This is a genomic window from Streptomyces hiroshimensis, from assembly GCF_014650335.1.
Lineage (GTDB): Bacteria > Actinomycetota > Actinomycetes > Streptomycetales > Streptomycetaceae > Streptomyces > Streptomyces hiroshimensis.
This window is the reverse complement of the sequence record NZ_BMUT01000003.1, coordinates 219,892-277,562: the sequence shown is the minus strand read 5'-3', so window position 1 is coordinate 277,562 and position 57,671 is coordinate 219,892. Positions and strand designations below refer to the sequence as shown.

Here is a 57,671-nt window from a genome sequence, read left to right as displayed (position 1 = left end):
CGGACATGGCTGCTGCGGGCCTGGAGTACGGCCCTGTCTTCCAGGGCCTGCGGTCGGTGTGGCGCAGCGGGGAGGACGTCTTCGCCGAGGTCGTCCTGCCCGAGAGCACGGAAGCGGGCACGTTTGCCCTGCACCCGGCGCTGCTGGACGCTGCTCTGCACGCTCTGGCCGCGGGCGGGCTGGTCTCGCTGGATGACGGGCCGGTCCTGCCGTTCGCATGGTCCGGTGTCGCTCTTCAGGCGGCCGGTGCGGCCATGGTGCGGGTGAAGCTGTCGCGGACGGGCACCGGTTCGGTGACGCTGGCCGTGGTCGATGGCGCCGGTGATCCGGTGGCCTCGGTCGAGTCGCTGTCGCTGCGGGCCGTGTCGGCGGAGCAACTGCGCGGGGCCGGTGACGGCGACCCGCTGTTCGGGCTGGAGTGGACGCCGTTCACGCTGCCCGCCGTATCCGACTCCGACGCGCTGGTGATCGAGTCCGTCGCGGACTTCGACGCACTGCGGGAATCGGAGTCGGAGCCGGAGCCGGAAGGGGCACCGGACGTCGTTGCCGTGCCGTGCCCGGCAGGGACCGGTGAGGACATTGCCGCCCGGGTCCGCGAAGTCACCCATGCCGTGCTGGAGCTGGTGCAGTGGTGGCTGGCGGAGGATCGTCCGGCGCGTCTGGCGCTGGTGACCCGCCCCGGCGATCTGGCTCACGCTGCGGTGTGGGGGCTCGTACGGTCTGCGCAGTCGGAGAACCCGGACCGGATCGTGCTGGTGGAGGCCGAGGACACCGAGGAGGCACTTCGCGTGCTGCCTGCCGCGGTCGCTTCCGGTGAGCCGCAGTTCGCGGTGCGCGGCCAGGACGTGTTCGTACCGCGCCTGACGAAGACCACCGGGACCGGGACGGACGTCGGTACGCCGGACTTCGGCGCCGGCCCCGTCCTGCTGACCGGCGCGTCCGGTGCGCTGGGCGGGCTCGTCGCCCGGCACCTGGTCGCCGCTCACGGTGTCCGCAGCCTGCTGCTGCTCAGCCGGCGAGGCGCGGAGGCGCCCGGCGCGGTCGAGCTGGAGGCCGAGCTGGCCGCATGGGGTGCCGAGGTGCGCTGGGCGGCCTGCGACGCGGCCGACCGGGACGCCCTCGCCGACGTGCTGGCCGGGGCGCCGGTGACGGCCGTGGTGCACACGGCCGGCGTCCTCGACGACGGCGTGATCGCCGCGCTGACCCCGGAGCGCATGGACGCGGTGCTGCGCCCGAAGGTCGACGCCGTGCTGAACCTCCACGAGCTGACGAGCGACCTGTCGGCGTTCGTGGTCTTCTCGTCGGTGTCCGGGATCCTGGGCAGCGCCGGACAGGGCAACTACGCGGCGGCGAACACCTTCCTCGACGCCTTCGCCGAAGCCCGCCGCGCCCAGGGCCTCCCCGCGACCTCACTGGCGTGGGGTCTGTGGGAGCAGGGCAGCGGCATGGCCGACCGGCTCGACCAGGCGGACCTCACCCGGCTCAAGCGGGTGGGCCTGGCCCCGATAGCCGTCGACGAGGGCCTGCGGCTCTTCGACGCGGCGCTGGCCCTGGACCGGGCGACCGTCGCCCCGCTGCGGCTGGACCTCGGTGGCCTGCAGGGCACGGTGCCTCCGGTACTGCGAGGGCTGCGCGGCCCCGTACGCGGCACCGCCCGGCGCGCCGCGCAGGCCGCACCGAAGGGATCGCTGGGTCAGCGGCTGGCCGGGCTGCCGGAGGCCGAGCGCGAGCAGGTGGTGCTGGACCTGGTCCGTACCGAGGTCGCAGCAGTCCTCGGGCACACCTCGGTCCAGGCGGTTCAGCCCGAACACGCCTTCCAGGACGCCGGGTTCGACTCGCTCACCTCGGTCGAGCTGCGGAACCGCCTGAACGCGGCGACCGGGCTGCGCCTCCCCGCGACCATGGTCTTCGACCACCCGACGCCCGCCGCGCTCTCCCGCTTCCTGCTGGCCGAGACGCTGGGCGTCCAGGAGCAGTCCGAGGCCGCGGTCGCTGCGGTCGCCGGGACGGACGAGCCGATCGCGATCGTGGGCATGGCCTGCCGTTTCCCCGGTGACGTACGGTCGCCCGAAGACCTGTGGCGCCTCGTCGCGTCCGGCGGCGACGCGATCTCCGGCTTCCCCGAGGACCGCGGCTGGGACGTCGAGAACCTCTACGACCCCGACCCCGACCGCTCCGGCAAGTCCTCCGTGCGCCACGGCGGCTTCCTCCACGAGGCGGCCGAGTTCGACCCCGCCTTCTTCGGGATCTCGCCGCGTGAGGCGCTGGCGATGGACCCGCAGCAGCGGTTGCTGCTGGAGACGTCGTGGGAGGCGTTCGAGCGGGCCGGTATCGACCCGGCCTCGGTGCGCGGCAGCAGGACCGGCGTCTTCGCCGGCGTGATGTACCACGACTACGGCGGGCGGGTGAAGACGGCCCCGGAGGGCATGGACGCCTACCTGGGCAGCGGCAGCGCGGGCAGCATCGCTTCGGGCCGCGTCTCGTACACCTTCGGCCTCGAAGGCCCGGCGGTGACGGTCGACACGGCCTGCTCGTCCTCGCTCGTGGCGCTGCACCTGGCGACCCAGGCGCTGCGCACCGGCGAGTGCTCGATGGCCCTCGTCGGCGGTGTCACGGTCATGGCGACTCCCTCGACGTTCGTGGAGTTCAGCCGTCAGCGCGGCCTGTCGGCCGATGGCCGGTGCAAGGCGTTCGCCGCGGGTGCGGACGGGACGGGCTGGGCCGAGGGCGCGGGCATGCTGCTCGTGGAGCGACTGTCGGACGCCCGGCGGAACGGGCACCAGGTGCTGGCGGTGGTTCGCGGTACCGCGGTGAACCAGGACGGTGCGTCCAACGGTCTGACGGCCCCGAACGGTCCGGCGCAGCAGCGGGTGATCCGGCAGGCGCTGGCGAACGCCGGTGTGTCCTCGGACCAGGTCGACGCGGTCGAAGCGCACGGCACGGGCACGCGGCTCGGCGACCCGATCGAGGCCCAGGCGCTGATCGCCACGTACGGCCAGGAGCGGGACGGCGACCGGCCGCTGTGGCTGGGGTCGCTCAAGTCGAACATCGGTCATGCGCAGGCTGCTGCGGGTGTCGGCGGCGTGATCAAGATGGTCATGGCGATGCGCCACGGTGTGCTGCCACAGACCTTGCACGTGGACGAGCCGACGCCGCATGTGGACTGGTCGGCGGGCGCGGTGCGGCTGCTGACCGAGGCGGTCGAGTGGCCTGCTGGTGACCTGCCGCGGCGAGCAGCTGTGTCGTCCTTCGGCATCAGCGGCACCAACGCCCACGTGATCGTCGAGCAGGCGCCTGCCGTGGCCGAGCCCTCCCCGGCTCCGGTCTTGGACGTGGTGGTGCCGTGGGTGCTGTCAGGCAGGACCGAAGCGGCGCTGCGGGCTCAGGCGGAACGCCTGCTGTCCCTCTCGGACGCGGCTACGGATCTGCAGCCGGCCGACATCGGCTTCTCGCTCGCCACCACACGCTCGGCCATGGAACACCGAGCCGCCGTCGTGGGGGAGAGCCGGGACGAACTCCTGGCAGGGCTCCGTGCGCTGGCCGCAGGATCCCCGTCCGCCCGGGTGGTCACGGGTGAGCCGGGCACCGGGGGCAAGGTCGGGTTCCTGTTCTCGGGTCAGGGTTCGCAGCGGATCGGGATGGGGCGTGAGCTGTACGCGACGTACCCCGTCTTTGCTGCGGCATACGACGAGGCGTGTGCGCTTCTGGATGCGCCGGTGGACGTCGAGTCGGAGGAGTTGCACCAGACCGGGTGCACCCAGCCCGCGCTCTTCGCGGTCGAGGTGGCGCTGTTCCGCCTCCTCGAATCGTGGGGGATCCGGCCCGACTACGTGGCCGGTCACTCCGTGGGGGAGATCGCGGCCGCGCATGTGGCCGGAGTGCTGTCCCTGGAGGACGCCGCGAAGCTGGTGTCCGCCCGTGCCGTGTTGATGCAGGCGCTGCCGGTCGGCGGTGCGATGGTCGCCGTTCAGGCCGCTGAGGACGAGGTGCTGCCGCATCTGACCGACGAGGTCGGCATTGCGGCGATCAATGGCCCGCAGTCGCTCGTGGTCTCCGGCGCCGAGGACGCGGTGACCGCGATCGCCGAGGTCTTCAAGCAGCAGGGCCGCAAGACCTCCCGGCTGAAGGTGAGCCATGCCTTCCACTCGCCGCTGATGGACCCGATGCTGGCCGACTTCGCCGAGGTCGTAGGCGGGCTGGCCTTCAGGGAGCCGCGGATCCCGGTGGTCTCCAACCTCACCGGCCGCCTGGCGGAGCCGTACACCTCCGAGTACTGGGTCCGTCACGTCCGCGAGGCGGTGCGCTTTGCCGACGGTGTGCAGACCCTGCACGAGCTGGGTGTGACGACCTTCGTGGAGATCGGCCCCGGCGGCGTCCTGAGCGCCCTCACTCAGGGCTGCCTCGACGGCGGCGCGGCCACGATCCCGGTCGTACGGGCCGATCGTCCCGAGCCGCAGGCCGTCGTCACCGCGCTCGCCGAACTGCACACGTACGGCGTATCCCCGGACTGGCAGGCGTTCTTCCCGGATGCCCGCCGCGTCGAGCTGCCCACGTACGCCTTCCAGTACGAGCGCTTCTGGCTCGAAGCCCCCGAGGAGTTCACCGGCAGTGCTGCTGCCACCGGGCTCGGGCTGGGTGCGGCCGAGCACCCCTTGGCGGGTGCGGCGGTCGCGCTGCCGGGCGCCGGCGGGTTCCTGGTCACCGGGCGGCTCTCGCTCAAGACCCACCCCTGGCTCGCCGACCACACGGTCATGGGCAGCGTGCTGCTGCCGGGTACCGCGCTCGTGGAGCTGGCGGTGCGTGCGGGCGACGAGGCCGGTTGCGCGCAGATCGAGGATCTGACGCTGGAAGCGCCGCTGATCGTCCCGGAGCGCGGCGGTGTGGCCGTGCAGGTGTGGGTCGGGGCCGAGGAAGAGGAGCCGGGCCGGCGCGCGCTGAGCGTGCACTCGCGGCTGGAGGACGCTCCGGACGAGGCGCCGTGGGTGCGGCACGCGGTCGGCTTCCTCACGGATGCACTGTCCGAGCCGCCGCACGGTGCGGACGTCGGTGCGTGGCCGCCGGCGGGCGCGGAGGCCGTCGATCTGACGGGGTTCTACGAGGGCCTGGCCGAACTCGGCCTGGGCTACGGCCCGGTCTTCCGGGGTCTGCGGTCGGTGTGGCGCAGCGGGGACGACGTCCTCGCCGAGGTCGCCCTGCCCGAGGGCACGGAAGCGGGCGCGTTCGCCCTGCATCCGGCGCTGCTGGACGCGGCGCTCCATGCGATCGGCGCGGGCGGGCTCGTCCCTGTCGGCGACGGGCCGCTGCTGCCCTTCGCCTGGTCCGGGGTGGGTGTGCGGGCCGCCCGGGCGACGGCGCTGCGGGTCAGGATCTCGCGGACGGGCACCGACGCGGTGTCGCTGACCGTGTCCGATGCCGCCGGTGGCCTGGTGGCCACGGCCGGCTCGCTGTCGCTGCGCCCGGTGTCGCGGGAGCAGCTGCTCAAGGCGGGCGGCGCCGGCGGGCGTGCCGACGACTCGCTGTTCGGTCTCGCCTGGCAGCCGGTGGCTCTCACTGAGCCTGCCGCCGGGCTCGACGTACGGAGTTACGCGGACCTGGCTGCTCTGTCCGCCGAACCGGCCCTTCCCGACGTCGCGGTCGTGCCGTGCCCGGCAGCGTCCGCGTCCGGTACGCACACCGCCGAGCAGGTGCACGCCATAGCGAGTGAGGTTCTGGAGCTGGTGCAGTGGTGGCTGGCGGAGGAGCGTCCGGCGCGGCTGGTGCTGGTGACCCGTCCCGGCGATCTGGCTCATGCTGCGGTGTGGGGGCTCGTACGGTCGGCGCAGTCGGAGAACCCGGACCGGATCGTGCTGGTGGAGGCCGAGGACATCGACGAGGCCGTCCGTGTGCTGCCCGCCGCGGTTGCTTCCGGTGAGCCGCAGTTCGCGGTGCGCGGCCAGGACGTGTTCGTACCGCGCCTGACGAAGGCCGCGGGGGCCGTCACCGACGGCGGAGAGATGCCGGGCCTCGCCGACGGCACCGTCCTCGTGACCGGTGCTTCCGGGTCGCTGGGTGCGCTGGTCGCCCGGCACCTGGTGTCGGAGCACAAGGTGCGCCGGCTCCTGCTGGCGAGCCGCCGGGGCGCGGAGGCGCCCGGTGCGGCCGAGCTGGAGGCCGAGCTGGCCGCATGGGGCGCCGAAGTCACCTGGGCGGCCTGCGACGTGGCCGACCGGGAAGCCGTCTCCGGAATGCTGGACGGGCTCGGCGGTCATCCGCTGTCGGCCGTCGTGCACACCGCGGGTGTTCTCGACGACGGGGTCGTCGGCTCGGTCACGCCGGAAAGGATGAGGGAGGTGTTCCGGCCCAAGGTGGACGCCGTGCTGAACCTGCACGACTGCACCCGGGAAATGGACCTGGCCGCCTTCGTCCTCTTCTCGTCCGTCGCCGGAATGGTCGGCAGCGCCGGTCAGGCGAGCTACGCGGCGGCGAATTCCTTCCTCGACGCCTTCTCGTCGTACCGCCGTGCCCAGGGCCTGCCCGCCGTTTCGCTGGCGTGGGGCGTGTGGGAGCAGTCCGGCGCGATGACGGACGGCCTCGCCGAGGCCGACCGGGCGCGGATGGCGCGCAGCGGCGTGCTGCCGCTGCCGCCGGAGGAGGGGCTGCGGCTGTTCGACGCGGCACTGGCTTCGGACGCGGCGATGCTCGCCCCGGTCCGGATCGACACCGGTGCGCTGCGCACCGGTGAAGCGCCGGCGGTGTTGCGCGCTCTCGTACCGGCCGCGGCCCGGAGGACCGCGCAGGCCGCCGCCGTGCCCTCCGTATCCTCGCTGGCCGAACGCCTGGAGGGGCTGCCGGAAGCCGAGCGGGACAAGGCGGTCGAGGACCTGGTCCGGGCCGAGGTGGCCGCGGTCCTGGGACACGCGTCGGCCCACGCGGTCCGGCCGGAACACGCCTTCCAGGACCTGGGATTCGACTCCCTGACGGCCGTGGAACTGCGCAACCGGCTGAACAAGGCGACCGGGCTGCGGCTCCCCGCGACCCTGGTCTTCGACTATCCGACGCCCGCTCTCCTCGCCCGTCACGTGCTCACGGAGACGGCCGGGGCCGCTGAACCAGCCCTAGTGGATTCCCTACTTGCTGACCTGGACAGGGTCGAACAAGAATTGGTCACGAAGTTGTCAGAGAGTGAAGCTCGCGACCGGATCCTGTCAAAGCTCCAGGCTGTATTGGCGATTGCCGGTGAATCCGGCAAGCCGCCGGTACCGGAAGGCACTGGAACGGGCAGCGATCTGGAATCGGCCACGGACGACGAAGTATTCGATCTGCTCGGCAAGGAATTCGGGATCTCCTGACCGTTTCGGTTCCGGTGCGTCCCCGGTGACCCCCTTGTCGAATTCCGGTAAGTCTTCGCAAGGGTGAGGGACGATTTCGGTGGCGAACGAGGACAAGCTCCGCTATTTCCTGAAGCGAGTCACCGCAGATCTCCAGGAGACCCGGCGGCGCCTTCGTGACTACGAGGACGCCGCCGGGGAGCCGGTGGCCATCATCGGGATGAGCTGCCGCTACCCGGGAGGCGTCAACTCGCCCGAGGATCTGTGGAAGTTGGTCGCCGACGGGCGGGACACCGTCTCGGAGTTCCCCGCCGACCGCGGCTGGGACCTGGACGCGCTCTACGACCCGGACCCGGAGAACCGCGGGACCAGCTACGCCCGCGAGGGCGCGTTCCTGCGCGACCTGGCGCAGTTCGACGCCGGCCTCTTCGGGATCTCGCCCCGTGAGGCGCTCGCCATGGACCCCCAGCAGCGGCTGCTGCTGGAGACGTCCTGGGAGCTCTTCGAGCGGGCCGGCATCGACGCCGCCTCGCTGGCGGGAAGCCGGACCGGCGTGTTCGCCGGAGTGATGAACCACGAGTTCCTCGCCGCCCTGCAGAACTCTCCGGAAGACCTGGAGGGTTACCTGGGAACGGGAACCTCCGGCAGTGTCGCCTCCGGCCGGGTGGCGTACACCTTCGGACTCGAAGGCCCGGCCGTCACGGTCGACACGGCGTGCTCATCGTCGCTGGTCGCCCTGCACCTGGCCGTCCAGTCGCTGCGCAACGGCGAGTGTTCGCTGGCCGTGGCGGGCGGTGTCACCGCGATGGTCGGCCCCGCCACCTTCGTCGGCTTCAGCCGCCAGCGCGGACTGGCGCCCGACGGCCGCTGCAAGGCCTTCGCCGCCGGTGCCGACGGCACCGGCTGGGGCGAGGGCGCCGGCCTGCTGCTGGTGGAACGCCTCTCGGACGCCCGCCGCAACGGGCACGAGGTACTCGCCGTCGTGCGCGGCTCCGCCGTCAACCAGGACGGCGCCTCCAACGGCCTGACCGCCCCCAACGGCCCCTCGCAGCAGCGGGTGATCCGTCAGGCCCTGGCCGCCGCGCAGCTGACCACTGCCCAGGTCGACGCAGTGGAGGCGCACGGCACGGGCACGCGGCTCGGCGACCCGATCGAGGCGCAGGCGCTGCTCGCGACGTACGGGCAGGGACGTTCCGACGACAAGCCGCTGTGGCTGGGCTCGATCAAGTCCAACATCGGCCACACCCAGGCCGCGGCCGGCGTGGCCGGCATCATCAAAATGGTCATGGCCATGCGCCACGGCGAACTGCCGCGCACGCTGCACGTCGACGCGCCGTCGCCGCACGTCGACTGGTCGGCGGGCGCCGTACGGCTGCTGACCGAGCCCGCGCCCTGGCCGGTGTCGGACCAGCCGCGGCGGGCCGGGATCTCCTCCTTCGGGATCAGCGGCACCAACGCGCACACGATCATCGAGGAAGCCCCGTCGGCCGAAGCGTTCACCCAGGACGCAGAGGCCACCCCGGAGACTCCCGAGGAAGGCGCGGAAAGCCCCCGGGCCGTCGTCGCGGAGGTCGCACGCCCGGCCGAGGGCGGGCCCGTGCCGTGGGTGATCTCCGGCAAGACCGAAGAGGCCCTGCGCGCCCAGGCCGAACGCCTGCTGTCCCGCGCGGACGACGCCGATGTCTCCCCGCTGGACGTGGCGTTCTCCCTCGCCACGACGCGCACGGCCCTGGAACACCGCGCGGTGGTGCAGGGCGAGACGCCGGCGGAGCTCGCCGAGGGACTGCGGGCTGTGGCCTCCGGCGCTCCGGCCCCGGGCGTGGCGCGCGGCCACTCCGGCACCGGCGGGCGCGTCGCCTTCCTCTTCTCCGGCCAGGGCTCGCAGCGCCTGGGCATGGGGCGCGAACTGTATGCGTCCTACCCGGCGTTCGCCGCCGCCTACGACGAGGTCTGCGCGCACCTCGGTGCCACGATCGACGTCGACTCGGAAGTGCTGCACCTCACGGGCAACGCCCAGCCCGCCCTCTTCGCGGTCGAGGTGGCGCTGTTCCGGCTCCTCGAATCGTGGGGGATCCGGCCGGATTACGTGGCCGGGCACTCCGTAGGTGAGATCGCTGCGGCGCATGTGGCGGGTGTGCTGTCCCTCGCCGATGCGGCGAAGCTGGTGTCGGCGCGTGCTGCGCTGATGCAGGCGCTGCCCGCAGGCGGGGCGATGGTGGCGGTCCAGGCCACCGAGGACGAAGTTCTGCCGCACCTCACCGAGCAGGCCGGCATCGCGGCGATCAACGGCCCGCAGTCCGTCGTGGTCTCGGGTGCGGAGGACGCGGTCACCGCGATCGCCGAGGTCTTCAAGCAGCAGGGCCGCAAGACGTCCCGCCTGAAGGTCAGCCACGCCTTCCACTCGCCGCTCATGGACCCCATGCTGGAGGACTTCGCGCAGGTCGTGCGCGGCCTGACCTTCGAGAAGCCGCAGCTCCCGGTCGTCTCCAACGTCACAGGCCGGTTCGTCGACGCCTCCACGGCCGACTACTGGGTCCGCCACGTCCGCGAGGCCGTGCGCTTCGCCGACGGCGTGCGGACTCTGCACGAGTCGGGTGTCACGACGTTCGTGGAGATCGGCCCCGGCGGCGTGCTCAGCGCCCTCGCCCAGGGCTGCCTCGACGACGCAGGGGACGACGTCGTCACCGTGCCCGTCCTGCGCGCCGACCGCCCCGAGCGGTCCGCCCTCGTCGCCGCGGTCTCCGACCTGCACGCGCACGGCGTCTCGCCGGACTGGCACGCCTTCTTCCCCGGCGCCCACCGCGTCGGCCTGCCCACCTACGCGTTCCAGTACGAGCGCTACTGGCTCGACGCCTCACCCGCCACGCCCGGCGACGTGCGCGCCGCCGGCCTGGGCTCCGCCGACCACCCGCTGCTGGGCGCCGCCGTCTCCCTCGCCGGTGGCGACGAGCGGCTGCTGACCGGCCGGCTGTCCCTGCGCACGCACCCGTGGCTGAGCGACCACGCCGTGCTCGGCAACGTCCTGCTGCCGGGCACCGCGTTCGTCGAACTGGCCGTGCGCGCCGCCGACGAAGCCGGCTGCGAAATCCTGGAGGACCTCACCCTCGAAGCGCCCCTGCTCCTGCCCGAGCGGGGCGGCGTCGCCGTCCAGGTCTGGGTCGGCGCGGCCGACGGCTCCGGCCGCAGGCCGCTGACCGTGCACTCGCGCCCCGAGGACGACACCGACCTGCCGTGGGTGCGGCACGCGACCGGCTTCGTCACCGAAGAGGCGGGCGCTCCGGCGGCCGGCCAGGTGCTCGCGGAGTGGCCGCCGGCGGGTTCCGAGCCCGTCGACCTCGACGGCTTCTACGACCGGCTGGCCGGCCTCGGACTGGCCTACGGCCAGGCGTTCCGCGGCCTGCGGAGCGCCTGGCGCGCGGGCGACGAGGTCTTCGCCGAAGTCACCCTCCCCGACGGCACGGACACCGGCTCCTTCCTCCTGCACCCGGCGCTGCTGGACGCGGCGCTGCACGCGATCGGCGCGGGCGGTGCGAACGGCTCCCTGGTGGACGAAGCGGACGGGCCGCTCCTGCCGTTCGCCTGGTCCGGAGTGTCCGTGCGCGCCACGGGCGCGTCCACCGTACGGGTGCGGCTGTCGCCGGCCGGTACGGACACGGTGTCCCTGCTCGTGGCCGACGCCACCGGCGAGCCGGTCGCAACCGTGGAGTCGCTGACGCTGCGAGCCGTCTCGGCCGAGCAGTTCCGCCCGCGCTCCGGTGACGCGATGTTCGCGATCGAGTGGACGCCGCTGCCCCTGCCGTCCGACGCCACGGACGGGACGACCGTCGCGTACGCCCGGGACACCGCCGCCGCGCTGGACGGCGTCGAGGCGCCGGCGCAGCCGGACGCGGTCGTGGTGCCGTGCCCCGACGGCCCGGAAGGTGCCCCCGAGGCCGAGCGGGTCCGCGCGGTCACCGCCGAGGTGCTGCAGCTGCTCCAGCGGTGGTTCGCCGAGGACCGGACGCCTCGCCTCGTGCTGGTGGCGCGCTGCGACGACCTCGCCCACGCTGCCGCAGGCGGACTGGTGCGCTCCGCCCAGGCGGAGAACCCCGGCCGGATCGTGCTGCTCGAAACCGACCGCCCGGCGGACGTTTCCGGGCTCGTGCCCGGTGTTCTGCACTCCGGCGAACCGCACGTCGTCGTCCGAGATGGCGAGACAAGCGCACCGCGGTTGGCCCGCGTAGCGTCTCCGGCGGGGGAGAACCCCGCGTCTCCGGCCACGGAGAGAGCCGCCTCTCCGGCGACTGACATCACCGCCTCTTCGGCAGCGGAGGACACCGCCTCCTCTGCGACGGGGGGCACCGCTTCCCCGGCCGCGGAGGACACCGCCGCACCGGAGATCACTGCCTCTCCGGCGACGGAGGGTGTCGTCCCCTCTGCGACGGAGAAGACCGCCTTCCCGGCCGCGGAGGACGCCGCCCCCGGCCTCACCGAGGGTGCCACCTCCGGCCGTGCCAAGGGCACCGCCCTCGGTACCGTGCTGCTCACCGGCGCCTCGGGCGCGCTCGGCGCGACCCTCGCCCGGCACCTGGTGACCGGGCACGGCGTGCGGCGGCTGCTGCTGGTCAGCCGCCGCGGCGCGGACGCCCCGGGCGCCGCGGCCCTGGAAGCCGAACTCACCGCGCTCGGCGCCGAGGCGACATGGGCCGCCTGCGACATCGCCGACCGCGACGCCCTCGCCCGGCTGCTGGCCGGGACTCCGGTCGACTCCGTCGTGCACACCGCCGGCGTGCTCGACGACGGCGTGCTCGCCGCCCTGACAACGGAGCGCATGGACGCCGTCCTGAGGCCCAAGGCCGACGCCGTACTCAACCTGCACGAGCTCACCGGCGAGGGCACGACGTTCCTCCTGTTCTCCTCCGCCGCGGGCGTCTTCGGCAACCCCGGCCAGGGCAACTACGCCGCGGCCAACGCCTTCCTCGACGCCTTCGCCCGCCACCGCCGCGCCCAGGGCAGGCCCACGATCTCGCTGGCCTGGGGCCTGTGGGAGCAGGAAGGCGCCATGGCCGACGGCCTCGGCGAGACGGGCAGGTCGCGGATGGCACGCTCGGGCGTGCTGCCGCTCTCCACCGAGGACGGCCTGCGGCTGTTCGACGCGGCGCTCACCTCGGACGAGCCCGTGCTCGTACCGGTCCGCCTCGACACCGCCGCCCTGCGGAACCAGGAGGCCGGAACCGTACCGGCGCTGCTGCGCGGACTCGTGCGCGTCACCACGCGCGGCACCGCCCGGCGCGCCACCACCGGATCACTGGCCGACCGTCTCGCCGGGCTGGCCGGCGACGAGCGCGACGAGGCCGTCCTGGAACTGGTCCGGTCCGAGGTCGCCGCCGTGCTCGGGCACGCCTCGCCCCGGGCCGTCCAGCCCGCGCACGCCTTCCAGGACCTGGGATTCGACTCCCTGACGGCCGTCGAACTGCGCAACCGGCTGTCCACCGCCACCGGACTGCGCCTGTCCGCCACCCTCGTCTTCGACCACCCCACGCCCGCCGCCCTGGCCCGCCACATCGGCACCGAACTGCTCGGCGAGGCCCCGGCGGCGGCCGCGGTGACAGCGCGGCAGACCGCAGTCACCGCCGACGAGCCGATCGCCATCGTCGGCATGAGCTGCCGGCTCCCGGGCGGCGTGCGCTCCCCGGAGGACCTGTGGCGGCTGGTGGCCTCCGGCCGGGACGGCATCACCCGGTTCCCGGACAACCGCGGCTGGGACGTCGACTCGCTCTACGACCCCGACCCGGAGCGCCTCGGCAAGACCTACGCACGTGATGGCGGCTTCCTGCACGACGCGGCCGACTTCGACGCCGGCTTCTTCGGCATCAGCCCCCGCGAGGCGCTGGCGATGGACCCGCAGCAGCGGCTGCTGCTGGAGGCTTCCTGGGAGGCCTTCGAACGCGCCGGGATCGACCCGGCGACGGTCCGCGGCAGCAGAACCGGCGTCTTCACCGGCCTGATGTACCACGACTACGGCCAGGGCCCGCGCGAACTGCCCGAGGGCGTCGAGGGCCTGCTCACCACCGGAGGCTCCGGAAGCGTCGCCTCCGGGCGCGTGTCCTACACCTTCGGCCTCGAAGGCCCTGCCGTCACCATCGACACGGCGTGCTCGTCCTCGCTCGTGGCCCTGCACCTGGCCGTGCAGGCCCTGCGCAACGGCGAGTGCACGATGGCCCTGGCCGGCGGCGTCACGGTCATGGCGACCCCGACGGTCTTCGTGGAGTTCAGCCGTCAGCGCGGTCTGTCGCCGGACGGGCGCTGCAAGGCGTTCGCGGCCGGTGCCGACGGCACCGGCTGGGGCGAAGGCGTCGGCATGCTGCTGGTGGAGCGGCTAAGCGACGCCGAGCGCAACGGCCACCAGGTGCTGGCGGTCGTACGGGGCAGCGCGGTCAACCAGGACGGCGCGTCCAACGGCCTGACCGCTCCCAACGGCCCCTCACAGCAGCGCGTCATCCGGCAGGCCCTGGCCTCCGCCGGACTCGCACCCGCCGACGTGGACGCGGTCGAGGCGCACGGCACGGGCACCAAGCTGGGCGACCCGATCGAGGCGCAGGCGCTCATCGCCACGTACGGGCAGGAGCGGTCCGAGGACCGTCCGCTGTGGCTGGGGTCGCTCAAGTCCAACATCGGCCACACGCAGGCCGCCGCGGGTGTGGCCGGCGTGATCAAGATGGTCATGGCGATGCGGCACGGCGTCCTCCCGCAGACCCTGCACGTGGACGAGCCGACGCCGCACGTGGACTGGTCGGCCGGTGACGTCCGGCTGCTGACCGAGGCCATGGACTGGCCGGAGTCGGACCGCCCGCGCCGTGCTGCCGTCTCGTCGTTCGGTGTCAGCGGCACCAACGCCCACACCATCATCGAACAGGCCCCCGCAGCCGCCGAGTCGCCCTCCGCGCCGGACGCCGGCGAGGTCGTGCCGTGGGTGCTCTCCGGCAGGACCGAAGCGGCCCTGCAGGCGCAGGCCGCCGGCCTCGCATCCTTCCTGGGCAGCGGCGACGGCGACGCGGCCCCGGCGGCCGACACCGCCTACTCGCTGGCCACGACCAGGCAGGCCTTCGAACACCGCGCCGTGGTGGTCGCGGGCACCCCCGAGGAACTCCGGCAGGGGCTGGCCGCCGTCGCGGACGGCGCCACGCCGCCCGGAGTGGTGACCGGCACCGCACGCGCCGGCGGCAAGACCGTCTTCGTCTTCCCCGGACAGGGGTCGCAGTGGGTGGGCATGGCCGCCGAACTGCTGGAGACCTCGCCGGTCTTCCGCGACCGGATCGACGCGTGCGAGCGTGCCCTCGCGCCGCACGTGGACTGGTCCTTGACCGCGGTGCTGCGCGGCGCGTCCGATGCCGAGCAGGACCGGGTCGACGTGCTGCAGCCCGTCCTGTGGGCGATGACGGTCGCGCTGGCCGAGGTGTGGCGCTCCTTCGGGGTGACCCCCGACGCGGTCGTCGGACACTCCCAGGGCGAGGTCTCCGCGGCGGTGATCGCCGGAGCGGTCTCCCTGGAGGACGGGGCGCGCATCGTGGCGCAGCGCAGCCTCGCGGTGCGCGAACTGCAGGGCCGCGGCGGCATGGCCTCCGTGACGCTCCCGGACGAGGAAGCACAGGAGCTGATCGGCCGGTGGGCCGGCCGCCTCGGCATCGGGGCCGTGAACGGTCCCGGAACCGTCGTGGTCTCCGGGGACACCGACGCCCTGGACGAACTCCTCGCGCACTGCGCGAAGGAGGGGATCCAGGCCCGCAAGGTCGCCGTCGACTACGCCGCGCACTCACCGCAGATCGAGCGCGTCGAGGCGCAGGCCGCCGAGGGATTCGCCGGCATCGGCACGCTCCCCGGCGCCGTGCCCTTCTACTCCACGGTGACGGGCGGGAAGCTGGACGCGGACGAGCTCGGCTCCGGCTACTGGTACCGCAACATGCGGCAGACGGTACGGTTCCACGACGCGATCCGGTCCGCCCTGGCCGACGGGCACGACGTGTTCGTCGAAGTCAGCCCGCACCCCGTGCAGCTGGCAGGCATCCAGGACGCCATCGAGGCCGCCGGAGCCGGAGCCGGAGCCGGGGCCGGGGCTGGAGCCGAGGCCGAAGCCGTGGTCGTACCGACGCTGCGCCGCGGCGACGGCGGACGGCACCGGCTGCTGCTGTCCCTGGCGCAGGCCCACGTGCACGGCGTCGCCGTCGACTGGAACGCCGTCCTGCCGTGTGCCCGCCGCGTCGACCTGCCGACGTACGCGTTCCAGCACGAGCGGTACTGGCTGGAGGCGGGCGCGCCGGCCGGCGACGTACGCGCGGCCGGGCTGGACTCCGCCCACCACCCGTTCCTGGGCGCGGCCGTCGAACTGCCCGACGCCGGCGGCCACCTGCTGACCGGGCTGCTGTCGCTGCAGGCCCAGCCCTGGCTGGCCGACCACGCGGTGCTGGGCACGGTGATCCTGCCGGGCACGGCCTTCGTGGAACTGGCCGCCCACGCCGCGGCCGAGACCGGCTGCGACCTGGTCGAGGAGCTGACCCTGCAGGCACCGCTGCTGCTGCCCGAGCACGGTGGCGTCCAGCTCCAGGTCCTCGTGGGCGCCCAGGACGACTCCGGCCGCCGCCCGCTGAGCGTGCACTCGCGCGCCGGTGAAGGCCCCTGGATCCGCAACGCCACCGGCGCCCTCGCCACCGGCGCAGTCCCCTCCGCCGCCGACCTGAGCAGTTGGCCCCCGGCCGACGCGCAGCCCGTGGACCTCGACGGCTTCTACGACCGGCTGGCGGACCTCGGCCTGAGCTACGGCCCGCTCTTCCAGGGGCTGCGCGCCGCCTGGCGCGGCAACGACGCGGTCTACGCCGAACTGGCCGTCCCCGACGAGGCACAGGCGGACGCGGACGCGTTCGGCGTGCACCCGGCCCTGCTCGACTCCGCCCTGCACGCACTGGGCGCGGGCGGGCTCGTACCGGCCGCCGACGGGCCCCTGCTGCCCTTCGCGTGGTCCCGCGTCACGGTGCACGGCACCGGAGCGGCCGGCCTGCGGGTACGGCTCTCGCAGGCCGGCGGGGACGCGGTACGGCTGGAGGCCGCCGACGCCACGGGCAGGCCCGTCGTCTCGGTGGAATCGCTCACGCTGCGCCCGGTGTCGGCCGACCAGCTCCGTACGAGCACCCGGGATTCCCTGTTCACCGTCGAGTGGACGCCGCTCACGGCACCGTCCGAGGCGAACGGCACGACTGTGCGCGCCTATGACGACATCGCCTCCCTCCGCTCCGCCCCGGAGACGGAGGCCGGGGCCGGGACGGACGTGGACGCCTTCGTCGTCCCCTGCCCGGACGGTTCGGGCACCGACGCCGAGCGGGTCCGGGACGTCCTGGCCGAGGTGCTCGGGCTGGTGCAGTGGTGGCTGGCCGAGGACCGGGCCGCCCGCCTCGTGCTGGTGACCCGGGGTGCGGTCGCCGCCGGAGACGTTCCGGCTCAGAACGATCCGGCCCAGATCGATCCGGTGCAGGCGGCCGTGTGGGGCCTGGTGCGGTCGGCGCAGTCCGAGAACCCGGACCGCATCGTCCTCCTCGACACCGACAAGGACACTGGCAAGGACACCGACTGGCAGCAGGTCGCGGCGACGGCCGTACACCGGCTCGTCGCCTCCGAGGAGCCGCAGGCCGCGCTGCGCGGTGACACGCTTCTGCTGCCCCGGCTCGTCAGGGCCGCCGCCGATGTCCCGAAGTCCGGGAACCCGGACTTCGGAACCGGCACGGTGCTCCTGACCGGCGCGTCCGGCGCCCTGGGCGGATTCGTCGCCCGGCACCTCGTCACCGAGCACGGCGTCCGCAGCCTGCTGCTGATGAGCCGGCGCGGCGCGGACGCCGACGGTGCGGCGGAGCTCGGGGCGGAGCTGACCGCCGCGGGCGCCGAGGTCACCTGGGCCGCCTGCGACGTCGCCGACCGCGGCGCCCTCGCCGCAGCGCTGAACGGTACGCAGGTGACGGCTGTGGTCCACACGGCCGGTGTCCTCGACGACGGCGTGATCGGTTCGCTCACCCCGGAGCGCCTGGACACCGTTCTGCGCCCCAAGGCCGACGCGGTGCTGAACCTCCACGAGCTGACGGGCGAGCTGTCGGCGTTCGTGCTCTTCTCCTCGCTCGCGGGCACCCTCGGCACCCCCGGCCAGGCGAACTACGCCGCCGCCAACGCCTTCCTGGACGCCTTCGCCGCGCGCCGCCGTGCGCAGGGTCTTCCCGCGGTGTCGCTGCCGTGGGGCCTGTGGCAGCGCACCGGCGCCATGACCGAGGACCTCGGCGGCGCCGACCGGACCCGGCTCGCCCGCGGTGGCGTGATGCCGCTGTCCGACGAGGACGGCCTGGAACTCCTTGACGCCGCGCTCGCGCTGGACGAGCCCCTGGTCGTGGCGGCGCGGCTGGACCTCGCCGCCCTGCGGAACGCGGCCGCGCCGGTGCCGCCGCTGCTCAGGACGCTGGTCGGCGGCCGGCCGCGGCGTACGGACCGGGCCGCCTCCGTACCGCTGGCGCAGCGGGTCGCGGGCCTGCCGGAGAGCGAGCGCGAAGAGGTGGTGCTGGACCTGGTCCGGTCCGAGGTCGCCGCCGTCCTCGGGCACAGCTCGGCCAAGTCCGTCCAGCCCGACCAGGCCTTCGGCGACCTCGGCTTCGACTCGCTGACCGCCGTCGAGCTCCGCAACCGGATGAACAAGGCCACCGGGCTGCGGCTGCCCGCGACGCTGGTCTTCGACTACCCGACGCCGGCGGTGCTCGCCCAGCGGGTGCTGAAGGACCTGCCCGGCGGCACGGGCGGCACGGTGCCGCTGTTCGACGAGATCGACCGCCTCGCCGCCGCCCTCGACGGCGCCGGAGCGGACAGCGTCGACAACGTCACCCGAACCAAGATCAACATGCGTCTCCAGGCGCTGCTCGCCCGCTGGAACGGGAACGAGCCGGCCGATCCGGGAGGCGCCGGCGGAGCCGGGGACGAAGACGACCTCAGCTCGGCGAGCGACGAGGAGCTGTACGAGCTCCTCGACGACGAACTCGGCATCTCCTGAACTGCGCAGGCCAAAAGGGGCGGGCAACACCGATGATGAACGAAGACAAGCTCCGGGACTACCTCAAGCGGGCCACCACCGACCTGCGCCAGGCCCGGCGGCGCGTGCGCGAGCTGGAGGCCCGCGACCAGGAGCCGATCGCCGTCGTGGGCATGAGCTGCCGGTTCCCCGGCGGCGTCGATTCGCCCGAGGCGCTGTGGCGGCTGCTGGCCGAGGGCGGCGACGCGATCTCGCAGTTCCCCGAGGACCGCGGCTGGGACGTCGACGCGCTCTACGACCCCGACCCCGAGCAGCCGGGCAAGGTCTACACCCGGCAGGGCGGGTTCCTCCACGACGCCGCCGACTTCGACGCGGACTTCTTCGGGATCTCGCCGCGCGAGGCCCTGGCCATGGACCCGCAGCAGCGGCTGCTGCTGGAGACCGCGTGGGAGGCCTTCGAGCATGCGGGCATCGACCCCGCCGCCCTCAAGGGCAGCCGCACCGGCGTCTTCGCCGGCCTGATGTACCACGACTACGGCTTCACGCCCGGCGTCCTCCCCGACGGCGTCGAAGGGCTGATGAGCACCGGCAACTCCGGCAGCGTCGCCTCCGGGCGCATCGCCTACACCTTCGGCTTCGAGGGCCCCGCGGTCACCATCGACACCGCCTGCTCGTCCTCGCTGGTCGCCCTGCACCTCGCCGTGCAGGCCCTGCGCAACGGCGAGTGTTCCATGGCGCTCGCCGGCGGCGTCACCGTCATGGCGGGCCCGAGCGCGTTCGTCGAGTTCAGCCGCCAGCGCGGCCTCGCCCCCGACGGGCGCTGCAAGTCCTTCGCGGCCGCCGCGGACGGCGCGTCGTGGTCCGAAGGCGCCGGACTGCTGCTCGTAGAGCGGCTCCGGGACGCCCGGCGGCTCGGCCACCAGGTGCTGGCGGTCGTCCGGGGCAGCGCGGTCAACCAGGACGGCGCGTCCAACGGCCTGACCGCCCCCAACGGCCCCTCGCAGCAGCGCGTGATCCTCGAAGCGCTGGCCAGCGGCGGGCTGTCCGCCGAGGAGATCGACGCCGTCGAAGCCCACGGCACCGGCACGAACCTCGGCGACCCGATCGAGGCACAGGCGCTGCTCGCGACCTACGGGCAGGACCGCGAACGACCGCTCCTGCTCGGCTCGCTGAAGTCGAACATCGGCCACACGCAGGCCGCGGCGGGCGTCGCCGGCGTGATCAAGATGGTGCTGGCGATGCAGCACGGAGTGCTGCCGCAGACGCTGCACGTGGACCGGCCGACCCCGCAGGTCGACTGGTCGGCCGGCTCGGTCGAACTGCTCACCGAGGCGGCCGCGTGGCCGGAGACGGACCACCCGCGCCGGGCCGGGATCTCCTCGTTCGGCATCAGCGGCACCAACGCGCACGTCATCCTTGAGCAGGCGACAGAGCCGGAGGCCGAGGAAGCGGCCGGCGACGAGGCCGGGGGAGAGGCCGCGGCCGAGGAGCCGCTGCTGCCGCGGACCTCGGTGGTGCCGTGGGTGCTCTCCGGGAAGACCGAGGAGGCGCTGCGCGAGCAGGCGCAGCGGCTGCTGTCGTCCATGGACCTCGCGGCCGCGTCGCCGGCCGACATGGGGTTTTCGCTGGCGGTCACGCGGTCGGCGCTGGAACACCGGGCCGCGGTGACCGGCGCCGACGCGGACGAACTGCGCGCAGGATTGACCGGACTCGCGGCGGGCGAGCCCGCGGCACATGTGGTGACGGGACGTGCCGAGGGCGCCCGGGGCAAGACCGGGTTCCTGTTCTCGGGGCAGGGGTCGCAGCGGATCGGGATGGGGCGTGAGCTGTACGAGGCTTACCCCGTCTTTGCTGCGGCTTACGACGAGGTGTGCGCGGAGCTGGATGCGCCGGTCGATGTCGATGCTGAATCGCTTCATCAGACGGGGTCGGCACAGCCTGCGTTGTTCGCGGTCGAGGTGGCGCTGTTCCGGCTCCTCGCATCGTGGGGGATCCGGCCGGATTACGTGGCCGGTCACTCCGTAGGTGAGATCGCGGCTGCTCATGTGGCGGGCGTGCTGTCGCTGGAGGACGCGGCGAAGCTTGTGTCGGCGCGTGCTGCGCTGATGCAGGCGCTGCCCGCGGGTGGTGCCATGGTCGCCGTGCAGGCAACCGAGGACGAAATCCTGCCGCATCTGAGCGAGCAGGCCGGCATCGCGGCGATCAACGGGCCCCGGTCCGTGGTGATTTCCGGTGCTGAGAGCGCGGTCACCGCGATTGCCGAGGTTTTCGCCGGTCAGGATCGTAAGACGTCCCGTCTGAAGGTCAGCCACGCGTTCCACTCGCCGCTGATGGACCCGATGCTGGAGGAGTTCGCGGAGGTCGTCCGCGGCCTGACCTTCCATGAGCCGCAGGTTCCGGTGGTGTCCAACCTGACCGGCCGTCTGGCCGAGGCGTACACCCCCGAGTACTGGGTCCGTCACGTCCGCGAAGCGGTGCGTTTCGCCGACGGTGTGCAGACCCTGCACGAGCTGGGCGTGACGACCTTCGTGGAGATCGGCCCGGGCGGTGTGCTGAGCGCCCTCACCCAGGGCTGCTTGGACGACGACGCCGTCGTCACCGTGCCCGCACTCCGTGCCGACCGCCCCGAGCCGCAGGCGATCACCCTCGCCCTCGGTCAGCTGCACACCCACGGCGTATCCCCGGACTGGCAGACGCTGTTCCCCGGCGCCCGCCGCGTCGACCTGCCGACCTACGCCTTCCAGCGCGAGCGCTACTGGCTCGAAGGCACGGCCGCGCTCGACGTCTCCTCGGCGGGCCTGGACTCCTCCGGTCACCCCTTGCTCGGCGCGGTGGTCGAGACCGCCGGGGGACAGGACGTGCTGTTCACCGGTCGGCTGTCCGCGGCCGACATGCCCTGGATCGCGGAACACACGGTCGGCGGCGTGCCGGTGCTCCCGGTCGCCGCGTTCGTGGAGCTCGCCCTGGGCGCGGGCCGGCAGGCCGGGTTCCCGCAGCTGGGACAACTGGACGTGGACGCCCCGCTGGTGCTGGCAGAACAGGGCGCCGTCCGTATTCAGGTGCAGATCGGCGCAGGCGAGGACGCCGACCGGCGGTCGGTGCGGATCTTCAGCCGGGCCGCCGCGGGCAGTGCCGACGAGCCATGGGTCCGCCACGTCACCGGAGAACTCACCCGCAGCGCTCCGGCGGCGGACTTCGACATGGTGATCTGGCCGCCGTCGGGCGCCGGGCCCGTGGACGTCGAGGAGCACCCGGGCCTGCGCGCCGCCTGGCGCGCCGGGGACGAGCTGTACGCCGAGATCGCCCTGCCCCTCGCGGAGCGGGACCGGGCGGATCGCTACGGCCTTCACCCCGTACTGCTGCACGCGGCCCTGGACACCCTGGCGCAGGCCCGTGCCGGAGACTCCGGCGGCGAGGTGCTCATGCCCTACGCCTGGAGCGGCACGTCCGTGCACGCCCCGGGAGCCGGGGCCGTGCGCGTACGGATCCGGCCCGCCGGCACCGGCGACGGCGACGCGGTGGCGATCGAACTGGCCGACGCCGACGGTGCTCCCGTCGCCTCGGTGGCGTCCGTGCGGACGCGGACGATGTCCCCGCAGCAGGTGCTGGCCTCGCGTGTGGCGCACCAGGACTGGATGTTCGAGGTCGACTGGACCGAGCACACCGCCCCCGATGCGGCCGATGCGGCTGTTCCCGCTTCCGAGGTCGCATGGGCGGTCCTCGGCGGCGACGGTCTCTACGCCGACCTCGGCGCGCTCCGCAAGGCGGTCGACGACGGTGCGGCCCCGCCCGCCTACGTACTCCTGCCCTGTGCCCCGAGCAAGGGCGATGCCGCCTCGGCGACGCGCGAGTTGCTGGCCGGTGTGCTGTCGGCCGTCCAGGAGTGGGTCGCCGACGAGCGGTTCTCCGATGCGCGGCTCGTGGTGATGACGCGCGGCGCCGTCGACCTGGACGGTGCGGCGCCGGACCCCGCGCACGCCGCGGTGGCCGGCCTGGTGAAGTCGGCCCAGGCCGAGCACCCGGACCGGCTCCTGCTCGTCGACACGGACGACTCCATGGCGAACGGGGACCCCGCGCTGGTGGCGGCCCTCGCCGCCCTGGACGAGCCGCAGGCCGCCGTGCGCGGCGGCACGCTGTTCGTACCGCGCCTCGCCCGGATCGCCCCGGCAGAGGAGCCCACCGGTCACGCGTGGGACCCCGAAGGGACCGTGCTGCTCACCGGTGCGACCGGCGGCCTCGGGCTGTCGCTCGCGCGGCACCTCGTCGCCGAACGCGGCGCACGGAGGCTGCTGCTGGTCAGCCGCCGCGGCCCCGCAGCCGAGGGCATCGGCGAGGTCGTCGCCGCCCTGTCCGGGATGGGCGCGCACGTCGACGTGGCCGCCTGCGACATCGCGGACCGGGACGCCCTCGCCGGGCTGCTGGCCTCGGTCCCGGCCGAGCACCCGCTCGTGGCCGTGGTGCACGCCGCGGCGGCTCTGGACGACGGTGTGATCACCGCCCTGACCCCGGAGCGCCTGGACACCGTGCTGCGGCCGAAGGCCGACGGCGCGCTGCACCTGCACGAGCTGACCAAGGACCTGGGCCTCTCCGCGTTCGTGCTCTTCTCCTCCCTGGCCGGAGTCCTGGGCAACGCCGGCGCGGCGAGCTACGCGGCGGCCAACGCCTTCCTGGACGGGCTGGCGCGGCAGCGCCGCGCCGCGGGCCTGCCCGGCACCTCGCTGGCGTGGGGCCTGTGGACGGACAACGGCGGCATGGGCGACCGGATCACCGACGCCGACCGCAACCGCATGGGCCGGTCCGGGGTCGTGCCGTTCACCTCCGCGGAGGGACTGGCACTGTTCGACGCCGCCCTCACCGTGGACCGGCCGGTGATCGTGCCCGTCCGGCTGGACGTCCCGGGGCTGCGCTCCATGGCCCGCGCCGGCATGCTGCCCGCGGTCTTCCGCGGCCTCGTGGGCGACACCGGCGGCGCGGCGGCCGAGGAGGCCGCCGCCACCCCCGCTCTCGCCCGCCGCCTGGCCGGCATGCCGGAAGCCGACCAGGAGAAGGTGCTGCTGGACCTGGTGCGCAACCAGGCCGCCGCCGCCCTGGGCCACGCCACCGCGGCCCGCATCGAGCCCACCACGGCCTTCCGGGACATCGGCTTCGACTCCCTGACCGCCGTCGAGCTCCGCAACCGGCTCAAGGCCGCGACCGGGCTCCGGCTCAAGCCCACCCTCGTCTTCGACCACCCCAATCCGGTCGCGATCGCCCGGCTCCTGCACAAGGACCTGGTCCTCGACCTCGCCACCGAGACCTCACCGGTACTGGACGAACTGGACCGGCTGGACGCCCGGCTGGCCGCGCTCGCCCCGGAGGACGCGGTACGGGACAAGGTCACCGCCCGGCTCAAGGCGCTCCTCTGGAAGTGGACCGACACCCACCAGGACGCCGCGCCGAACACCGCCGACGCCGCCCCCGGCACCGACCGCGACTTCGACCTCGACCGGATCGACGCGGCCACCGACGACGAGATGTTCGACCTCATCGACCAAGAGCTCGGGTCTCTCTAGCCCTTCGGCGCTCTTCGGCACCCTTCGACTCTCTGCTCACGCACGCACTGCTACCGAGGACGTAAAACACATGTCGAACGACGACAAGCTCAGGGATTACCTCAAGCGCGTGATGGTGGACCTGCGCCACACCCGCAGGCAGCTGGGTGAGCTGGAGGCGAAGGACACCGAGCCCATCGCCATCGTCGGGATGGCCTGCCGCTACCCGGGCGGGGTCGGCTCCCCGGAGGACCTGTGGAACCTGGTCTCCTCGGGCGGTGACGCCGTGACCGGGTTCCCCGCCGACCGCGGCTGGGACATGGACGCGATCTACGACCCCGAGCCCGGGCGGACGGGCCGGACGTACGTGCGCGACGGCGGCTTCCTCCACGACGCCGCCGAGTTCGACCCCGCGTTCTTCGGGATCTCCCCCCGCGAGGCCCTGGTCATGGACCCCCAGCAGCGGCTGCTCCTGCAGACCTCCTGGGAGGCCTTCGAACGCGCGGGCATCGACCCGGCCACCGCGCGCGGCACCCGGGCCGGAGTGTTCGTCGGCACCAACGGCCAGGACCACGCCTACCTCCAGCGCCAGGGCGACAGCGACATCGAGGCCCACCTCGTCACCGCCAACACCGCGGCCGTGGTCTCCGGCCGCATCTCGTACGCCCTCGGCCTCGAAGGCCCGGCCGTCACCGTCGACACGGCCTGCTCCTCCTCGCTGGTCGCCCTCCACCTCGCCGCCCAGGCGCTGCGCCGCGGCGAGTGCTCGATCGCCCTCGCCGGCGGCGCGACCGTGATGGCCACGCCGAACACGTTCATCGCGTTCAGCGCGCAGCGCGGCCTGTCGCCCGACGGCCGCTGCCGCGCGTTCTCCTCGACCGCCGACGGCACGGGCATGTCCGAAGGCGTCGGCGTGCTCCTGCTGGAGCGGCTGTCCGACGCCCGCCGGCTCGGTCACGACGTGCTCGCCGTCATCCGCGGCAGCGCCGTCAACCAGGACGGCGCGTCCAACGGCCTGACCGCCCCGAACGGCCCGTCGCAGGTGCGCGTCATCCAGCAGGCGCTGGAGAACGCGCGGCTGACCGCCTCCCAGGTCGACGCGGTCGAGGCGCACGGCACGGCCACCACCCTCGGCGACCCGATCGAAGCCGAGGCGCTGCTCGCCACGTACGGCCAGGAGCACCCGGGGGACCGGCCGCTGTGGCTGGGATCCGTCAAGTCCAACCTCGGTCACACGCAGGCGGCTTCCGGCGTCGCCGGTGTCATCAAGATGGTGATGGCCATCCGCAACGGCGTGCTGCCGCAGACGCTGCACGTGGACGAGCCGACCGCCCAGGTCGACTGGTCGGCCGGCGGCGTCCGGCTGCTGACCGAGGCCGTCCAGTGGCCCGAGTCGGACCACCCGCGCCGCGCCGCCGTCTCGTCGTTCGGCGTCAGCGGCACCAACGCGCACACGATCATCGAGCAGGCCCCCGCCCCGGAGGAGGAGCCCGTCGGCGAGTCCGCCGAGGCGCCCGCCGCCGGCGCGCTGCCGTGGGTGCTCTCGGCCAAGAGCGAGGCGGCGCTGCGGGCGCAGGCCGAGCGCCTGCTCTCCTTCCTGGAGGCCGGCCCCGGCCGGTCGTCGGCCGACATCGGCTTCTCCCTCGCCACGACGCGCGCGGCCTGGGACCGGCGGGCGGCCGTCGTCGGCGAGAGCCTGGAGGAACTCACCGAAGGCGTACGGGCACTGGCGTCGGGCAGCCCGTCCGCGGCCGTGGTCCAGGGCGCGGGCCCCCTCGGGGACAAGACCGGGTTCCTGTTCTCCGGCCAGGGCTCGCAGCGGATCGGCATGGGGCGTGAGCTGTACGCGGCGTACCCGGTGTTCGCTGCCGCCTACGACGAGGTGTGTGCGCTTCTGGATGCGCCGGTCGACGTCGATGCGGAAACGCTTCACCAGACCGGGTGCACCCAGCCCGCGCTCTTCGCGGTCGAAGTGGCGCTGTTCCGGCTGCTGGAGTCGTTCGGCATCCGGCCGGATTACGTGGCCGGTCACTCGGTGGGCGAGATTGCGGCTGCTCATGTGGCCGGGGTGCTGTCGCTGGAGGATGCGGCGAAGCTTGTGTCGGCGCGTGCTGCTCTGATGCAGGCGCTGCCCGCCGGCGGTGCGATGGTCGCCGTCCAGGCGACCGAGGACGAGATGCTGCCGCACCTGACCGACGGGGCCGGCATCGCGGCGATCAACGGGCCGCGGTCCGTGGTGGTTTCCGGCACTGAGGATGCTGTGCTGGCCATCGCCGAGGTCTTCGCACAGCAGGGTCGTAAGACCTCGCGGCTGAAGGTCAGCCACGCGTTCCACTCGCCGCTCATGGACCCCATGCTGGACGAGTTCGCCGGCGTCGTCCGCGGTCTGACCTTCAACGAGCAGCGTATCCCCGTGGTCTCCAACCTCACCGGCCGCCTGGCCGAGCCGTACACCCCCGAGTACTGGGTCCGCCACGTCCGCGAGGCCGTCCGCTTCGCCGACGGTGTGCAGACCCTGCACGAGCTGGGCGTGACGACCTTCGTGGAGATCGGCCCCGGCGGTGTCCTCAGCGGCATGGCGCAGGGCTGCCTGGACGAGGCCGTCACCGTGCCCGTCCTGCGCGCCGACCGTCCCGAGCAGCAGGCCGTCACCGCCGCGCTCGCCGAACTGCACGTGCACGGCGTCTCCCCGGACTGGCGGGCGCTCTTCCCCGGCGCGCGGAAGGCCGACCTGCCCACGTACGCCTTCCAGCAGCAGCGCTACTGGCTGGAGGCCCCCGAGGCCGAGGCGGCCGCCGTGGACGCGGTCGACGCCGAGTTCTGGGCGAGTGTCGAGCGCGAGGACGCCCAGTCGCTCGCCGCCACGCTGGGCCTGAGCGCCGAGGAACTGGACGTCGTCGTCCCGAAGCTGTCCGCCTGGCGGCGGCAGCGGCGCGAGCAGTCCGTCGTGGACGGCTGGCGCTACCAGCTGACCTGGCAGCCTTTGAACGGCCTGCCCGCCACGGACCTGTCCGGCAGCACCTGGCTGTTCGCCGCACCCGAGGGCGACGAGTGGGCCGAAACCGTCCGCGCGGCCCTCGCCGGACGCGGTGCGCGCCTGATCCCGCTGACGGTCGGTGCGGACGCCGAGCGCGAGTCCCTGGCCGGCGAGCTGACCCGGGCCGTAGCCGAGGCTGCAGCCACATCCGAAGCCGAACCCGGATCCCTTCAGGGCGTCCTGTCGCTGCTCGCGATCGACGAGACCGCCTCGCCCGAGCACCCCGCGCTCTCCCGGGGCCTCGCGCAGACCGTGGCACTCGCCCAGGCGCTGGGCGACGCGGGTATCGACGCGCCGCTCTGGTGCGTCACCCGGGGCGCCGCCGCCACCGGCCGCTCGGACGACGCACCGCTCAGCGCGGTGCAGCACCAGGTGTGGGGCCTCGGCCGCGCCCTGGCCCTGGAGCACGCCCGGCGCTGGGGCGGCCTGATCGACCTGCCCACGGCGGTCGACGAGCGCGCCGCCGGCCGTATCGCCGCCGTGCTGAACCAGGGCACCCAGGGCACCGGCATCGCGGAGGACCAGGTCGCCGTCCGCGCCTCCGGCGTGTTCACCGCCCGGCTCACCCACACCCACAGCGGGACCGCCCAGGGATGGTCGCCGCGCGGCACGGTGCTGATCACGGGTGGTACGGGTGCGCTGGGCGGGCATGTGGCCCGCTGGCTCGCCGGTGCCGGTGCCGAGCACCTGGTGCTCACCAGCCGCCGCGGCCCCGCGGCGCCCGGCGCCGCCGGACTCGTCGCCGAGCTGGAGGAGCTGGGAGCGCGCGTCACCCTCGCCGCGTGCGACGTCGCCGACCGCGACGCGGTGGCGGCGCTGCTCGCCGAGCACACCTTCACCTCCGTGTTCCACGCCGCGGGCGTGGAGCAGTTCGCCCCCTTTGACGAGCTGACCCCGGCCGACTTCGCCCGCACGAGCGCGGCGAAGGCCGGCGGCGCAGCCCACCTGGAGGAGCTGCTGGGCAACCAGGAGCTCGACGCCTTCGTCCTCTTCTCCTCGATCGCCGGCGTATGGGGGAGTGGACTCCAGACCGCCTACGCCGCCGCCAACGCCTTCCTCGACGGGCTCGCCGCCCGGCGGAGGGCCGCGGGCCTGACCGCCACCGCGATCGCCTGGGGCCCCTGGGCCGACGGCGGCATGGTCACCGCCGACGACGAGGAGCACCTGCGCCGCCGCGGCGTCGTCACCCTGCCCGCCGCACTCGCCGTGACCGCGGTCCAGCGCGCCCTGGACTGCGACGACACCACCGCCGTGGTGGCCGACATCGACTGGGAGCGGTTCATCGGACCGTTCACCCTCGGCCGCCCGAGCGCCCTGCTGTCCGAGCTGCCCGAGGTGCGCCGCGCCGAGACCGCCGCGCCGGCTGCCGACGCCGCGGGCACGGCGCCCCTCGCGGCCCGGCTCGCCGGACTGCCGGAGGCCAAGCGCACCGAGGCCCTGATCGACCTGGTCCGCGCGCACGTCGCGGCCGTCCTCGGCCACGCCTCGGCGGCGGACGTCGAGCCCGACCGGGCGTTCAAGGACCTCGGCTTCGACTCGCTGACCGCCGTCGAACTCCGTAACAAGGTCAACGCGGCGACCGGCCTCGCGCTGCCGCCCACCCTCGTGTTCGACTACCCCAACGCCACCGCACTCGCCCGCTTCCTCCAGAGCGAGCTGCTCGGATCGCAGGCCGCCGCGCTGCAGGAGCAGCACGCGGCCGCCGCCGCCGACGACGAGCCCATCGCCATCGTGGCGATGAGCTGCCACCTGCCCGGCGGCGTCGACTCGCCCGAGGCCCTGTGGAACCTGGTGGCGTCCGGCGGTGACGCCATCGCGGAATTCCCGGCCGACCGCGGCTGGGACGTCGACTCGCTCTACGACCCCGACCCCGACCGCCCCGGCAAGACCTACGCGCGCGACGGCGGCTTCCTCTACGAGGCCACCGACTTCGACGCCGGCTTCTTCGGCATCAGCCCCCGCGAGGCCCTGGCGATGGACCCGCAGCAGCGGCTGCTGCTGGAGACCTCGTGGGAGGCCTTCGAGCGGGCCGGGATCACCCCCGCACAGCTGCGCGGCAGCCGGACCGGCGTCTTCGTCGGCATGGCCTACCAGGGCTACGGAGCCGACGTGCGCCGGACGCCGGAAGGCGTCGAAGGGCACCGGCTGGTCGGCGGCGCGTCCAGCGTCGTCTCCGGCCGCGTGGCCTACACCTTCGGACTCGAAGGCCCCGCCGTCACGATCGACACGGCGTGCTCGTCCTCGCTCGTCGCCCTCCACCTGGCCGTCCAGTCGCTGCGGAGCGGCGAGTGCACGATGGCCCTGGCCGGCGGCGTCACCGTCATGGCCAGCCCGAACGTCTTCGTGGAGTTCAGCCGCCAGCGCGGCCTGTCGCCCGACGGCCGGTGCAGGGCGTTCGGCGCGGACGCGGACGGCACCGGCTGGTCCGAGGGCGCGGGCGTGGTGCTCGTGGAGCGCCTCTCCGACGCCGTGCGCAACGGCCACGAGATCCTGGCCGTGGTGCGCGGCAGCGCCGTGAACCAGGACGGCGCGTCCAACGGCCTGACCGCCCCCAACGGCCCGGCACAGCAGCGCGTGATCCGCCAGGCCCTGGCCTCCGCCGGGCTCGCGCCGGGCGACGTCGACGCCGTGGAGGCCCACGGCACCGGTACGACGCTGGGCGACCCGATCGAGGCGCAGGCGCTGCTCGCCACGTACGGCCAGGAGCGTCCCGAGGGACAGCCGCTGTGGCTGGGCTCGCTGAAGTCCAACATCGGCCACACGCAGGCCGCCGCGGGCGTCGCCGGCATCATCAAGATGGTCATGGCGATGCGCCATGGTGTACTCCCGCAGACGCTGCACGCAGACGAGCCCACCCCGCACGTGGACTGGTCCGCGGGTGAGGTGCGGCTGCTGACCGAGGCCGTCCAGTGGCCCGAGTCGGACCGCCCGCGCCGCGCTGCGATCTCGTCGTTCGGCGTCAGCGGCACCAACGCCCACACCATCATCGAACAGGCCCCTGCCGCCGCGGAGCTGCCGGCCATGCCCGGCACCGACGGCGCGGTCGTGCCGTGGGTGCTGTCGGGCAAGGGCGAGCCGGCGCTGCGCGCGCAGGCGGCCCGGCTGGCCGGCCACCTCGACGCGACGGACGGCTGGACGCCTTCGGACGTCGGTCTCTCCCTGGCCTCCCGCGAGACGTTCGAGGACCGTGCCGTGCTCCTGGCGCAGGGCCCGGACGAGCTCCGGCAGGCCCTCGCCGCCCTCGCCGCCGGTGAGCCGGCGGCGAACGTGACGCTGGGGCGCGCCCGTTCCGACGGCAAGACCGGTTTCCTGTTCTCGGGGCAGGGGTCGCAGCGGATCGGCATGGGGCGCGAGCTGTACGAGGCGTTCCCCGTCTTCGCCGATGCGTACGACGAAGTGTGCGCGCGTCTGGACGTGCCGGTCGACGTCGACTCCGAGGAGCTCAACCGGACCGGATCCACACAGCCCGCCCTCTTCGCGATCGAAGTGGCGCTGTTCCGGCTCCTGGAGTCGTGGGGCGTCCGGCCCGACTACGTGGCCGGTCACTCCGTAGGCGAAATAGCGGCCGCGCACGTGGCCGGTGTGCTGTCGCTCGACGACGCGGCGAAGCTGGTGTCGGCGCGGGCCGCACTGATGCAGGCCCTGCCCGCCGGTGGCGCGATGGTGGCGGTCCAGGCCACCGAGGACGAAGTCCTGCCGCACCTGACGGACGAAGCCGGCATCGCCGCGGTCAACGGCCCGCGGTCCGTGGTGATCTCCGGCGCGGAGGACGCCGTCACCGCGATCGCCGAGGTCTTCGCACAGCAGGGCCGCAAGACCTCCCGGCTCACGGTCAGCCACGCGTTCCACTCGCCGCTGATGGATCCGATGCTGGACGAGTTCGCCGAGGTCGTCCGCGGTCTGAGCTTCAACGAGCCGCGGATCCCGGTCGTTTCGAACCTCACCGGCCGCCTGGCAGACGAGCCGTACACCCCCGAGTACTGGGTCCGTCACGTCCGCGAAGCGGTCCGCTTCGCCGACGGCGTTCAGACCCTGCACGACCTGGGCGTGACGACCTTCGTGGAGATCGGCCCCGGCGGCGTCCTGAGCGCCCTCGCCCAGGGCTGCCTGGACGACGCGGTCGCCGTGCCCCTCCTGCGTACCGACCGCTCCGAACCGCAGGCCGTCACCGCCGCGCTCGCCGAACTGCACGTGCACGGCGTCTCCCCGGACTGGCAGGCGCTCTTCCCCGGCGCGCACCGCGTCGCCCTGCCCACCTACGCCTTCCAGCGCGAGCGCTTCTGGCTGGAGGGGGACGAGGACCCGTCCGCCGCCACCGGCACCCCGGCCGACGCAGCCGACTCCGGATTCTGGGACACCGTGGAGCGGGAGGACGTGGAGTCCCTCGCCGCTTCCCTCGGCGTCGGTGCGGACGCCTCGCTCAGCGCGATCCTGCCCCGGCTGTCCGCGTGGCGTCGTCAGAGCCGTGAGCAGTCCGTGGTCGACGGCTGGCGCTACCGCGTCACATGGAAGCCGCTCGGCGCGCTCCCGGAGCCCGGCGCCGGCGCGTCCGGGACCTGGCTGCTCGTGACGGCCGCCCCGGACAGCGAGTGGGCCGCCTCGGTCCGCACGGCGCTCGGTGAGCGCGGCCTGGAGCTGGTCACGCTCGTCGCCGGGCCCGGCACCGACCGCGCGGCGCTCGCCCGTGAGCTGGCCGCCGCCGGCCCCGTCGCCGGCGTGCTGTCCCTCCTCGCCGAGGGCGAGGAGGACGAGAGCGCCTCGGCCGGCCACCCCGGCCTGTCACACGGCCTCGCCGCCACCCTCTGCCTCGTGCAGGCGCTCGGTGACGCGGGCATCGACGCGCCCCTGTGGTGCGCCACCCGCAGCGCGGTGACCACCGGCCGCTCCGACCGCGTGGACCGGCCGCTGCAGTCGCAGGTGTGGGGCTTCGGCCGGGCTGCGGCACTGGAGTACCCGCAGCGCTGGGGCGGTCTGCTCGACCTCCCCGAGCTGCTGGACTCCCGTACCGCGGCCCGCGTGGCCGCCGTCCTCGGGCAGTCGGCCGAGGACCAGGTGGCGGTCCGCGCCTCGGGCGTCTTCGGACGCCGGCTCGTGCGGGCCGACCGCGCCACGGCTCCCGCCCAGGGATGGTCGCCGCGCGGCACGGTGCTGATCACGGGTGGTACGGGTGCGCTGGGCGGGCACGTGGCCCGCTGGCTCGCCGGTGCCGGTGCCGAGCACCTGGTGCTCACCAGCCGCCGCGGCCCCGCGGCGCCCGGCGCCGCCGGACTCGTCGCCGAGCTGGAGGAACTCGGCGCGACCGCCACCGTCGTGGCCTGTGACGCGGCCGACCGGGACGCCTTGCAGGCACTGCTGGCCGCACACCCCGTCAACGCCGTCGTCCACGCCGCCGGAGTCGGCGACCACGTCATGATCGAGGACTCCGACCCGGCCGGGTTCGCCGGCACGGTGTCGGCGAAGGCGGCGGGCGCGACCCACCTGGACGAGCTGCTGGACGGCCAGGAGCTCGACGCGTTCGTCATGTTCTCCTCGGGCGCCGGCATCTGGGGCGGCGCCAGCCAGGGCGCCTACGCGGCGGCCAACGCCTACCTGGACGCCCTCGCCGAGTACCGGCGGGCGCGCGGGCGCACCGCGCTCGCCGTCTCCTGGGGCGGCTGGGCCGAGGGCGGCATGGCCGGCGTCGGCGACGGCGAGGAGATGCTGCGCCGCCGCGGCCTGCCGCCCATGCGACCCGACCTCGCGATCTCCGCGCTGCAGCAGGCGCTGGCCGACGACGAGACGACCCTGACCGTGGCGGACTTCGACTGGGAGCGGTTCATCGGCCCGTTCACCGTCACCCGTCCCAGCGCCCTGCTCTCCGACGTGCCCGAGGTGCGCCGCGCCCTGGAGGCCCCTGCCTCCGGCGGCGTAGGCGCCGAGGCCGGCAACGCGCTCGCCGCGAAGCTGGCCGGGCTTTCGGCGGGCGAGCAGGACCGCACGCTGGTGGACCTCGTCCGTACCCGCGCGGCCGCCGTGCTCGGCCACGACGGCGCCGCGGCGGTGGAGCCCGGCCGGGCGTTCAGTGACCTCGGCTTCGACTCGCTCACCGCCGTCGAACTGCGCAACAAGCTCACGGCCGACACCGGCCTGAAGCTGCCCACCACCCTGGTCTTCGACTACCCGAACGCGACCGCCCTGGCCCGGTTCCTGCGCGCCGGACTGCTCGGTTCGCAGACCGCCGCGCCGCAGGAGCGGAGCACGGCCGCCGCCGACGACGAGCCCATCGCGATCGTGGCCATGAGCTGCCGCCTCCCCGGCGGCGTCGGCTCGCCCGAGGACCTCTGGCAGCTCGTGATGTCCGGCGGCGACGCGATCTCCGGCTTCCCCGAGGACCGGGGCTGGGACACCGAGAACCTCTACGATCCCGACCCGGGCACCCCTGGCAAGACCTACGCGCGCGACGGCGGCTTCCTCTACGACGCGGGCGACTTCGACGCCGCGCTGTTCGGGATCTCGCCGCGCGAGGCGCTCGCGATGGACCCGCAGCAGCGCCTGCTGCTGGAGGCCTCGTGGGAGGCCTTCGAACGGGCCGGCATCGACCCGGCCTCCCTGAAGGGCAGCCGCACCGGCGTGTTCGTCGGCATGTCCTACCAGGGCTACGGCGCCGGCCTCCCGCAGGTCCCCGAGGGCGTCGAGGGCCACCTCCTCACCGGCAGCGCCGCGAGCGTCGTCTCCGGGCGCGTGGCCTACTCGTTCGGCCTGGAGGGCCCGGCCGTCACCGTCGACACGGCCTGCTCGTCGTCGCTGGTCGCCCTGCACCTGGCCATCCAGTCGCTGCGCAGCGGCGAGAGCACGATGGCCGTCGCGGGCGGCGTGAACGTCATGGCCGTACCGGCCGCCTTCGTGGAGTTCAGCCGGCAGCGCGGGCTGTCCGCCGACGGCCGCTGCAAGGCCTTCGGCGCCGGCGCGGACGGCACCGGCTGGGCGGAGGGCGTGGGCGTGGTGCTCGTCGAGCGCCTCAGCGACGCCGTACGCAACGGCCACGACGTTCTTGCGGTCGTGCGGGGCAGCGCGGTCAACCAGGACGGTGCCTCCAACGGCCTGACCGCGCCCAACGGTCCGGCGCAGCAGCGCGTGATCCGGCAGGCCCTCGCCTCCGCCGGGCTCACCGAGGCCGACGTCGACGTGGTGGAGGCGCACGGCACGGGCACGGCGCTCGGCGACCCCATCGAGGCGCAGGCGCTGCTCGCGACGTACGGCCAGGACCGCTCCGAGGACGAGCCGCTGTGGCTGGGCTCGCTGAAGTCCAACATCGGTCACGCCCAGGCGGCGTCCGGCGTCGCCGGTGTGATCAAGATGGTGATGGCCATGCGGCACGGCGTGCTGCCGCGGACGCTGCACGCGGACGAGCCGACGCCGCACGTGGACTGGTCGGCGGGCGCCGTACGGCTCCTGACCGAGGCCGTCGACTGGCCGGAGTCGGACCGTCCGCGCCGCGCGGGCATCTCCTCCTTCGGCGTCAGCGGCACCAACGCCCACACGATCATCGAGCAGGCCCCGGCAGCGGAGCCGGCCGCCGTCGCACCGGTCGAGGTCGCCTCGGCGACCGTGCCGTGGGTGCTGTCCGGCAAGTCCGAGGCCGCGCTGCGCGCCCAGGCGGAGCGCCTGCTGGCCCTCACCGCGGAGGCGGAGGGCACCGGGCCGTCCCTCACCGACGCCGGCTTCTCCCTGGCCACCACCCGGGCCGCCCTGGAGCACCGCGCCGCCGTGGTCGGAGCCGACCGCGGCCGGATCGCCGAGGGCCTGCGGGCCCTGGCCTCGGGTGCGCCCGCTCCCGGCGTCGCCCTCGGGCGCGCCGACACCGGCCAGGTCGGCTTCCTCTTCTCCGGGCAGGGCTCGCAGCGGCCCGGCATGGGGCGGGAACTGTACGAGGCGTTCCCGGTCTTCGCCGAGGCGTACGACCAGGTGTGCGCGCATCTCGACCGGCACCTCGACCGGCCGCTGCGGGAGGTGACCTTCGGCGAGAACGGTCACGAGGACGCCGAAGACACCGACGAGCTGAACCGCACAGCCTTCACCCAGCCCGCACTGTTCGCGCACGAGGTCGCCGTCCACCGCCTGCTGGAGTCGTGGGGCGTACGCCCGGACTATCTGGCCGGGCACTCCGTCGGTGAGATCGCCGCCGCCCACGTGGCCGGGGTCCTGTCCCTGGAGGACGCGGCCACGCTGGTGACGGCCCGCGCCCGGCTGATGCAGGCGCTGCCCTCCGGCGGTGCGATGGTCGCCGTGCAGGCCACCGAGGACGAGGTCCTGCCGCTCCTCACCGACCGGGTGAGCCTCGCGGCGGTCAACGGGCCGCGGTCCGTGGTGATCTCCGGTGCCGAGGACGAGGTCACGGCGATTGCCGAGATCTTCGCCGGCCAGGGCCGTAAGACGTCCCGCCTGACGGTCAGCCACGCGTTCCACTCGCCGCTGATGGACCCGATGCTGGAGGACTTCGCCCGCGTCGTCGGCGGACTGCGCTTCGAGAAGCCGGCCGTCCCGGTCGTCTCCAACGTGACCGGTGAGCTCATCGACGCGTACACGGCGGACTACTGGGTGCGGCACGTCCGCGAGGCCGTGCGCTTCGCCGACGGCATCCGGACCCTGGGCGACCTGGGCGTGACCACGTTCGTGGAGGTCGGCCCCGGCAGCGTGCTCAGTGGCATGGCCCAGGGCTGCCTGGACGGCGCGGCCACCGTTCCCGCCGTCCGGGCCGGCGGCCCCGAGCCCGAGGCGATCACCGCCGCCGTCGCGCAGCTCCACGTGCGCGGCGTCCCCGTCGGCTGGCACGCGTTCTTCGCCGGCCGCGGCGCCCGGCGCGCGGACCTGCCCACCTACGCCTTCCAGCGCCGGCGGTACTGGCTGGAGACCGTCGCGCCCACCGTCGCCGCCGCGGGCCCGGGGACCGACGCCGTGGAGGCGGGGTTCTGGGAGACGGTGGAGCGCGAGGACGCACAGACCCTCGCCGCCGCCCTCGACCTGCCCGCCGAGCAGCTGGACGCGGTGCTGCCCCGGCTGTCGGCGTGGCGTCGGCAGCAGCGCCGGGAGTCCGCGGCGGAAGGATGGTCCTACCGGGTCGGCTGGAAGCCGCTGAGCGGACTCCGGTCGCACGAACTGCCGGGCGACTGGCTGTTCCTGGTCACCGAGGAGACCGAGTGGAGCGCAGCTGTCGCCGACGGGCTCACGGCCCGCGGCACCCGGCTGATTCCGATCGTGGTCGACCCGGCCGCTGACCGCGGCATGCTGCTGCGGCAGCTCGGCGACGCCGTCCGGGAGACCCCCGTCGAGGGCGTGCTCTCCCTGCTCGGCACCGACGAGCGGCCCCACCCTGAGCACTCGGCCCTCACGGTCGGCACCGCACTGTCTCTCGCCCTGGTCCAGGCGCTGGGCGACGCCGGCATCGACGCGCCGCTGTGGGCGCTGACCAGGTCGGCGATGTCCACAGGCCGTTCGGACGCGGTGCCGAGCGCCGCCCAGAACGCCGTCTGGGGCCTGGGCCGGGTGGCGGCGCTGGAGCACGCGCAGCGCTGGGGCGGTCTGGTGGACCTTCCGGAGACGATTGACGACCGGGTCGCCGGTCGCCTCGCCGCGGTGCTCGGCCAGTCGGCCGAGGACCAGGTCGCGATCCGCGACCGCGGCGTGTTCGGCCGCAGGCTCTCCCACGCCACCGCCCGCCGCAACGGCCGGGCCGGGCAGCAGTGGACGCCGCGCGGCACGGTGCTGATCACCGGTGGTACGGGTGCGCTGGGCGGGCACGTGGCCCGCTGGCTGGCGGGTGCGGGCGCCGAACACCTGGTGCTGACCAGCCGCCGGGGCATGGGCGCTCCCGGCGCGGCCGGCCTCCGGACCGAACTGGAGGCGCTGGGCGCCCGGGTGACGATCGCGGCCTGCGACGTGGCCGACCGCGAGGCGCTGGCCGCGCTGCTCGCCGAGCATCCGGTGAACGCCGTCGTCCACACGGCCGGTGTGGACCACCTGGAGCCGCTGGACGCCATGACACCGGGCGCCTTCGCCGACGTGCTGTCCGCGAAGGCAGCCGGCGCCCTGCACCTCGACGCACTTCTCGCGGACCGGGAGCTCGACGCCTTCGTGCTCTTCTCCTCCATCGCAGGCGTGTGGGGCAGCGGCTACCAGGCCGCCTACGCGGCGGCCAACGCCCTGCTCGACGGGCTCGCGGAACGACGACGGGCCCAGGGCCTGACCGCGACCGCCGTGGCCTGGGGCCCGTGGGCCGGCGGCGGCATGGCCGAGAGCGACGGCGCGGACGAACGACTGCGCCGCCGCGGCCTGATCCCGATGCCCGCCGCGCTCGCCGTGGCCGGCCTCCGGCAGGCGCTGGACTCCGGCGAGCCGGCCGCGACCGTGGCCGACATCGACTGGGAGCGCTTCCTGCCCCCGTTCTCCGTGGGCCGTCCGAGCGCACTGCTCGGCGACCTCCCGGAGACCGAGCGGATCCTGACCGCCGGCAGCACCGGTGGCGCAGACGGCGCGACCGCCGCCTCGCCGCTGGCCGCCCGCCTCGCCGGGATGCCCGAGGCCGAGCAGCACACTCTGCTGGTCGAGCTCGTTCGCACGCACGCGGCGGCCGTCCTCGGCCACAGCAGCGCCGGCGAGGTCGAGGCCGACCGGGCCTTCAAGGACCTGGGCTTCGACTCCCTGACCGCCGTCGAACTGCGCAACAAGCTCAACGCCGAGACCGGCCTCGCCCTGCCTCCCACCCTCGTCTTCGACTACCCCAACGCCCAGGCACTCGCCCGGCAGCTGCACACCGAGATCACCGGCCGCACCGCCGCGGCCGCACCGGAGACGGCCACCGCCGCAGCCGAGGACGACGACCCCATCGCGATCGTCGGCATGGCGTGCCGCTACCCCGGCGGGGTGCGCTCGCCCGAGGACCTGTGGCGGCTGGTGGTCTCCGGCGGCGACGCCGTCGGGGAGTTCCCGGCGGACCGCGGCTGGGACGTGGACGGCATCTACGACCCGGACCCGGACGCGTCCGGCAAGACGTACACGCGCCACGGCGGATTCCTCTACGAGGCCGGGGAGTTCGACCCCGCGTTCTTCGGGATCAGCCCGCGCGAGGCCGTCGCGATGGACCCGCAGCAGCGCCTGCTGCTGGAGACCACCTGGGAGACGTTCGAGCGGGCCGGCATCGACGCGGACGCGGTGCGGGGGAGCCGCACCGGAGTCTTCGTCGGCTCCGGCTACCAGGACTACGCCGCCCAGGCGTTCAACGCCATCGACGACTCCGAGGGCTTCTTCGGCACGGGCAACTCCGCGAGCATCATGTCCGGCCGCATCGCCTACACCCTCGGCCTCGAAGGCCCGGCCGTCACCGTCGATACGGCGTGCTCGTCGTCGCTCGTCGCCCTGCACTGGGCGGTCCAGGCCCTGCGCAGCGGCGAGTGCTCCATGGCACTGGCCGGCGGCGTCATGGTGATGTCCACCCCGCGGGCCTTCGTGGAGTTCAGCCGCCAGCGGGGCCTGGCCGCCGACGGCCGCTGCAAGGCGTTCGGCGCCGGGGCCGACGGCACCGGCTGGGCCGAAGGCGTCGGCATGCTCCTCGTGGAGCGGCTCTCCGACGCCCGCCGCAACGGGCACCAGGTCCTGGCCGTCGTCCGCGGCAGCGCCATCAACCAGGACGGCGCCTCCAACGGCCTGACCGCCCCCAACGGCCCGGCCCAGCAGCGGGTCATCCGCCAGGCCCTCACCGCCGCCGGCCTCACCGCCGCCGACATCGACGCGGTGGAGGCACACGGCACCGGCACCCGGCTCGGCGACCCGATCGAGGCGCAGGCGCTGCTGGCGACATACGGGCAGGAGCGGCCGGAAGGACAACCCTTGTGGCTGGGCTCGCTGAAGTCCAACATCGGCCACGCCCAGGCGGCCGCGGGCGTCGGCGGCATCATCAAGATGGTCATGGCGATGCGGCACGGCGTCCTGCCGCAGACCCTGCACGTGGACGAGCCGACGCCGCACGTCGACTGGTCGGCCGGTGACGTCCGGCTGCTGACCGAGGCCATGGACTGGCCGGAGTCCGACCACCCGCGCAGGGCCGCCGTCTCATCCTTCGGCGTCAGCGGCACCAACGCCCACACGATCATCGAGCAGGCCCCGGCGTTCGACGAGGAGCCCGCAGAGGCCCCGGCCCCGGTCCCGGCCCTGCTGCCGTGGGTGCTCTCCGCCAAGAGCAGCGCAGCGCTGCGCGATCAGGCGCGACGGCTGCTGTCCTTCGTGAAGGACGGCATGTCACCGGCCGATGTCGGCTTCTCGCTCGCCACCACCCGCAGCACCCTGCGCCACAGGGCAGCGGTCGTCGGCGAGACCTGCGACGACTTCCGGCGCGGACTGGGCTACCTGGCCGCCGGAATGCCTTCGCCCGGAGTCGTCCAGGGCCGGCCGGGAGGCAAGGCCGGGTTCCTGTTCTCCGGCCAGGGCTCGCAGCGCATCGGCATGGGCCGTGAGCTGTACGAGACGTTCCCCGTCTTCGCCGATGCGTACGACGAGGTGTGCGCGCATCTGGACGCGCCGGTCGACGTCGACTCGGAGGAGCTGAACCAGACGGGTTCGACACAGCCTGCGCTCTTCGCGGTCGAGGTGGCGCTGTTCCGGCTCCTCGAATCCTGGGGCGTGCGGCCGGATTACGTGGCCGGTCACTCCGTAGGTGAGATTGCGGCTGCTCATGTGGCAGGTGTGCTGTCTCTGCGGGATGCGGCGAAGTTGGTGTCAGCGCGTGCCGCGCTGATGCAGGCGCTGCCGGCAGGCGGGGCGATGGTGGCGGTCCAGGCGACCGAGGACGAGGTGCTGCCGCACCTCACCGACGGGGTCGGCATCGCGGCGATCAATGGGCCTCAGTCCGTGGTGATCTCCGGTGCCGAGGACAGCGTGCTGGAGATCGCCGAGGTCTTCGCACAGCAGGGTCGTAAGACGTCCCGGCTGAAGGTCAGCCACGCCTTCCACTCCCCGCTCATGGACCCGATGCTGGCCGACTTCGCCGAGGTCGTCCGCGGTCTGACCTTCAGTGAGCCGCGGATTCCGGTGGTCTCCAACCTCACCGGCCAGCTCGCCGAGCCGTACACCCCCGAGTACTGGGTCCGTCACGTCCGCGAAGCGGTCCGCTTCGCCGACGGCGTTCAGACCCTGCACGACCTGGGCGTGACGACCTTCGTGGAGATCGGCCCCGGCGGCGTCCTCAGCGGCATGGCGCAAAGCTGCCTGGACGAGGCCGTCACCGCGCCCGTCCTGCGCGCCGACCGCCCCGAGCGGCAGGCCCTCGTCACGGCCCTGGCACACCTGCACACGCACGGCGTCCCCGTGGACTGGAGCGCGTTCTTCTCCGGCGCCCGGACGGTCGACCTGCCGACGTACGCGTTCCAGCACGAGCGGTACTGGGTGGACGCGCCGGAAGCCGCTGCCGCGATGGCGGACCCGGTCGATGCCGAGTTCTGGGAGACCGTGGAGCGCGAGGACCTGCAGGCCCTCGCCGGCACCCTCGACATCCGCGCCGAGGACACGTTCAGCGACGTGCTGCCGCGCCTGTCGTCGTGGCGGCGGCAGCGCAAGGAGCAGTCCACCGTGGACGGCTGGCGCTACGGCATCACCTGGAAAGGGATCCCCGACCCCGAGGCGCCGGCCGCCGACCGGAACGGTGTATGGCTGGTTCCGGTCAGCGCTGGGCAACTCGGCGACGAATGGGTCACCGCCTGCCTGCGCGGGCTGACCGAACGCGGCCTGGTTCCGCTGCCGGTCCCGGTCGAGCCGGCCACCGACCGTAAGGCCCTGGCCGTACAGCTCGCCGGCGCGGCCGGTGACGAGACCGTGGCGGGAGTCCTGTCCCTGCTCGCCATCGACAACGAGCCCGCCCCTGCGGCCGCCGCGCTCACCACCGGCGTCGCGCTGTCCGTCCTGCTCGTCCAGGCCCTGGGTGACGCGGGCGTCGACGCGCCGCTGTGGTGCGCGACCCGCACCGCGATGAGCGTGAGCACCGCCGACGCGGTGGCCGATCCCCACCAGTCCCAGGTCTGGGGCCTGGGCCGGGTGGCGGCGCTGGAGCATGCGCAGCGCTGGGGCGGTCTGGTGGACCTTCCGGAGACGATTGACGACCGGGTCGCCGGTCGCCTCGCCGCGGTGCTCGGCCAGTCGGCCGAGGACCAGGTCGCGATCCGCGACCGCGGCGTGTTCGGGCGGCGCTTGTCCCGGATGCCCGCAGGCCGGACCGGCCGTTCCTGGTCCCCGCGCGGTACGGTGCTGATCACCGGTGGTACGGGTGCGCTGGGCGGGCACGTGGCCCGCTGGCTGGCGGGTGCGGGCGCCGAACACCTGGTGCTGACCAGCCGCCGCGGCCTCGACGCCCCCGGTGCCGGTGAGCTGAAGGCCGAACTGGAGGCGCTGGGCGCCCGGGTGACGATCGCGGCCTGTGACGTGGCCGACCGCGAGGCGCTGGCCGCGCTGCTCGCCGAGCACCCGGTGAACGCCGTCGTCCACACGGCCGGCACCGCCGAAGCGGGCATGCTCGCCGACACGACCCTCGGTGACTTCGCGGCGACGGTCGCCGCGAAGGCCCTCGGAGCCGTGCACCTCCACGAGCTGCTCGGGGACCGGGAACTGGACGCCTTCGTCCTCTTCTCCTCCGTCTCCGGCGTGTGGGGAGGAGGCGGACAGGCCGCGTACTCGGCCGCGAACGCCTTCCTCGACGGCCTGGCGCAGCACCGGCGGGCCCGGGGCCTCGCCGCGACCGCGATCGCCTGGGGCCCGTGGGGCGAGGGCGGCATGGTCGCCGACGCCGGGGACGAGGAGCGGCTGCGGCAGCGCGGTCTGACCGTGCTGCGGCCGGACCGGGCGATCTCCGCGCTGCACGGTGCGCTGAGCGACGGCGAGAGCGCGGTCACCGTGGCGGACGTGGACTGGGAGCGGTTCGTCGTCCCGTTCACCGTCAGCAGGCCGAGCGTGCTGCTGAGCGAGCTGCCCGAGGTCGCGGATGTCCTGGCCGGGGAGCCCGCCGAGCGGGCCGCGGAACCGTCCGCGCTGAAGGAGAAGCTGTCCGGGCTGTCCGAGGACGAACAGCAACGCCTGCTCGTGGACACGGTCCGCGCGCACGCGGCGGCCGTCCTCGGCCACAGCGACTCGGCGGCGGTGGAACCGGACCTGGCGTTCCGGGACCTCGGCTTCGACTCCCTCACGGCGGTCGAGCTCCGCAACCTGCTCACCGCCGACACCGGCCTGACCCTGCCCGCGACCCTGGTCTTCGACCACCCGACGCCCGAGGCCATCGCCCGGCACCTGCGGACCGAACTCTCCGGCGGGACGGGCCCGGCCGAGGTGTCGGTCTTCAGCGAACTGGACCGGCTGGAGTCGGTGCTCTCGACGGCCGCCTCCGCCGAGGAGACGGTCCGGTCAGGGGTGCGCAGGCGCCTGCAGGAGCTGCTGTCCCTGGTGAACTCCGCCGGGGAACAGGGAGCGGAATCCGCTGCGGAGTCCGCTGACGCACAGCGGCAACTCCAGGACGCGACGATCGACGACATCTTCGATCTGATCGATCAAGATCTAGAAAATTCCTAGTTCTTGGCGCTCTACCTTTAACGACAGCCGAGGACGGACGGGGCGGATGAGCAGCAACGAAGACAGGCTTCTCGAGTATCTCAAGCGCGTCACCGGGGACCTCCGACAGGTCCGGGAACGCCTTCGCGAGGTCGAGGAGAAGGATCAGGAACCCATCGCCATCGTCGGCATGGCGTGCCGCTACCCCGGCGGGGTGCGCTCGCCCGAGGACCTGTGGCGGCTGGTGGTCTCCGGCGGCGACGCGGTCGGGGAGTTCCCTGCGGACCGGGGCTGGGACGTGGAGGACATCTACGACCCGGACCCGGAGGCGGCGGGCAAGACGTACGCGCGGCACGGCGGATTCCTTTACGAGGCCGGGGAGTTCGATCCCGGGTTCTTCGGGATCAGTCCGCGTGAGGCCGTGGCGATGGATCCTCAGCAGCGGCTGCTGCTGGAGACCACGTGGGAGACGTTCGAGCGGGCCGGCATCGACGCGGAGTCGGTGCGGGGGAGCCGTACCGGTGTCTTCGTCGGCTCCGGCTACCAGGACTACGTCAACCTCCTGCTCGGCGTGGCCGGCGAGGCCTCCGACGGCCACGTCGGGACCGGCAACTCCGCCAGCGTGATGTCCGGCCGCATCGCCTACACCTTCGGCCTGGAGGGGCCCGCGGTCACCGTCGACACGGCCTGCTCGTCGTCGCTGGTGGCGCTTCACTGGGCGATCCAGGCGCTGCGCAGCGGCGAGTGCTCGCTGGCACTGGCCGGCGGTGTGCAGGTCATGACCACGCCCACCGCGTTCGTGGAGTTCAGCCGCCAGCGCGGGCTGGCCCCGGACGGGCGGTGCAAGCCGTTCGCCGCCGGGGCGGACGGCACCGGCTGGGCCGAAGGCGTCGGCATGCTGCTCGTGGAGCGGCTCTCCGACGCCCGCCGCAACGGGCACCGAGTCCTCGCCGTCGTGCGGGGCAGCGCGGTGAACCAGGACGGTGCCTCCAACGGCCTGACCGCGCCGAACGGGCCCGCGCAGCAGCGGGTCATCCGCCAGGCCCTGGCCTCGGCCGGCCTGTCTCCGGCCCAGATCGACGCGGTGGAGGCACACGGCACGGGCACGACGCTGGGTGACCCGATCGAGGCGCAGGCGCTGCTGGCCACGTACGGCCGGGAGCGGCCCGAGGGACGGCCGTTGTGGCTGGGTTCGCTGAAGTCCAACATCGGTCACTCGCAGGCCGCGGCCGGTGTCGGCGGCATCATCAAGATGGTCATGGCGATGCGCCATGGCGTGCTGCCGCAGACCCTGCATGTGGACGAGCCGACGCCGCACGTGGACTGGTCGGCCGGTGACGTCCGGCTGCTGACCGAGGCCATGGACTGGCCGGAGTCCGACCACCCGCGCAGGGCCGCCGTCTCCTCCTTCGGTGTCAGCGGCACCAACGCGCACACCATCATCGAACAGGCCCCGGCCCAGGACGAGGAGCCCGCCGGGGCTCCCGCCGTCGGCCCCCTGGCGTGGATGCTCTCCGCCAAGAGCGACGCGGCGCTGCAGGCCCAGGCGGCCCGGCTGCTGTCCGTCGCCGACGGTGACGTATCGCCGACGGACGTCGGCTTGTCGCTGGCCACGACCCGGGCGGCCCTGCGTCACCGGGCCGCGGTGGTGGGGGAGACCCGTGAGGAACTCCTCAACGGCCTGCGCGACTTGGCCGCCGGCACCCCGTCGCCCGGTGTGCTGCTGGGGCGCCCCGTCGGTGGAAAGACCGGGTTCCTCTTCTCCGGCCAGGGCTCGCAGCGCATCGGCATGGGGCGTGAGCTGTACGAGGGGTTCCCCGTCTTCGCCGATGCGTACGACGAGGTGTGCGCGCACCTGGACGCGCCGGTCGACGTCGATGCGGAAACGCTTCACCAGACCGGGTGCACCCAGCCCGCCCTGTTCGCGATCGAGGTGGCACTCTTCCGGCTCCTCGAATCCTGGGGCGTCCGGCCCGACTTCGTCGTGGGCCACTCCGTGGGCGAGATCGCGGCGGCACATGTGGCCGGTGCGCTGTCGCTCGCCGACGCCGCGAGGCTGGTGTCCGCCCGTGCCGCGCTGATGCAGGCGCTGCCGGCCGGCGGGGCGATGGCCGCCGTACAGGCCACCGAGGACGAAGTCCTGCCGCACCTCACCGACGGCGTGAGCATCGCCGCGATCAACGGCCCCTCGTCGGTGGTGATTTCCGGCGACGACACGGCAGCCCTGGCGATCGCCGAGGTCTTCAAGCAGCAGGGCCGTAAAACGTCCCGCCTGAAGGTCAGCCACGCATTCCACTCGCCTCTCATGGATCCCATGCTGGAGGAGTTCGCGCAGGTCGTGCGCGGGCTGACCTTCGAGGAGCCGCAGCTCCCCGTCGTCTCCAACGTCACGGGTGAGCTCGTCGAGGCGTACACGGCCGAGTACTGGGTCCGCCACGTCCGCGAGGCCGTGCGCTTCGCCGACGGCGTGCAGACCCTCAGCGACCAGGGCGTGACGACCTTCGTGGAGATCGGCCCCGGCGGCGTCCTCAGCGGAATGGCGCAAGGCTGCATGGACAGGGCTGTCACGGTCCCGCTGCTGCGTGCCGACCGCCCCGAGCGCCAGGCCCTCGTCACGGCCCTCGCACAGCTGCACACCCATGGCGTCGCAGTGGACTGGAGCGTCTTCTTCTCCGGTGCGCGGACGACCGACCTGCCGACGTACGCCTTCCAGCACGAGCGGTACTGGGTGGACGCGCCCGAAACCGCTGCCGCCACCGCGATGGCGGACCCGGTCGACGCCGAGTTCTGGGACACCGTCGAGCGCGAAGACCTGGAGGCGCTCGCCGGCACCCTGGACATCCGTGCCGAAGACTCGTTCAGCGACGTGCTGCCGCGCCTGTCGTCGTGGCGGCGGCAGCGCAAGGAGCGGTCCGCCGCCGAAGCCTGGCGCTACCGCGAGTCGTGGAAGCGCCTGGGCGAGCTCGCTCCGGCCGGACTCGGCGGCACCTGGCTGCTGGCCGTGCCGGAACAGGACGACGAGAGGATCGCCTCCGTCCGCACCGCGCTCACCGCCCGCGGCGCCGATGTGCAGACCCTGGTCGTCGGCGCGGCGAGCGACCGCGACGGCCTGGCCCGGGAGCTGACCGGGCTCGGACCGGTCGACGGAGTGCTGTCCCTGCTCGTCACCGACGATCCCGTGTTGCCCACCCTGTTGCTCGTCCAGGCCCTGGGCGAAGCGGGCGTCGACGCCCCGCTGTGGTGTCTCACCTCCGGCGCGGTGGCCGTCAGCGGCTCCGACGCCGTACGCGACGCACGGCACACCCAGGTCTGGGGCCTGGGCCGCACGGTCGCCCTGGAGCTGCCCCGGCGCTGGGGCGGCCTGATCGACCTGCCGGAGACCGTCGACGACCAGGCCGCCGCACGCCTCGCAGGAGTGCTGGCACAGGCGCAGGCGGGCCGGTGGGACGAGGACCAGCTCGCGGTCCGCGCCTCCGGCGTCTTCGCCCGGCGGCTCGCCCACGCCCCGGCCCGTCCGGCCACCAACCGCTGGCAGCCCCGCGGTACCGTCCTGATTACCGGCGGTACGGGTGCGCTGGGCGGCCACGTCGCCCGCTGGCTGGCGCGCAACGGCGCCGAGCACCTCGTCCTCACCAGCCGCCGGGGCCCGGACGCGCCGGGCGCCGCCGCGCTGCGGGCCGAACTGGAGGCCCTCGGCGCCCGCGTCACGCTCGCCGCGTGCGACGTGGCCGACCGCGACGCCGTCGCGGCCCTGCTCGCCGAGCACACCCTCACCGCCGTCGTGCACACCGCCGGAGTCGCCGACGCCGGCATGGTGGCCGACACGACCCCGGCCGCCTTCGCCGCCGCGCTCGCCGCGAAGGCCGGCGGCGCGGCCCACCTGGACGAGCTGCTGGGCGATCAGGAGCTCGACGCCTTCGTCCTCTTCTCCTCCATCTCCGGCGTCTGGGGCAGCGGCGGCCAGGCCGCCTACGCGGCCGGCAACGCCTTCCTGGACGGGCTCGCGCGGCAGCGCCGCGACCGCGGCCTCACCGCGACCGCCGTCTCCTGGGGCCCCTGGGCCGACGGAGGCATGGTCGAGGACGGGGACGACGAGGAGCGGCTGCGCCGCCGCGGGCTCCGCGCGATGAGCCCCGACTCGGCCGTCACCGCCCTGCAGCACGCCCTCGACCGCGACGAGACCGTACTGACGGTCGCCGACGTGGACTGGTCGCGCTTCATCGCGCCGTTCACCCTCGGCCGCCCCAGCCCGCTGCTCGGCGACCTGCCCGAGGTGCGCGCGACGCTCGTGGAGGACACCCCGGCCGAGAACCATGGCTCCGGGGCGCTCGCAAAGAGCCTGACCGGGCTGTCGCAGGACGACCGGGAACGCGCCCTCGTCGACCTCGTGCGCACGCACGCCGCCGCCGTCCTCGGCCACCGCGGCGCGGGCGCGGTCGAGGCCGACCGGCCCTTCCGGGACCTCGGCTTCGACTCCCTGACCGCGGTGGAGCTCCGCAACCGGCTCAACGAGGCGACCGGCCTGGCCCTGCCCACGACCCTGGTCTTCGACCACCCCACGGCCGCGGACCTCGCCGCCCACCTGCTCACCGAACTCACCGGCGGCCAGGACCCGCAGGCCACGGCCTCGGCGGCCGCCGCCGTACTGGACGAGCCGATCGCCATCATCGGGATGGCCTGCCGCTACCCCGGCGGCGTGCGCTCGCCCGAGGACCTGTGGGAGCTGGTCGCCTCCGGCCGCGACGCGATCTCCCGCTTCCCCGGCAACCGCGGCTGGGACGTCGAGGCGCTCTACCACCCGGACCCCGACCACCCCGGCACCACGTACACCACCCAGGGCGGATTCCTGCACGACGCGGACGAGTTCGACCCCGCCGTCTTCGGGATCAGCCCGCGCGAGGCCGTCGCCATGGACCCGCAGCAGCGCCTGCTGCTGGAGACCACGTGGGAGGCCTTCGAACGCGCCGGGATCGCCCCGCACACCGTGCGCTCCACCGGCACCGGCGTGTTCGTCGGCTCCGGCTACCAGGACTACACCGCCCGCCCGCTCAAGGTGCCCGACGGCGTCGAGGGCTACATCCCCAGCGGCAACGCGGCCAGCGTGATCTCCGGCCGCCTCTCCTACGCCTTCGGCCTGCAGGGGCCGTCGGTCACCGTCGACACCGCGTGCTCGTCCTCGCTGACCGCCCTCCACCTCGCCGTGCAGGCGCTGCGCAACGGCGAGTGCTCGATGGCGCTGGCCGGCGGCGTGATGGTGATGGCCGGCCCGTCCGCGTTCACGATGTCGAGCAGGCAGCGCGCGCTGTCCGCCGACGGCCGCTGCAAGGCGTTCTCCTCGACCGCCGACGGCACCGGCTTCGCCGAGGGCGTCGGCCTGGTCCTGGTCGAGCGCCTGTCCGACGCGCGCCGCAACGGGCACCAGGTGCTGGCCGTCGTACGGGGCAGCGCGGTCAACCAGGACGGCGCCTCCAACGGCCTGACCGCCCCCAGCGGCAAGGCCCAGCAGCAGGTGATCCGACAGGCCCTGGCCAACGCCCGGATCGCCCCGGACGAGGTGGACGCCGTGGAGGCCCACGGCACCGGCACCAAGCTCGGCGACCCCATCGAGGCACAGGCGCTGCTGGCCACGTACGGCAAGGAGCGCTCCGAGGAACGCCCCCTGTGGCTCGGCTCGCTGAAGTCCAACATCGGCCACTCCCAGGCGGCCGCGGGCGTCGGCGGCGTCATCAAGATGGTGATGGCGATCCGCAACGGCGTCCTGCCGCAGACCCTGCACGTCGAAGAGCCGACCCCGGACGTCGACTGGAGCGGTGGGAACGTACGCCTGCTGACCGAGCAGACCGCCTGGCCCGACCGGGGCAGGCCCCGGCGCGCAGCCGTCTCCTCCTTCGGCATGAGCGGCACCAACGTGCACACCATCATCGAACAGGCCCCGGAGACCGGGCCCGCCGCCGAGGACGAGCAGACCCGCACGACCCCGGACGGCACCACTACCACCACCGCCCAGGCCGTGGACGTGTTCCCGTGGGCGCTGTCCGCGAAGACCGCGCGGTCCCTGCGCGAGCAGGCCCGCCGGCTGCTGAACCACCTCGACCGCATCGAAGGGCTCTCCCTGCCCGGCGTCGGCCGCGCCCTCGTCACCACGCGGACCCAGCTGGAGCAGCGGGCCGTGGTCGTCGGCCGCGACCGGCACGAACTGCGGTCCGGGCTTGTGGCGCTCGCCGAGGGCGAGCCCGCGGACACCGTGGTCCAGGGCTCCACCACGGCCTCCGGCAAGGTCGCCTTCGTCTTCCCCGGCCACGGCTCGCAGTGGACGGAAATGGCCGCGGAACTGCTGGAGACCTCCCCGGTCTTCGCCGAGCAGGCGAAGGCCTGCGCCGAGGCGTTCGCCCCCTACCTCGACTGGCCGCTGCTCGACGTCCTGCGCGCCGAGCCGGGCGCGCCGGGCATGGAGGACGTGGAGGTCGCCCAGCCCGCGCTGTTCACGGTGATGGTGTCGCTGGCCGACCTGTGGCGCTCCTACGGAGTGACGCCCGCCGCCGTCGTCGGCCACTCGCAGGGCGAGGTCGCAGCCGCCTACGTCGCGGGGGCGCTGACCCTGGACGACGCGGCCCGGATCGTGGCCCTGCGCAGCCGCACGCTCACCAAGCTCATCGGCAAGGGCGCGATGCTCGCGGTCGCGATGCCCGCCGACCGGGCCCGCGCGCGGCTGGAGAAGTACGGGGACCGGCTGTCGGTCGCCGCCGTCAACGGGCCCGCCGCCCTGACCGTCTCCGGGGAGCCCGGCGCGGTCGACGAACTGCTGGCGGAGCTCGAAGGCGAAGGCGTCCGCGTGCGCAAGGTCCGCGGTGCCACCGGTGCCGGGCACTCCGCCCAGGTCGAGAGCCTGCGCACGGAGCTGCTGGAGCTGCTGGCCCCGGTCACGCCGCGCGCGGCGGACGTCCCCTTCTACTCCACGGTGACCGGCGCCGTGCTGGACACCGGCACCCTGGACGCCGAGTACTGGTACCGCAACGCCCGCCGCACGGTGGAGTTCGAGCAGACCGTACGGACGCTGCTGGAGGACGGGCACGGGGTGTTCGTCGAGTGCAGCCCGCACCCGCTGCTGGCCGGTGCCGTGCAGGAGATCGCGGAGGAGGCCGGCGCCGACGCCGTGACCGGCGCGTCGCTGCGCAGGGACCAGGGCGGCATGGACCGCTTCCTGCGCTCCGTCTCCGAACTGCACGTCAACGGCGTGCACGTGGACTGGACGGTCCCCTTCGCCGGGCATCCCGAACAGCGCGTGGACCTGCCGACGTACGCGTTCCAGCGGCAGCGCTACTGGCTGGAGGGCGCCGACCCGGAACCCGCGGGAACCGATCCGGTCGAGGCCCGGTTCTGGGATCTGGTGGAGGACGCGGACCTGTCCGCGCTCGCCGGTGAGCTCGGGGCGGACGACGCCGCCCTCATCGGCCCTGCCCTGCCCGTGCTGTCCGCCTGGCGCCGCCGCAGCCGCGAGAAGTCCACGGTGGACGGCTGGCGCTACCGCGTCGCCTTCCGGCAGCTGACCGACGCCCCGGCGGCCCCGGACCTGGACGGCCTGTGGCTCGCCGTCCTTCCTGCCGGACTGGCCGACGAGGAGTGGGCGCCCTGCGTCGTCGGCGTGCTCGGTGCCCACGGCGCCAAGGTGCGCGTCGTCGAACTCCCCGTCGACTGCGACCGCGCGGACGCCGCGAACCGGCTCGCCGAGGAGCTCGGCACCGAACAGCCCGCCGGAGTCCTCTCGATGCTCGGCCTCGCACCCGGCCTGCACCCGGCCCACCCGACGCTGTCGGCGAGCCTCGCCGCGACCGTGACCCTGCTGCAGGCACTGGGCGACCTGGACGTCCAGGCACCGCTGTGGTGCGCGACCCGCGGCGCCGTGTCCACCGGCGCCTCCGACCCGCTGCGCGACGCCGACCAGGCACAGCTGTGGGGCCTGGGCCTCGTCGCCGCGCTGGAACTGCCCCGGCGCTGGGGCGGCCTGGTCGACCTGCCCGAGGAACTGGACGAGCACGCACTGCGCCGCCTGGCCGGAGTGCTGGCCCAGCACGACGAGGACCAGCTCGCCGTACGCGCCGACGGCGTGTTCGGCCGCCGCATGGTCCGCGCACGGCCCGCCGACGCCGAGCCCGCCACGCCGTGGCGGCCCCGCGGCACCGTCCTGGTCACCGGCGGAACCGGCGGCGTGGGCCGCAACCTCGCCCGCTGGCTCGCCGGGGCGGGAGCCCAGCACCTGGTGCTGACCAGCAGGAGCGGGCCCGACGCCCCCGGCGCGCAGGAACTGCACGCGGAGCTGACCGCCCTCGGTGCCGAAGTCACCATCGCCGCCTGCGACATCGCCGACCGCGAAGCGGTCGCGCGGCTGCTCGCCGGCATCGAGGACTGGCACCCGCTCACCGCGGTCCTGCACGCCGCCGGCACGGCACGGTCGTCCATGCTGACCCACGCCGGCCTCGACGAGTTCGCCGAGGCCGCGGCCTCCAAGGTCACCGGCGCCGTCCACCTGGACGAGCTGCTCGACGGCCGTGAGCTGGACGCGTTCGTCCTCTTCGCCTCCGGCGCCGGCGTCTGGGGCAGCGGCGGACAGGCCTCCTACGCCTCCGCCAACGCCTTCCTCGACGCCCTGGCACTGCGGCGGCGGGCCCGCGGCCTGACCGCGACCTCTCTCGCCTGGGGCGGCTGGGCCGGCGGCGGCATGGTCGACGAGGCGGTCCAAGAGCGCGGCGAGAAGCGGGGCCTGGGATTCATGGCCCCCGAGCTGGCCATCTCCGCACTGCACCAGGCGGTCGAACACGACGAGGCGGCCCTGACCGTCGCCCCGATCGACTGGGAGAAGTTCCTGCCCGCCTTCACCGTGGGACGGCCCAGCCCGCTGCTGGCCGACCTGCCGGACGTACAGCGGATCCTGGAGGCCGAGCAGGCCGCGGTCGAGGAGACCGGCGCCGACGCGGGTCTGGCGGCCGAACTCGCCGGACTCGCCCCGGCCGAGCAGGAGGAGCGGCTGCTGGAGCACATCCGCTCCCAGAGCGCCGTGGTCCTCGGCCACGCGTCGGCCGAGGACGTGCAGCCCACCGCGCAGTTCCTGGAGCTGGGCTTCGACTCGCTCACCGCGATCGACCTGCGGCGGCGCCTGTCGGCGGCCACCGGTCTCAAGCTGCCGGCAGGACTGGCCTTCGACCACCCCACGCCCGCGAAGCTCGCCAAGCACCTGCTGACGAAGCTCGGCAGCGCGGGCCGCGGCGCCGCGGAGGAGGAGCGGCCGGCCGACATGCTGGTGCAGCTCTACCAGCACGCGAGCGAGAACGGGACGGCTGCCGAGGCCATGGGGATGCTGATGGAGGCGGCCCGCTTCCGGCGCTCCTTCGAGCGGCCCGAGGAACTGGACCGGCCGCCCGCCCCGGTGCGCTTCTCGCAAGGAGACAGCCCCTTCGCGCTGATGTGCTTCTCGCCGTACGTCGTACCGGCCGGGGCGCACCAGTACGCGCGGTTCGCCGCCCCCTTCCGCGACCGGATGGACATGTGGGCGCTGACCCACCCCGGCTACGAGAAGGGCGAGCCCGTCCCGTCCGACGTGGACGCCGTGCTCCGCCTGCACGCGCGCACCGTGCTGGAATGCGCCGGCGGCAAGCCCGTCGTCCTGCTCGGCTACTCCTCGGGCGGCTGGATCGCCCACGGCGTGGCGGCCCGCCTGGAGGCCATGGGAGAGAAGCCCGTGGCCGTGGTGATGGTCGACAGCTTCAGCCGCGAGATCCCCTTCGACCGCCAGGTGCTCAACGCCATGGCCCAAGCGCAGTCGCAGCGCCTGGACTTCATGAGGTCCGGCGGCGAACAGCTCACCGCCATGGGCCGCTACATGCACCTGTTCGACGACTGGGCCGCGCCGGAGATCGGCGCGCCGACCCTGCTCGTGCGGGCGAGCGAGCCCATGCCGGCGGCCGGCGCGACGGACGGCGACGGGCGCGCGGCACCTCCCGAGCACGTCGGCACGACCGTCGAAGTGGCCGGGAACCACTACTCGATGATGGAGGACCACGCCGGCACCACCGCGGCGGCGGTGGAGTCCTGGCTGGCGGACGTCGTCACGGATCCGTCCGGCCCCGCCGTCCCTCCGGACGCAACGACCTGATGACCGGGCCCGCGATCACCGCGAGCACCCGGACCGGACAGAGCAGATGTGGGAGACAGACATGACGAAGGCGCTCTACGAGATCGGTGAGACCCCGCCGCTCGGCGAGGTCCCGCGGCAGATGTACGCCTCGGTGATCCGGCAGAGCCGCTTCGGTCAGCCGAAGCAGGCGTTCCGCACCGAGGTCGTCGACACCCCCGCCGTGGGCCGGGGCCAGGTGCTGGTCTACGTGATGGCCGCCGGCATCAACTACAACAACGTATGGTCCTCGCTGGGCACGCCGGTCGACGTCATCGGGATGCGGCAGCGCCAGGGGCAGCCCGAGGACTTCCACATCGGCGGCTCGGAGGCCTCCGGCGTGGTGTGGGCCGTCGGCGAAGGCGTCCGCAACGTCAAGGTCGGGGACCAGGTGCTGGTCACCAGCGGCCAGTGGGACGAGACCGCCGAGGACATCCGGCTGGGCACCGACCCGCTGGTCTCGGAGAGCATCAAGGCCTGGGGCTACGAGACCAACTACGGCTCCTTCGCCCAGTTCTGCCGGGTCGACGAGTACCAGTGCCACCCCAAGCCCGCCGGCCTGTCGTGGGAGAAGGCGGCCGCCTTCCTCCTCACCGGGCCCACCGCCTACCGGCAGCTGTTCGGCTGGCAGGGCAACACGGTCCGCCCCGGCGACCCCGTCCTCATCTGGGGCGGTGCGGGCGGCCTCGGCTCGATGGCCATCCAGCTCGTCAGGCTGGCCGGTGGCGTCCCCATCGCCGTGGTCTCCGACGAGGACCGCGCCGCGTACTGCCGCCGCCTCGGGGCCGAGGGCACCATCAACCGCCGCGACTTCGACCACTGGGGCCGGCTGCCCGACGTCGGGGACGCCGAGGGGTCGGCGCGGTTCCTGCGCGGCGCCCGCGGCATCGGCAAGAAGATCTGGGAGATCCTCGGCGAACGCAAGTCCCCGCGGATCGTGCTGGAACACAGCGGCCAGGACACCCTGCCGACCTCGATGTACCTGTGCGACAACGCCGGCATGGTGGTGATCTGCGGCGGCACCTCCGGCTACAACGGCGACGTCGACCTGCGCCACCTGTGGATGCGCTCCAAGCGCCTCCAGGGCTCGCACTACGCCGACACCCGCCAGTGCCGCGAGGTCATCAACCTCGTCGGCGCCGGCATGCTCGACCCCTGCCTGTCCGCCTGCGAAGGCTTCGAGGACATCGGGCGCATGCACCAGATGATGCACGACAACGTGCACCCCTCCGGGAACATGGCCGTCCTCGTGAACGCCCCCCGCCGCGGCGAGACGACACTCGAACTCCCCGCCGCCTGACCGCTTTCGGCCCTGCGAACCCTCCCCCTCCCATCAGCAAGTGCAAGGAGAGTCATGTCCCAGCCCACCGCCGGCGCGCCCGCCGTCCCCAAGGCCCGCAGCTGCCCGTTCCTGCCGCCGGACGGCCTCGCCGACATCCGGGAGGCCGCCCCGGTCACCCGGGCCACCTTCACCAGCGGCCGGGAGGCGTGGCTGGTGACCGGCTACGAGCAGGTCCGCGCCCTGCTGCGCGACCCGTCGTTCAGCGTCCAGGTGCCCCACGCGCTGCACACCCAGGACGGCGTCGTCACCCAGAAGCCCGGCCGCGGCAGCCTGCTGTGGCAGGACGAGCCGGAGCACACCGCCGACCGCAAGCTGCTCGCCAAGGAGTTCACCGTCCGGCGCATGCAGGCGCTCCGGCCGAACATCCAGCGCATCGTCGACGAGCACCTCGACGCCATCGAGGCCCAGAGCGGCCCCGTCGACCTGGTGAAGACCTTCGCCAACCCGGTGCCGTCCATGGTGATCTCCGACCTGTTCGGCGTCCCGGTCGAGCGGCGGGCGGAGTTCCAGGAGATCGCCGAGGCGATGATGCGCGTCGACCAGGACGTCGCCGCCACCGAGGCCGCCGGCATGCGCCTGGGCGGGCTGCTCTACCAGCTCGTCCAGGAGCGCCGCGCCAACCCCGGCGACGACCTGATCTCGGCGCTGATCACCACCGAGGACACCGACGGCGTCGTCGACGACATGTTCCTCATGAACGCGGCCGGCACCCTGCTGATCGCGGCCCACGACACCACCGCCTGCATGATCGGCCTCGGCGCGGCGCTCCTCCTCGACCGGCCCGACCAGCTGGCCCTGCTCCGCGAGGACCCGTCGCTGATCGGCAACACGGTCGAGGAGCTGCTGCGCTACCTCACCATCGGCCAGTTCGGCGGCGAGCGCGTCGCCACCGAGGACGTGGAGCTCGGCGGCGTGCGCATCGCCGAGGGCGAGCAGGTCGTCGCGCACGTCCTGGCCGCCGACTTCGACCCCGCCTTCGTGGAGGACCCGGAGCGCTTCGACATCACCCGCCGCCCCGCTCCGCACCTGGCCTTCGGCTTCGGCGCCCATCAGTGCATAGGCCAGCAGCTCGCCCGGATCGAGCTCCAGATCGTCTTCGAGACCCTGTTCCGGCGCTTCCCGACGCTGCGCCTGGCCAAGCCCGTCGAGGAGCTCCGCTTCCGCACCGACATGGTCTTCTACGGCGTGCACGAGCTCCCCGTCACCTGGTGACTGCGAAAGGCCCTGCCGGCGGACCGAATTGACTCGCCCGTATCCATGAATGATGGCTTCGCTGATCGTTTGAAAGGCACGACATGACCGAGACCGATATCCGCCCCACCGGGTCGCCGGACCTCTCCTTCCCCCAGGACCGGACCTGCCCGTACCAGCCGCCGAAGGTGTACGCGGACGGGCGGGGGCAGGGCCCGCTGTCGCGGGTGGAGCTGTTCGACGGCCGCCCGGCGTGGATGGTGACGGGGCACGCCGAAGGGCGCGCGCTGCTCGCCGACCCCCGGCTGTCCTCCGACTGGGGCCACCCGGTCTTCCCCGTCGTCGTGCAGCGCACGGAGGACCGCGGCGGCCTCGCGTTCCCGCTGATCGGCGTCGACGACCCCGAGCACGCCCGGCAGCGGCGCATGCTGATACCCAGCTTCGGCGTCAAGCGCATGGCCGCCATGCGCCCCCTGATCCAGGACCTCGTCGACCGGCTGCTGGACGACATGCTGGAGAAGGGGCCGACCGCGGATCTGGTGTCGGCCTTCGCCCTGCCCGTGCCCTCGATGGCGATCTGCGAGCTGCTCGGCGTCCCGTACGGCGACCACGACTTCTTCGAGGAGCGTTCGCGCGACTTCGTGGGCGCCGCGACCTCGGCGGAGGCCGACGCGGCCTTCGCCGCGCTGTACGGCTACCTGCACGGCCTGGTCGCGAAGAAGCAGGCCGAACCCGGCGACGGCCTGCTGGACGAGCTGATTGCACGTCAGCTCGAAGAAGGCGCACTGGACCACAACGAGGTGGTCATGATCGCGCTGGTCCTGCTGGTGGCCGGCCACGAGACCACCGTCAACGCGATCGCCCTCGGCGCCCTCACGCTCCTCGAACACCCCGAGCAGCTCGAAGCGCTGCGCAACGATCCCGGCCTGATCTCCGGAACGGTCGAGGAACTGCTGCGGTTCACCTCCGTCTCGGACTACATGGTCCGGATGGCCAAGGAGGACATCGAGGTCGGCGGCGAGACCATCAAGGCCGGGGACGCCGTAGTGGTCTCCATCTCGCTGATGAACCGCGACGCCAAGGCGTACGAGGACCCCGACACCTTCGACGTCCGGCGCAACGCGCGGCACCACGTCGGCTTCGGCCACGGCATCCACCAGTGCCTCGGGCAGAACCTCGCACGTGCCGAGATCGAAATCGCCCTGGGCACGCTCGTCACCCGCATCCCGGGCCTGCGGCTGGCCGTACCCGTCGACGAGGTGCCCATCAAGGCGGGCCACGACGCCCAGGGCCCGGTCGAGCTCCCCGTGACCTGGTGAGGGCCGGAGCCATGCGCATCACCATCGACCGCGACCGGTGCATCGGCTCGGGCCAGTGCGTCATGACCGCGCCCGGCGTCTTCACCCAGGACGACGATGCGGTGGTCGCCCTGCTCCCGGGCCAGGAGGACGGGGCGGGCGACCCGCGCGTGCGCGACGTCCCGATGGCCTGCCCGGTCCAGGCGGTCACGATCTCCGGCGAATGAGCCGCAGGGACCAGGAAACAGTGGGGGCCGCGACCGTGTGAACGGTCGCGGCCCCCACGTGCACAGCCGGGGGCGGCCGGCCCGGAGTTCCCGTGCCCCGGGAGAAAAGACGGCGACTTTTTACCGGCGTGTAATCGCCGGGTAATAGTTCGCTTATGGGGGAGTGAAACGGGGAGTGCAGCAGAGCCTCAAGCGTGGCGCAAAGGCGGGGGCGCTGGCGCGACTTCGACCGTACCGAACCCCGTAGTGCCGGCAGGCCGGCTACCGAACCATTGCCGCGGAGCCGCAGCTTTAAGCCTGCCTGGCCGGGGGATCGTTGACCACGGGTCTCGCCGCTAACTAGCCTCCGATTAATTCCACTCTCCATGAAGTTTTCTGAAGGGGGAACCCTCCCTTGTCGAATGCAGCCCCTACCGCCATTGCGAGCCTCGATAGGGCACTGACCATCCAGCAGGCGAACCAGGAGTTCTTCCGGCAGTTCAACGGCTCCTCAGAGGAGATATGCGGCCGCAGCTTCCGCGACGTGGTGCACCCGAGCGTCCGGCAGCCGCTGATGCGCCAGTTCTCCCACCTTCTGGAAGGCAAGCACCAGCGCTTCGTCACCCCCGTCATCGCCGTGGGCCCCGGCGAGGAACCGCCCTTCACCGTTCCGCTGACCGCGGTCGCGGTGCGCGGCGGCCTGCCCGGCACGACCGCGATCCTGGTCATGATGCCCACGACCCGGGACACCGAAGGGACGCGCGTGGTCACCAACCGGAAGAAGATCCTCTCCGAGATGGACGCCCGCATCCTCGAAGGCATCGCCGCCGGCGTCTCCACCGTCCCCCTGGCCTCGCGCCTCTACCTGAGCCGGCAGGGCGTCGAGTACCACGTGACCTGCCTGCTGCGGAAGTTGAAGGTGCCCAACCGTGCCGCCCTGGTCTCCCGTGCCTACTCCATGGGCGTGCTCAAGGTCGGGACGTGGCCGCCCGAGGTCGTGGAGGACT

9 protein-coding genes and 1 pseudogene (2 of these 10 only partly in view) are annotated in these 57,671 nt (G+C 73.6%); all 10 read left to right on the top strand.

All coding sequences use genetic code 11. The features are described from left to right. Positions 1 to 7,328, top strand: the final stretch of a protein-coding gene (locus IE241_RS09730; protein ID WP_190021271.1) for a type I polyketide synthase. 16,015 nt of this gene lie to the left of the window's left edge; only the last 7,328 of its 23,343 coding nucleotides appear in the window; its start codon lies off the left edge, out of view; the stop codon is at positions 7,326 to 7,328. 79 nt (positions 7,329 to 7,407) lie between these two features. Beyond that, positions 7,408 to 18,357, top strand: a complete 10,950-nt coding sequence (locus IE241_RS09725) for a type I polyketide synthase (RefSeq protein WP_190021270.1) — start codon at positions 7,408 to 7,410, stop codon at positions 18,355 to 18,357. A 32-nt stretch (positions 18,358 to 18,389) separates the two neighbouring features. Continuing rightward, positions 18,390 to 23,888: a type I polyketide synthase gene (locus IE241_RS09720; RefSeq protein WP_444545147.1), complete on the top strand. Its 5,499-nt coding sequence runs from the start codon at positions 18,390 to 18,392 to the stop codon at positions 23,886 to 23,888. A gap of 70 nt (positions 23,889 to 23,958) precedes the next feature. Continuing rightward, positions 23,959 to 42,483 carry a type I polyketide synthase gene (locus tag IE241_RS09715; RefSeq protein ID WP_190021269.1) on the top strand — a complete coding sequence of 6,175 codons (18,525 nt, stop codon included), beginning with the start codon at positions 23,959 to 23,961 and terminating at the stop codon, positions 42,481 to 42,483. A 46-nt stretch (positions 42,484 to 42,529) separates the two neighbouring features. After that, a pseudogene (locus IE241_RS09710) lies at positions 42,530 to 52,609 on the top strand (type I polyketide synthase); the annotation flags it as partial. A 61-nt stretch (positions 52,610 to 52,670) separates the two neighbouring features. After that, entirely contained in the window at positions 52,671 to 53,927 is a 1,257-nt protein-coding gene (gene ccrA, locus IE241_RS09705; protein ID WP_190021267.1) for a crotonyl-CoA carboxylase/reductase, read from the top strand. A gap of 54 nt (positions 53,928 to 53,981) precedes the next feature. Next, complete coding sequence (locus IE241_RS09700) at positions 53,982 to 55,181, top strand: cytochrome P450 (protein ID WP_190021266.1); 1,200 nt, start codon at positions 53,982 to 53,984, stop codon at positions 55,179 to 55,181. 83 nt (positions 55,182 to 55,264) lie between these two features. Next, positions 55,265 to 56,479 (top strand): cytochrome P450, encoded by a 1,215-nt coding sequence (locus IE241_RS09695; protein WP_190021265.1) that lies wholly within the window; start codon positions 55,265 to 55,267, stop codon positions 56,477 to 56,479. 11 nt (positions 56,480 to 56,490) lie between these two features. Beyond that, the gene (locus IE241_RS09690) at positions 56,491 to 56,685 is read left to right on the top strand and encodes a ferredoxin (protein WP_168094264.1); all 195 of its coding nucleotides are present in this window, start codon (positions 56,491 to 56,493) and stop codon (positions 56,683 to 56,685) included. Positions 56,686 to 57,079: 394 nt separating this feature from the next. Next, a protein-coding gene (locus IE241_RS09685; RefSeq protein ID WP_190021264.1) for a PAS domain-containing protein crosses the window boundary here: on the top strand, positions 57,080 to 57,671 show its 5' portion. 11 nt of this gene lie beyond the right edge of the window; 592 of the gene's 603 nt are visible here — the first part of the coding sequence; its start codon is at positions 57,080 to 57,082; its stop codon lies off the right edge, out of view.

Excerpts from the sequence above, each read along its gene's own strand:
- ccrA (WP_190021267.1), top strand. The coding sequence starts at position 52,671 with ATGACGAAGGCGCTCTACGAGATCGGTGAGACCCCGCCGCTCGGCGAG.
- IE241_RS09700 (WP_190021266.1), top strand. The coding sequence starts at position 53,982 with ATGTCCCAGCCCACCGCCGGCGCGCCCGCCGTCCCCAAGGCCCGCAGC.
- IE241_RS09715 (WP_190021269.1), top strand. The coding sequence starts at position 23,959 with ATGTCGAACGACGACAAGCTCAGGGATTACCTCAAGCGCGTGATGGTG.
- IE241_RS09720 (WP_444545147.1), top strand. The coding sequence starts at position 18,390 with ATGATGAACGAAGACAAGCTCCGGGACTACCTCAAGCGGGCCACCACC.
- IE241_RS09690 (WP_168094264.1), top strand. The coding sequence starts at position 56,491 with ATGCGCATCACCATCGACCGCGACCGGTGCATCGGCTCGGGCCAGTGC.
- IE241_RS09695 (WP_190021265.1), top strand. The coding sequence starts at position 55,265 with ATGACCGAGACCGATATCCGCCCCACCGGGTCGCCGGACCTCTCCTTC.